This is a genomic window from Curtobacterium sp. MCBD17_003, assembly GCF_003234885.2.
Taxonomy (GTDB): domain Bacteria; phylum Actinomycetota; class Actinomycetes; order Actinomycetales; family Microbacteriaceae; genus Curtobacterium.
In genome coordinates this window covers 1,014,394-1,071,785 of sequence record NZ_CP126275.1, presented here as the reverse complement: position 1 = coordinate 1,071,785, position 57,392 = coordinate 1,014,394, and the positions used below count along the sequence as shown (strand labels likewise).

51 protein-coding genes (1 of these 51 running past the window's edge) are annotated in these 57,392 nt (G+C 70.2%); 21 read left to right on the top strand and 30 right to left on the bottom strand.

The features are described 5' to 3' along the window. Positions 1–861: the 3' portion of a long-chain-fatty-acid--CoA ligase gene (locus tag DEI88_RS05215; RefSeq protein WP_111071597.1), read on the top strand. The gene continues 705 nt to the left of window position 1, outside the view; only the last 861 of its 1,566 coding nucleotides appear in the window; its start codon lies off the left edge, out of view; its stop codon occupies positions 859–861. Positions 862–864: 3 nt separating this feature from the next. Here DEI88_RS05215 and opgC read toward each other — a convergent pair whose 3' ends face one another. The 8 genes from opgC to DEI88_RS05175 all read right to left on the bottom strand — a co-directional run bounded on the left by opgC (position 865) and on the right by DEI88_RS05175 (position 10,544). After that, a complete protein-coding gene (gene opgC / locus DEI88_RS05210) occupies positions 865–3,384 on the bottom strand; it encodes an OpgC domain-containing protein (RefSeq protein WP_258374960.1) in 2,520 nt (839 codons plus the stop codon). Continuing rightward, positions 3,381–3,824, bottom strand: coding sequence for an ATP-binding protein (locus DEI88_RS05205; protein WP_111011460.1), 444 nt, complete (start codon positions 3,822–3,824; stop codon positions 3,381–3,383). The genes opgC and DEI88_RS05205 overlap by 4 nt, the downstream gene beginning before the upstream one ends. Then, positions 3,817–4,149 carry an STAS domain-containing protein gene (locus tag DEI88_RS05200; protein ID WP_111011459.1) on the bottom strand — a complete coding sequence of 111 codons (333 nt, stop codon included), beginning with the start codon at positions 4,147–4,149 and terminating at the stop codon, positions 3,817–3,819. Before DEI88_RS05200 ends, DEI88_RS05205 begins: the two co-directional genes overlap by 8 nt. Continuing rightward, complete coding sequence (locus DEI88_RS05195) at positions 4,146–6,134, bottom strand: glycosyltransferase family 2 protein (protein ID WP_111071747.1); 1,989 nt, start codon at positions 6,132–6,134, stop codon at positions 4,146–4,148. Before DEI88_RS05195 ends, DEI88_RS05200 begins: the two co-directional genes overlap by 4 nt. Before the next feature lie 8 nt (positions 6,135–6,142). After that, positions 6,143–7,351 (bottom strand): PP2C family protein-serine/threonine phosphatase, encoded by a 1,209-nt coding sequence (locus DEI88_RS05190; RefSeq protein ID WP_111011458.1) that lies wholly within the window; start codon positions 7,349–7,351, stop codon positions 6,143–6,145. Positions 7,352–7,573: 222 nt separating this feature from the next. Next, the gene (locus DEI88_RS05185; RefSeq protein ID WP_111012780.1) at positions 7,574–8,404 is read right to left on the bottom strand and encodes an ATP-binding cassette domain-containing protein; all 831 of its coding nucleotides are present in this window, start codon (positions 8,402–8,404) and stop codon (positions 7,574–7,576) included. Between the two features lie 2 nt (positions 8,405–8,406). Then, positions 8,407–9,453 (bottom strand): ABC transporter permease, encoded by a 1,047-nt coding sequence (locus DEI88_RS05180; RefSeq protein ID WP_220037234.1) that lies wholly within the window; start codon positions 9,451–9,453, stop codon positions 8,407–8,409. Next, the gene (locus tag DEI88_RS05175) at positions 9,450–10,544 is read right to left on the bottom strand and encodes a substrate-binding domain-containing protein (RefSeq protein ID WP_220038124.1); all 1,095 of its coding nucleotides are present in this window, start codon (positions 10,542–10,544) and stop codon (positions 9,450–9,452) included. The genes DEI88_RS05180 and DEI88_RS05175 overlap by 4 nt, the downstream gene beginning before the upstream one ends. A 262-nt stretch (positions 10,545–10,806) precedes the next feature. Here DEI88_RS05175 and DEI88_RS05170 point away from each other — a divergent pair, with 262 nt between their 5' ends. Then, the gene (locus tag DEI88_RS05170; RefSeq protein ID WP_111071595.1) at positions 10,807–12,003 is read left to right on the top strand and encodes an ROK family protein; all 1,197 of its coding nucleotides are present in this window, start codon (positions 10,807–10,809) and stop codon (positions 12,001–12,003) included. Here DEI88_RS05170 and DEI88_RS05165 read toward each other — a convergent pair. Then, the gene (locus tag DEI88_RS05165; protein ID WP_220038123.1) at positions 11,978–12,388 is read right to left on the bottom strand and encodes a hypothetical protein; all 411 of its coding nucleotides are present in this window, start codon (positions 12,386–12,388) and stop codon (positions 11,978–11,980) included. The two genes, DEI88_RS05170 and DEI88_RS05165, sit on opposite strands and share 26 nt — an antisense overlap. A gap of 63 nt (positions 12,389–12,451) precedes the next feature. Beyond that, entirely contained in the window at positions 12,452–12,940 is a 489-nt protein-coding gene (locus DEI88_RS05160) for a ketopantoate reductase family protein (RefSeq protein WP_220038122.1), read from the bottom strand. A gap of 80 nt (positions 12,941–13,020) precedes the next feature. On the opposite strand from DEI88_RS05160, the gene DEI88_RS05155 reads away from it, so the two are divergent. From DEI88_RS05155 to DEI88_RS05135, 5 genes are all read left to right on the top strand, one after another. Next, positions 13,021–13,569 (top strand): TetR/AcrR family transcriptional regulator, encoded by a 549-nt coding sequence (locus DEI88_RS05155; protein ID WP_111071594.1) that lies wholly within the window; start codon positions 13,021–13,023, stop codon positions 13,567–13,569. A gap of 127 nt (positions 13,570–13,696) precedes the next feature. Continuing rightward, positions 13,697–14,890: a xylose isomerase gene (gene xylA / locus DEI88_RS05150; RefSeq protein WP_111011453.1), complete on the top strand. Its 1,194-nt coding sequence runs from the start codon at positions 13,697–13,699 to the stop codon at positions 14,888–14,890. Further along, positions 14,883–16,397 (top strand): xylulokinase, encoded by a 1,515-nt coding sequence (gene xylB / locus DEI88_RS05145; protein ID WP_111071593.1) that lies wholly within the window; start codon positions 14,883–14,885, stop codon positions 16,395–16,397. The genes xylA and xylB overlap by 8 nt, the downstream gene beginning before the upstream one ends. After that, complete coding sequence (locus DEI88_RS05140) at positions 16,398–17,393, top strand: acetylxylan esterase (RefSeq protein WP_111071592.1); 996 nt, start codon at positions 16,398–16,400, stop codon at positions 17,391–17,393. 204 nt (positions 17,394–17,597) lie between these two features. Next, positions 17,598–18,482: a phytanoyl-CoA dioxygenase family protein gene (locus tag DEI88_RS05135; protein ID WP_111012785.1), complete on the top strand. Its 885-nt coding sequence runs from the start codon at positions 17,598–17,600 to the stop codon at positions 18,480–18,482. A gap of 121 nt (positions 18,483–18,603) precedes the next feature. Here the strand turns inward: DEI88_RS05135 and DEI88_RS05130 are convergent, their stop codons facing one another. The 4 genes from DEI88_RS05130 to DEI88_RS05115 all read right to left on the bottom strand — a co-directional run bounded on the left by DEI88_RS05130 (position 18,604) and on the right by DEI88_RS05115 (position 24,442). Next, on the bottom strand, positions 18,604–21,030 hold the full coding sequence (locus DEI88_RS05130) for a beta-xylosidase/alpha-l-arabinosidase (RefSeq protein ID WP_111072630.1): 2,427 nt from the start codon (positions 21,028–21,030) through the stop codon (positions 18,604–18,606). A 151-nt stretch (positions 21,031–21,181) separates the two neighbouring features. Continuing rightward, on the bottom strand, positions 21,182–22,108 hold the full coding sequence (locus DEI88_RS05125; RefSeq protein WP_258368746.1) for a carbohydrate ABC transporter permease: 927 nt from the start codon (positions 22,106–22,108) through the stop codon (positions 21,182–21,184). Beyond that, entirely contained in the window at positions 22,108–23,121 is a 1,014-nt protein-coding gene (locus DEI88_RS05120) for a carbohydrate ABC transporter permease (RefSeq protein WP_111027433.1), read from the bottom strand. The genes DEI88_RS05125 and DEI88_RS05120 overlap by 1 nt, the downstream gene beginning before the upstream one ends. 22 nt (positions 23,122–23,143) lie before the next feature. Beyond that, positions 23,144–24,442: an ABC transporter substrate-binding protein gene (locus DEI88_RS05115; RefSeq protein ID WP_111072599.1), complete on the bottom strand. Its 1,299-nt coding sequence runs from the start codon at positions 24,440–24,442 to the stop codon at positions 23,144–23,146. Positions 24,443–24,599: 157 nt separating this feature from the next. Between DEI88_RS05115 and DEI88_RS05110 the strand changes: the two genes are divergently transcribed. Beyond that, the gene (locus tag DEI88_RS05110; RefSeq protein ID WP_258368749.1) at positions 24,600–25,631 is read left to right on the top strand and encodes a LacI family DNA-binding transcriptional regulator; all 1,032 of its coding nucleotides are present in this window, start codon (positions 24,600–24,602) and stop codon (positions 25,629–25,631) included. Between the two features lie 13 nt (positions 25,632–25,644). On the opposite strand, the gene DEI88_RS05105 is transcribed toward DEI88_RS05110, so the two are convergent. Next, positions 25,645–26,961 carry an LCP family protein gene (locus DEI88_RS05105; protein WP_111072600.1) on the bottom strand — a complete coding sequence of 439 codons (1,317 nt, stop codon included), beginning with the start codon at positions 26,959–26,961 and terminating at the stop codon, positions 25,645–25,647. 314 nt (positions 26,962–27,275) lie between these two features. On the opposite strand from DEI88_RS05105, the gene DEI88_RS05100 reads away from it, so the two are divergent. Then, on the top strand, positions 27,276–28,520 hold the full coding sequence (locus DEI88_RS05100) for an endo-1,4-beta-xylanase (protein WP_111072601.1): 1,245 nt from the start codon (positions 27,276–27,278) through the stop codon (positions 28,518–28,520). 167 nt (positions 28,521–28,687) lie between these two features. On the opposite strand, the gene pgi is transcribed toward DEI88_RS05100, so the two are convergent. The 3 genes from pgi to DEI88_RS05085 form a co-directional block, all read right to left on the bottom strand. Next, on the bottom strand, positions 28,688–30,415 hold the full coding sequence (gene pgi, locus DEI88_RS05095) for a glucose-6-phosphate isomerase (protein WP_111072602.1): 1,728 nt from the start codon (positions 30,413–30,415) through the stop codon (positions 28,688–28,690). 347 nt (positions 30,416–30,762) lie between these two features. Then, the gene (locus DEI88_RS05090) at positions 30,763–31,749 is read right to left on the bottom strand and encodes an aldo/keto reductase (RefSeq protein ID WP_111037361.1); all 987 of its coding nucleotides are present in this window, start codon (positions 31,747–31,749) and stop codon (positions 30,763–30,765) included. Positions 31,750–31,844: 95 nt separating this feature from the next. Then, positions 31,845–32,288: a DUF2000 family protein gene (locus tag DEI88_RS05085; RefSeq protein WP_220037458.1), complete on the bottom strand. Its 444-nt coding sequence runs from the start codon at positions 32,286–32,288 to the stop codon at positions 31,845–31,847. Between the two features lie 49 nt (positions 32,289–32,337). Here DEI88_RS05085 and DEI88_RS05080 point away from each other — a divergent pair, with 49 nt between their 5' ends. Beyond that, positions 32,338–33,126, top strand: a complete 789-nt coding sequence (locus DEI88_RS05080) for a helix-turn-helix transcriptional regulator (protein WP_111072603.1) — start codon at positions 32,338–32,340, stop codon at positions 33,124–33,126. 21 nt (positions 33,127–33,147) lie between these two features. On the opposite strand, the gene DEI88_RS05075 is transcribed toward DEI88_RS05080, so the two are convergent. The 3 genes from DEI88_RS05075 to DEI88_RS05065 all read right to left on the bottom strand — a co-directional run bounded on the left by DEI88_RS05075 (position 33,148) and on the right by DEI88_RS05065 (position 37,431). Beyond that, entirely contained in the window at positions 33,148–34,662 is a 1,515-nt protein-coding gene (locus DEI88_RS05075; RefSeq protein WP_111012792.1) for an outer membrane protein assembly factor BamB family protein, read from the bottom strand. 57 nt (positions 34,663–34,719) lie between these two features. Further along, positions 34,720–36,384 carry an ABC-F family ATP-binding cassette domain-containing protein gene (locus DEI88_RS05070; RefSeq protein WP_111072604.1) on the bottom strand — a complete coding sequence of 555 codons (1,665 nt, stop codon included), beginning with the start codon at positions 36,382–36,384 and terminating at the stop codon, positions 34,720–34,722. A gap of 93 nt (positions 36,385–36,477) precedes the next feature. Then, positions 36,478–37,431, bottom strand: a complete 954-nt coding sequence (locus DEI88_RS05065; protein WP_146246107.1) for a hypothetical protein — start codon at positions 37,429–37,431, stop codon at positions 36,478–36,480. Between the two features lie 10 nt (positions 37,432–37,441). On the opposite strand from DEI88_RS05065, the gene DEI88_RS05060 reads away from it, so the two are divergent. Further along, a complete protein-coding gene (locus tag DEI88_RS05060) occupies positions 37,442–37,783 on the top strand; it encodes a hypothetical protein (protein ID WP_111011342.1) in 342 nt (113 codons plus the stop codon). 185 nt (positions 37,784–37,968) lie between these two features. Here the strand turns inward: DEI88_RS05060 and DEI88_RS05055 are convergent, their stop codons facing one another. Further along, positions 37,969–38,568 (bottom strand): YdcF family protein, encoded by a 600-nt coding sequence (locus DEI88_RS05055; protein ID WP_181441280.1) that lies wholly within the window; start codon positions 38,566–38,568, stop codon positions 37,969–37,971. Between the two features lie 153 nt (positions 38,569–38,721). Here DEI88_RS05055 and DEI88_RS05050 point away from each other — a divergent pair, with 153 nt between their 5' ends. Continuing rightward, complete coding sequence (locus DEI88_RS05050) at positions 38,722–39,600, top strand: aldo/keto reductase (RefSeq protein ID WP_111072606.1); 879 nt, start codon at positions 38,722–38,724, stop codon at positions 39,598–39,600. A gap of 66 nt (positions 39,601–39,666) precedes the next feature. On the opposite strand, the gene DEI88_RS05045 is transcribed toward DEI88_RS05050, so the two are convergent. Continuing rightward, a complete protein-coding gene (locus tag DEI88_RS05045) occupies positions 39,667–40,014 on the bottom strand; it encodes a hypothetical protein (RefSeq protein WP_111072607.1) in 348 nt (115 codons plus the stop codon). A 13-nt stretch (positions 40,015–40,027) separates the two neighbouring features. Between DEI88_RS05045 and DEI88_RS05040 the strand changes: the two genes are divergently transcribed. The 6 genes from DEI88_RS05040 (at position 40,028) to DEI88_RS05015 (ending at position 45,608) form a co-directional block, all read left to right on the top strand. Further along, complete coding sequence (locus DEI88_RS05040; RefSeq protein WP_220038182.1) at positions 40,028–41,077, top strand: alpha/beta hydrolase; 1,050 nt, start codon at positions 40,028–40,030, stop codon at positions 41,075–41,077. 82 nt (positions 41,078–41,159) lie between these two features. Next, complete coding sequence (locus DEI88_RS05035) at positions 41,160–42,041, top strand: NmrA/HSCARG family protein (RefSeq protein ID WP_146246109.1); 882 nt, start codon at positions 41,160–41,162, stop codon at positions 42,039–42,041. Positions 42,042–42,181: 140 nt separating this feature from the next. Next, positions 42,182–42,721 (top strand): hypothetical protein, encoded by a 540-nt coding sequence (locus tag DEI88_RS05030; protein ID WP_111072610.1) that lies wholly within the window; start codon positions 42,182–42,184, stop codon positions 42,719–42,721. 212 nt (positions 42,722–42,933) lie between these two features. Then, positions 42,934–44,043, top strand: coding sequence for a fatty acid desaturase family protein (locus DEI88_RS05025; protein ID WP_181435230.1), 1,110 nt, complete (start codon positions 42,934–42,936; stop codon positions 44,041–44,043). Between the two features lie 105 nt (positions 44,044–44,148). Then, the gene (locus DEI88_RS05020; RefSeq protein WP_111072611.1) at positions 44,149–44,370 is read left to right on the top strand and encodes a cold-shock protein; all 222 of its coding nucleotides are present in this window, start codon (positions 44,149–44,151) and stop codon (positions 44,368–44,370) included. Positions 44,371–44,570: 200 nt separating this feature from the next. Continuing rightward, complete coding sequence (locus DEI88_RS05015) at positions 44,571–45,608, top strand: GAF domain-containing protein (protein WP_146246110.1); 1,038 nt, start codon at positions 44,571–44,573, stop codon at positions 45,606–45,608. A 272-nt stretch (positions 45,609–45,880) separates the two neighbouring features. Here DEI88_RS05015 and DEI88_RS05010 read toward each other — a convergent pair whose 3' ends face one another. Beyond that, positions 45,881–46,222 carry a hypothetical protein gene (locus tag DEI88_RS05010; RefSeq protein ID WP_111072613.1) on the bottom strand — a complete coding sequence of 114 codons (342 nt, stop codon included), beginning with the start codon at positions 46,220–46,222 and terminating at the stop codon, positions 45,881–45,883. 540 nt (positions 46,223–46,762) lie between these two features. On the opposite strand from DEI88_RS05010, the gene DEI88_RS05005 reads away from it, so the two are divergent. After that, positions 46,763–47,086, top strand: coding sequence for a DUF7882 family protein (locus DEI88_RS05005; protein ID WP_111012803.1), 324 nt, complete (start codon positions 46,763–46,765; stop codon positions 47,084–47,086). 2 nt (positions 47,087–47,088) lie between these two features. Further along, positions 47,089–47,298: a hypothetical protein gene (locus tag DEI88_RS05000; RefSeq protein WP_111072614.1), complete on the top strand. Its 210-nt coding sequence runs from the start codon at positions 47,089–47,091 to the stop codon at positions 47,296–47,298. 62 nt (positions 47,299–47,360) lie between these two features. Here the strand turns inward: DEI88_RS05000 and DEI88_RS04995 are convergent, their stop codons facing one another. Then, on the bottom strand, positions 47,361–47,534 hold the full coding sequence (locus DEI88_RS04995; RefSeq protein WP_181441281.1) for a hypothetical protein: 174 nt from the start codon (positions 47,532–47,534) through the stop codon (positions 47,361–47,363). A 1,027-nt stretch (positions 47,535–48,561) separates the two neighbouring features. Between DEI88_RS04995 and DEI88_RS04990 the strand changes: the two genes are divergently transcribed. Beyond that, positions 48,562–48,936 (top strand): hypothetical protein, encoded by a 375-nt coding sequence (locus DEI88_RS04990; protein ID WP_220038183.1) that lies wholly within the window; start codon positions 48,562–48,564, stop codon positions 48,934–48,936. Here DEI88_RS04990 and DEI88_RS04985 read toward each other — a convergent pair. The 5 genes from DEI88_RS04985 to DEI88_RS04965 all read right to left on the bottom strand — a co-directional run bounded on the left by DEI88_RS04985 (position 48,897) and on the right by DEI88_RS04965 (position 57,199). Then, positions 48,897–51,494, bottom strand: coding sequence for an AAA family ATPase (locus DEI88_RS04985; protein WP_111072615.1), 2,598 nt, complete (start codon positions 51,492–51,494; stop codon positions 48,897–48,899). The two genes, DEI88_RS04990 and DEI88_RS04985, sit on opposite strands and share 40 nt — an antisense overlap. Positions 51,495–51,721: 227 nt before the next feature. Continuing rightward, on the bottom strand, positions 51,722–54,016 hold the full coding sequence (locus DEI88_RS04980; protein WP_181441282.1) for an nSTAND3 domain-containing NTPase: 2,295 nt from the start codon (positions 54,014–54,016) through the stop codon (positions 51,722–51,724). Between the two features lie 61 nt (positions 54,017–54,077). Beyond that, positions 54,078–54,953, bottom strand: a complete 876-nt coding sequence (locus tag DEI88_RS04975; protein WP_111072616.1) for a HEPN/Toprim-associated domain-containing protein — start codon at positions 54,951–54,953, stop codon at positions 54,078–54,080. A gap of 922 nt (positions 54,954–55,875) precedes the next feature. Beyond that, the gene (locus DEI88_RS04970) at positions 55,876–56,115 is read right to left on the bottom strand and encodes an integrase core domain-containing protein (protein WP_258375160.1); all 240 of its coding nucleotides are present in this window, start codon (positions 56,113–56,115) and stop codon (positions 55,876–55,878) included. A gap of 13 nt (positions 56,116–56,128) precedes the next feature. Beyond that, positions 56,129–57,199: an IS110 family RNA-guided transposase gene (locus DEI88_RS04965; RefSeq protein WP_111072618.1), complete on the bottom strand. Its 1,071-nt coding sequence runs from the start codon at positions 57,197–57,199 to the stop codon at positions 56,129–56,131. Positions 57,200–57,392: the final 193 nt, after the last annotated feature.

Sequence of the window (57,392 nt, the reverse complement as noted above, 5' to 3'; positions counted from 1 at the left end):
TCGCTCCGCCGGGGCGCGACGATCGTGCTGCTGCCACGCTTCGATGCGGCGACGGCGCTCGACCTGTGCGTCCGGCACCGCGTGACGGCGTTCGACGGCGTGCCGACGATGTTCATCGCCCTGCTCGAGGCCGCCCGCGACACCACGGAACGGCCACCGCTGCGCTTCTGCATCTCCGGCGGCTCCGCGTTGCCCGAGGCCGTGCTCGAGCGGTTCGAGGCGACGTTCCGCGCACCCATCCAGGAGGGCTACGGCATGACCGAGACCTCGCCTGTCATCGCCGTGAACCCGAAGGGCGTCCCGAGCCGTGCCGGGAGCGTCGGACTGCCGATCTGGGGCGTCGACGTCGTCATCGCGGACGCGGACGTCGAGGACCGCATCGTGCCCGTCGCCCCGGGCGAGACCGGCGAGCTCGTCGTGCGCGGACACAACCTGTTCAAGGGCTACCTCGGTCAGCCCGAGGCCACGGCCGCAGCCATGTGCGACGGGTGGCTCCGCACGGGCGACATCGGCACGATGAGCGCTGACGGCTACGTGACGATCGTCGACCGCAAGAAGGACATGATCATCCGGAACGGCTACAACGTGTACCCGTCCGAGGTCGAGTCGGTGCTCCACCGGCACGAGGACGTCACGTCGGCGGCGGTGTTCGGCGTGCACCACGACGTGCACGGACAAGAGGTCCACGCGGCGGTCGTGCTGCGCGACCCGGACGCCGACGTCGCCGCGATCGACGCGTTCATGCGCACGCGCGTGGCCGCGTTCAAGTACCCGCGGGTGTTCCACGTCGTCGACTCCCTGCCGCTCGGGCCGAGCGGCAAGGTGCTCCGGCGCGCGCTGTCGGCGACGTACTCCGCCTGACGGCTACCGCGGGATGACCGCGAACAGGAACCGCTTCCGCACCATGTACCAGCTGAGCAGGATCATCGCGGTGTGGATGAGCGTGCCCTCGAGGACGTTCGACGGGTCGAGGCCGGGGATCGACGCGATGAGCAGCACGAAGAACACCTGCCACACGAACACGTAGAGGCTCGCCTGCCCGAGCGGGATCCACAGCCAGCCGATCGCGGCGTTGATCGGCTTCCAGAACACGGTGAGCACCGCGTACGACACGACCGCGAAGAACGCGATGTCGACGAGCCGGCCCCACTGCAGGTCGACGCGCTGGTACGCCGTGTTGTACAGCTCGTCGTACATCCCCGCGGGGAACGGCGTCGGGGTGAACCCGGCCACGTGACCCGCCCAGACGTAGACGAGGAACCCGGCGTACCCGACGACGCCGATCGCCATGAGCAGCTTGCCGACACGGCTCGTCAACGCGGCCACGATCCGCCGGCGGTAGTACCCGAGCACGAGCCCGTGGGTGAACACCACCTGCCAGGTGAAGAGCGGGAACACGGCCTCGAACTGCGACGGCAGCGGCGACAGGTCGGGGCGCACGGCATCGAGCACGTAGAGCGCCCAGCTGACGACGAGCAGCGCCCACCACGCACGGCGCCGGATGATCCACATGAGCACCGGGATCGCGATGCTGAGCACCACGAAGAGCCCCATGATGTTGAACGGCCACGGGCCCATCTCGAGGAGCAGGAACTGCCGGACGGCGTACCAGGGCGGCGGGTAGTCGAGCAGCCGCATGGCGTTCGGGTAGAGGTCGTAGACGCGGCCTTCCGCGCCGACCCCGCCGGTGCCCGTGCCCCGGTCCGTGAACGTCGTGATCGCCGACGCCTTGAGGAACGGCACGAAGCTCAGCGCGAAGACGACGAGGATCACCCCGAGCGTGACGAGGTACTGCTTCCGGGCGCGCCGCCACGCGTTCACCGCCGAGGCCCACTCGCCGAACCGCGCGACGCCCAGCGGGTAGACCATGCCGAGCACGAGTCCGCTGAGGAACACGAACATCTCGGCGCCCGTGATCGCGCCGATCGCGTGCAGGGTGAGGTACGAGTAGGGCCCGGCGAGCTCGACGTGCGTGATCACGACCGCGAGGATGATGAACCCGCGGAACAGGTCGATCCGGAGGTCGCGCCCGGGCTTGCCGTCGTCGTCGTACCGCCAGGACGGCGCGAGCCGACCGACGAGCCCGGACAGCAGGAACGCCAACGCGAGCACGACCGCGCACGCGACGATCCAGGCCATCTGGTCGCCGCCGGTCTCGAGCTGCTGGTTCGTCGCGGCGCTGCCCTGCTGTGCGGTGACGCGGTCCGTGACGGGCCCGAACACGAATCGTCCGGCGTCCTGCAGATCGGTCCGGAACGACCCGGCGATCCCCCGGACCGCCGTGTCCCGCCAGTCGGCGACCCGGTTGCCCGCCTCGGGTTCCTTGCGGTCTGCCTCGAGCCAGGTGACGCCGCGGACGAGCGGGTGGCTCGGCAACGCGGCGATGACCTGGCGCCACCAGCCCTGCTTGACCGTCAGCTCGGCGGCCCCGCTGAGCGAATGGACGTACAGCGCGCCGGTGTCGAGCAACAGCGGCCGGTGCTCCCCGACCGCGAACCGCTGGTAGAAGGTGCGGTCCTGGGGCTGGGTGTACCCCCAGGACTCGTCGAAGCGTCGGTCGACCTCGCCCGCGACGGGTGCCGCGTTCTGCGAGAGCGACACCGATCGGCCCGCCGCCGCGGTCGCCTTGCCCTTGCCGAAGAAGAACATGGACAGACCGACCCAGTCGACCGAGGCGCTGCCCGGCCAGTACGGCGCGTACGGGTCGTCCGCCTCGGTCAGGCGGTCGTCGTGGTTCGTGTCGAGTGCCGCGATGTCCATCGCGTTCGCCGAGGCGAGGCGACCGGCGGCCTCGCCGAACGGGTAGCCGGAGCCGTAGGAGGGTGACCAGACCATGCGGGCCTTCGACGTCCCCGCGTGGACGACGCGTGCGAGCTGCCGGAAGGCGCTGACGAACTCGGTCGGCTGCTGCCCCCACCGGACCCAGGTGCCGTTCATCTCGGGCGCGAACCGGACGAGCTGCTCCGTGCCGTACTGCTTCCGGACCTGCTCCAGGAGTCCGTCGGCGCGGCGGGCGTCGGCCGCGTCCAGTCGTGCCAGGGAGGTCCTCGGTTCGAAGCTCACCACGAGGACGGCGCCCTGCGCGGCGGCCTGGCGCGCCGCGGTCCGCCACTGCTGGGCGGCGCGCGCGTCCACCGGGTAGTCGACGTCGATGCCGTACATCGACGGCGTCCCGCCGAGTCGGCCCGCGTACCCGTCCGGGGCGTCGTTCGCCCAGTCGAGGTCCGGCCCGAACCAGGTGCCGGACCCGCGCGGGGTCCCCGACGCAGTGACGCCCGCGGGTGACGACCGGGTGGCCGCCGACGCGACGGGCGCCGTCCCCCCGAGCACGAGCACGGCGATCGCGATGACCAGGGCCACCGCGCGCGTCGTGCGCCGCTTCATCGTCGACACACGAGTGTCCAGATGTTGCGGCCGTGTTCGTGGCGGTAGTCGAGCCGCTCGAGGCTCGCGAGCGCCAGCGCGAGGCCGCGACCGCTCTCGTCCTCGATGTCGGCCATGGTGACGGCCGCGAGATCGATGTCGGCGGGCAGGCCGTTGTCCTGGAACTCGGCGACGAGGACCTCGTCCGTCGCGTCGAGGTCGAGCGTGTAGCGGCGGCCACCGACCTCGGCGTCGCTGCGCCGCGAGTGCTCGACGATGTTGGCCGCGATCTCGACGATCGCCGTCTCGAACGAGAACCGCGTGGCGATCGCCGCCTCGTCGCCGAGCTCGGTCCACCAGTGGTCGAACGCGTCCTGCAGGGTCTCGATGCTCTCGAGTGTCGCGGGCACGTCGATGTGCACGCGTCGACCACCGGTGATCGGGGCGGGCTGCTCAGTCACGGAGGGCGTCCTCGACCGATGCGCGCGGCTGGAGGATCCGGTCCAGGTTCGTCAGGCGGAGCACCATCGACACCTGCTCGGACGGCGCCACGAGGCGGAGGTCGCCGCCTGCCTGTCGCGCCGACTTGAGCAGGGACACGAGCGCGCCGAGCCCGGACGAGTCGACGAACGTCGTGCCGGAGAGGTCGACGACGAGCATCTGGTCCCCCGCCTCGAGCCGCTCCGTGGCGACCGCACGGAGCTTCGGTGCCGATGCGACCGTCAGCCGGCCCTTCGGCGTCAGGACGACGCCGCCCTCGACGGGTTCCACGTCCACGGTGATCATGCTGTCTCTTCCTTCTCCCGGAGCGCATCCGGCCCCGTGTAGCGAACGGCCCGGATGACGATGCTGAAGATCGCGAGGTCGAAGACGACCCATGCCGAGTTGATGAGGGGGGCGATGCCGTGCGCCTGCCCCGCCGCGTAGCGGACGGCGACGAGCACGAGCGCAGCGACGAGGCACCCCATGGCGACGAGCTGCGGCCGCACGAGGTCCCACCGGTGGCCGGTGAACTCCTGTTTCGTCTTCGGGGTCACGCGGAACCCGAGCGGCTGCCCGAGGTACACGTTGCGGAACGCGGACGTGACCGACTCGATCCAGACCGGGAACAGCGCGAGCGAGTACTGCTGCCCGCGCCACGTCGGGCGTCCGGCCGCGACCACCCAGAACAGCACCTGGTTGAGCACGAGGAACGGGATGAGCCGCGCGAAGAAGTCGACGCTGTACGCCTGGACGGGCACCACCCCGAACGCCAGGCAGAGCACCGGCGCGGCGATGTACACGACCGCGGCGAACCCGGAGAGGTAGCTCCACATGGTCGAGAAGTACATGAGGCGCTGCGCGAACGACAAGCCCCGCTGCACGAGCGGGTTCTCGCGGAAGAACACCTGCATCGTGCCCTGCGCCCAACGGAGTCGCTGCGTCAGCATCGTCGGCAGGTCCTCGGGGGCCAGCCCGCGTGCGAGGAGCTCGTCGTGGTACGCCGACCGCCAGCCGAGGCCGTGCAGGCGCATCGCGGTCGCCATGTCCTCGGTCACCGAGATCGTGGCCAGTGGCATGATCGCCTGGGCCTCGTCGCCACGGCTGACGTCGAGCGCGCCGACGAGGAGCGAGATCGCCTCGATCGCGACGATCGGCGACGCGTCGCGCTGGCCGAGCAGGTCGAGCGCGGAGTCGTCGATGGCGGCGAACGTGTCGGCCTCCACGGACAGCGCGGCGAGCTCCGCGAGGTCCTGACGCATGGCGGCGAGGTCGGCGCCGGCGAACCGGAACGCGATCGCGTCGATGCCGCGCTGGAACCGGTAGGTCACGTCGGCGATGCCGTCGCCGTTCGCGAGCTCGGCGCGCGCGCGGTCGACGATCGCCCCGGCCTCGTCGAGCGCCTGCAGCACGCGCGGCTGGCCCTCGGCCTCCTCCCGTGCCCGCGCGAGCAACCGGCGCGAGGTGCGGATCGCGCGGTGCACGCCCTGTTCGACCTCGTCGACGTACCGGGACACGCCCAACTGCATCAGGGCCTCCCGGCGGAGGATCGCGTTCGACCCGCAGAAGAAGGCGGCGTTCCAGCCGTCCTTCGACTGCTGGATCGGTCCGTAGAAGAGCGGCGCCTGGCTGCCGAGCACGTCGGACTCGGGGACGTTCTCGAACCACTGCGGCGTCTGCACGAGCGCCATCCGCGGCTCCTTGAAGTACCCGAGGGTGCGGTCGAGGATGCGCGGGTCGGGCACCTGGTCGGCGTCGAGGATCAGGAGGAACTCCCCCTCGGTCGCCAGCAGCGCGTTGTTGAGGTTGCCGGCCTTGGCGTGCCGCGGCCGGTCGATCCAGTCCGACGACCGGGTGATCACGCCGATGCCCATGGCCTCGGCGGCCTCGCGGATCTCCGGCCGCGCGCCGTCGTCGAGGATCCACGTCGTGTGCGGATGCCGGATCGCCACCGCGGCGAGCGCCGTGCGCATCACGAGCTCGACGGGTTCGTTGTACGTCGTGATGAAGACGTCGACCGTGACGTCCTCGGCGGGTGGGGCTGGTGGTTCGCCGCGTTCGCGGATCCGCCAGGCGCCGAACGCGAACAGGAGCGAGTCGATGACGCTGTAGGTCTCGGCGAGGATGAGCGGCACGGCGATCCACCACGAGTGCCAGTTGACGGAGGCGACCCAGCGCCATCCGACGTAGTCCGCCCCGGCGAGCGCCGCGAGGACGACGACGACCCGGATGGTGACGAGCCGCCGACGCGAGGTCGTGTGCTCGAGGAGCCGCCGGTCCCGGCGGGTCATCTCGAGGGTCACGGGCGATACTCCGCGACCACGACGGTGACGTCGTCGAGCGGCACCCGCTCGGCGCTGAGTGACCGGATGCGTTCGACGAGGGCGTGGATGTCGGCCGCCTCGCGCGTGTAGCCGGCGAGCTCGTCCGGCCAGACGATCTCGTCGTCCAGCACGTCGAGCACCCCGTCACTCACGAGGACCAGGCGGTCGCCCGGGTACAGCGTCGTCGTCTGCGCGGTGTGTGGCTGCGGCAGGATCCCGATCGGGAGGCCCGTGCCGGTGAGCTGCTCGGCCGTCCCGTCCGCGCGCACGAGGATCGACAGGCCCGCGCCGGCGTCGACGTAGGCGAGGCGCCCGGTGTCCAGGTCGATGGTGGCGTGGAAGTAGGTCACGAAGGCGTTCGTGCGCTGGAGGTCACCGGTCATGGCCCGTTCGATGCGGTCCACGGCCGCGCCGAGCGAGACCTCGTCGGTGATCGAGGGCACGATCGTCCGGGCGGCGGCACGGGTGGCGGCCCCGAGGATCGCCGCCGCGGTGCCCTTGCCCATGACGTCGCCGATCGCGACGTGCACGAGGCGGCCGACGACACCGTGGTCGTAGTAGTCGCCGCCGACGCCGAGCGACGGGATGCAGACGCCCTCGACGCGGACCTCGTCCGTGACGAGCGGCCGCTCCGGCAGCAGGGCCTGCTGCGTGTCGCGCGCGCGCACGGCTTCGGCCTCGGCGAGGAGTTCCTCCTGGGCCCACGCAGCGAGGTCGGTGAACTCCTGCATCTCGCGGGGGGAGAGCGTCCGCGGCTCCTTGTCGATGAGGCAGAACGACCCGACGACGTTGCCGGAGGCGTCGGTGAGCGGGTGCCCGATGTAGAAGGCGAGTCCGTTCTCGACGAAGGGCCGGATGTCGGCGAACCGGGGGTCGAGGCGCGCGTCGTCCGTCGTGATGACCTCGCCCGTGTCGGTGACGAGCTTGCAGGGGGTGTCCCCCCGGCCGGACTCGGCGTCGTCGAACCCCGCGCGGCCCATGTAGAGCGCGCGGTCCCGGTCGATCACCGTGACCGAGGACATCATCACGCCGAACATGGCGCGCGCGATCCGGGTGATCCGGTCGAGGCGCGGATTGCGGTCCGGTTCGGTGAGCCCGAGGCTCTCGACGGCGCGCTGCCGTCGGTCCTCGCGCACGCGGGGCTGGTCGGTCGTCGCGTCGTCGAGGGTCGGTTGGGTCCCCACAGCGCATGCCTCCTGATCACGAGCACACGGAAAACGGTGGCGCGTCCGGGCGGGACCTCCAGGGGGTCCCGGTCGACACGTGCCGCCCGCGCCGGCCGATGGCTTCGGATCGAGCGCGTACCACTCTGTCTACCGCATGATCGGGTGCCGTGCGCACTGTGCGGGGCGCGCCGGGGCCATCTCGCCCCTGGACTGGGGCAGACCAACCGGGCCGCGCCGCCGCTACCGCACCTCGTCGAGCAGCCGCCCCCGCCCCTCGGCCAGTCGTCCGCCGCGCCGGTACTCCTTGGCCACCATGTCGAGGACCTCCTCGGCCGAGACCTCGTCGGTGCGCTTGTCGAGGGTGATCTCGCCGTGCTGCAGCAGGTTGACGCGGTCGCAGACGTCGAACACCTGCGTGTAGTTGTGCGCGATGAGGATGATCGACACCTCGCCGCGTTCGCGGAGCATCGAGATGAAGTCGAGGATGATGCCACCCTCCTTCGCACCCATGGCCGCGAGTGGTTCGTCGAGCAGCAGGATCCTCGCGTCGGAGTACACCGATCGCGCGACCGCGATCGCCTGCCGCTGGCCGCCCGACAGGTTCGCGACCTCGTCGTTCACCGACGCGATCCGGATCCCGATGTCGTCGAGGTACCGGCGGGCGTTCTCGCGCATCTCCGAGCGGCGGAGGAAGGGCCCGCGCCGGAGCTCCTTGTTGAGGTAGAGGTTGAGGTACACGGGCAGCGTGTTGACGAGCGCCAGGTCCTGGAACACCGTCTCGATGCCCCGCTCCCGCGCGTCGCCGATGCCGGTGAACGTGACCGGGTCCCCGTTGAGGAACAGCTCGCCCTCCGTCGGCTGGTGGTACCCGGTCAGGATCTTGATGAGCGTCGACTTGCCCGCGCCGTTGTCGCCGATGAGCCCGAGGACCTCGCCCTTGCCGACGTGCAGGTTGATGTCGCGCAGGGCCGTGACGGACCCGAACCGCTTGCTGACGTGCCGTGCCTCGAGGGCCGGTGGCGTGCCTCCCGGCGTGCGGTCGGTCGTGCCCGTACCCGTGGTGGTGGTCATGGCTACTGCTCCTTCGCTCGCTGCCGGAAGCGCGCGAGGTAGATGTTGAGGATCATCGCGAGCAGGATCGCCGCGCCCTCGACGATGACGAACGTGGTGGCGGAGATGCCCTCGATGTTGAAGCCGTCCTGGAGCACGGCCAGGAGCAGCGCACCGAGGAAGGCGCCGACGACGGTGCCGGAGCCGCCGATGAGCGACGTCCCGCCGAGCACCGCGGCCGCGATCGCCATGAACATGAGGTCGTTGCCGCCCGCGTTGGGGTCGAACGACTTGGCGATGTTCGTGCCGTCGAGGATGCCGGCGAGCCCGGCGAACAGCGACGTGAGCATGAACGCCCGGATCTTGACGCGCCGGACCGCGATGCCCGCCTCGGAGGCGCCGACGAGGTTCGCGCCCGTGGCGATCGTGTGCACGCCCGACCGGGTGCTCGTCAGCACGACCTGCATGACGATGACGATGAGCACCGCCCAGATGAGCTCGGACCACTGGTACCCGCCGAACACCGCGACGAGCGCGCCCTTCGTGGGGGCCGGCAGCGGTGTGCTCCCCGCGATGGCGAGGGCCACGCCGTGCAGGCCGTACAGCGTCCCGAGCGTCGCGATGAACGACGGCAGCTTGAGGTACTGGTTCACGACCCCGTTGAACAACCCGATGAGCGTCGCGACGACGAGCGCCAGTAGGAGCGCCGTCCACAGCGGCATCGCGTCGGCGAACGTCACCATGAGGATCGGCGTCAGCGCGAACGTCATGCCCGCGGACAGGTCGATCTCGCCGCAGATGAGCAGGAACACCTCGCCCGCCGCGATGATCGCCGCCGCGCTGAGGAAGTTCGCGATGTTGCCGATGTTCGACCCCGTCAGGAACGCGTGGTTCGTCGCGGCGAAGTAGATGATGAGCGCGACGTCGACGACGAGCACCGAGAACTCGCGGATCCGGAGCACACCCCCGAGCGGCCCGCCGCGGAGGCCGCGGCGAGCCGGTCGGGGTGCGGACGACATGGGTGCCGGGGTGGGCGACTCCGTCTGGAGGCCGATGGCGTCGTCGCTCACGACGTGAGGTACTTCTGAGCGGACGAACTGCCCTCGAACCGGTTCGTCGACTTGAGGTACGGCTTCACGTTCTTCTTCGTGACGAACTTGAGGCCGGTGTCGGTGAGCGGTGGTGCGACGAGCGTGCCCGACAGCTTGTACAGGTACAGGTACAGCGTCGGCAGGAACCCCTGCAGGTACGCGGACTGGTCGATCGTGAAGCTGAGGATGCCGTGGCGGATCGACTTCTCGGTGGAGGCCAGGAGGTCCCACCCGCCGCCCTTGTAGCCCTGCGATGCCAGGTCGTACTTCTTCATGACGTTCGCGACGCCCTGGGTGCTGCCCGCATCGACCGCGAACAGGCCCTTGTAGTCCTTGTTCCCGGTGTAGAACGCGTCGATCGCGCTCTGCTCCTTGCCCTCGTCGGCCCCGGTGGCGATCTGCTTGACCTGGAACCCCTTGTTCGCGGCCTTGAGCGCCTCGATCGCACCGTCCGCTCGCGGCTGGATGTTGAGGGCGCCCGGCGTCGCGATGAAGATCGCGATCTTGCTGCCGTTCGGCAGGAGCTTCGCGATGTGCTCGCCGGCGGCCTGCCCCGACGCGTACAGGTCCTGGCCGATGTAGTTGAGCCGCGCGTTCCCGGTGACGTCCGCGTTGTAGGACACGACGGGGATCCCCGCGGCGAGCGCCTTCTTGACGGGCTCGTTGAAGGCGGTCTTGTCGACGAGTGACACGGCGATGCCGTCGACGCCGCCGCTGACCGCGGTGTTGAACGCGCTGACCATCTGCGACACGTTCGAGGTCTCCGAGCCGGTCCACTGGGGCTTCGGCAGGCCGAGCATCGAGGCGGCGTCGGCGAGTCCGTACTGCGTGGCCTGGAAGAACGTGTTCGTGGTCACGTGGTTGATGAACACGAACTTGAACCCGGGCGTCGACGGGAAGTTCCCTGCCTTCCCGGCCGCGCTCGCCATGTCCCCGCCGGAGAACGACAGCAGGCCCGACGCCAACGCGGCGGCACCTGCCAGTCCCGCTCCGCGGACCAGTCCCCTCCGGCTCGGGCCAGGCCCGGCCCCCATCGCCGCAACTGCGTTCTCGACCGCGTCGTCTTCCACGGATACCTCCTCGTATCGGGCTGCGTGCGGCACCGACGACGAGGACGTCGTCGGTGTCCGACGCGTCTCCCTCCGCGCTTCGGTGCCACGGATTGGGGCATTCCTAGACCCGGTCTCTCCGGGCGGTCAAGAAAGCTGAGCGAACGTTCCCATCCGTTGGTTCGTGAACAGCGCTCACACAGGCTTGTCCCCCGAAGGAGGCCCGATCGCCGAACGAAAACGATGTCGGTGCTCGATCGGGCGCGGTCGCTACGATCACGGGATGGCGGAAGCGAGCGCATCGCAGGCGCGGCGGAAGGACCTGGGACGTCACCAGAACCTCACGTCGCTGCTCCGTCGTGTGCACGCCACGCCCGCCACCAGGAGCGACCTGACCCGGTTCAGCGGTCTCAACCGCTCGACGGTCGCCGGGTTGGTCGGCGAGCTCGTCGACCGCGGGCTCGTGGTCGAGGACGAGGTCCGTGGCGCGGGATCGGTCGGCCGTCCGAGCCCCACGGTCCGGCCCGCCGACCGGGCGGTCGGGATCGCCGTGCACCCCGAGATCGACGCCGTCCGGGTCGCCGCGGTGCTGCTCGGCGGCCGCGTGGTCCGGCGCGTCCGTGTCGACGTGGACCAGCCCCCGACACCGGAACGCGTCGCCTCCATCGCCCAGGAGGCCGTGGCCGCCATCCGCGCGGACCTCCCGCCCGGTGCCGTGGTCGTGGGCGCGGGCGTCGCCGTCCCCGGGCTCGTGCGCGTCGCCGACGGGGTCGTCCGCCTGGCGCCACACCTGGACTGGCACGACGTCCCACTCGCCGCCCAGCTCGCCTCGGCGCTGGACATGCCGGTCCGCGCCGCGAACGAGGCCTCGCTCGGGGCCGCGGCCGAGTGGGTGTTCGGCGCCGGCCGGGGTGCGGACGACCTGCTCTACGTCAACGGCGGGGCGAGCGGCATCGGCGGTGGGATCGTCACGGGCGGCGTGCCGCTGCTCGGCGCGAGCGGCCACGCCGGTGAGATCGGCCACGTCTCGATCCGGACGGACGGGTCGCGGGACAGCGCCGGCCTGGTCGGGACCCTCGAGGCCGCGGTGACCCGGGCTCGGCTCGCCGCGGTGCTCGACGTGCGCGAACCCGACCCCGACACCTTCGAGCGGATGCTCCTCGCCGCGACCGAGGGCGGCAGCAGCCGGTCGAGCGCCGTGGTCGCGGAGGTCGAGCGCCAGATCGACACCCTCGCGATCGCGCTCGCGAGCGTCGTGAACGTGCTCGGCTCGGAGCGGATCGTCCTCGGCGGGTTCCTGGCAGCCCTCGCGGCGGCCGACGGTCCGCGCCTCCGCAACGCGTTCGACGCGCACCTGCTCGCGCCGCTCGTCCCCGACGTGCAGATCCGACGGGCCGAGCTCGGCGCGGACATCCTGCTCATCGGCGCGGCGTCGCTGCCGCTCGAGCACGTGCTCACCGAGCTGCCGACGCTGGGCTGAGCCCCTCGACCGACCGCTCCAGCCGCGGGGTCGCGATGCCGAGCGCACGTGCGGTGGCGAGCATGTCCTCCAGCACGGCACGGGGCTCCGCCGCGTGGGGATCGGTGTGTGCTGCCAGGCTCGCCCGTGCGATCGGGAGCAGGCGGGTGGCCCACGCCGCCGATGCGGCCGACATCCCGGGGAACCGAGCGGGCGTCGTCGCGCCGCGGTGGCGCCCGATGTCGACCCCCCGCGCCGCGAGGACCGGGAGGAGCTCCCGGCTCGTCAGGAACGCCCCGCGAAGCGCGCGGCGATCTCCGATCATGGCCGCCAGGCCGCCGCTCGTCAGCGCTTGGGAGAACATGCCCGCGTCCATGACGAAGTGCGACCACAGCCATCCGCGCATGTCCGGCTCGTCCCGGACCACGAGTCCCGCCTGCTGCAACGTCGTCCGCACCTCGGGTGCCCGTCAATCGCCCGGCGTCCCGCTCGAGCCGAGCACGACCGAACGGAGCAGCGCGCCGTGCAGGACGCCGTCGCCGTCGAATCCCCCGCCTGCGCCGGGGAACCCGAACACCACCTGATCCGCGGGGAGCGGAGCCACCGCGGCGACGGGGTCGTCCCACACGTTGCCCAGGACCAGCACCGTGGCCGCGCCGACCACCGGAGCCAGGGACGCCACGGCTTCCCGCAGACGATGGTGCCCGACACTGAGCACGACGAGATCGAAGCCGTCCCCCGGCTCGACGGACTCGCGCAGCCGGGTCGCGAACGTGGTGCGCCGCCGTCGGCCGAGCAGCCCCCGCCTGCCGTCGACGAGATCCGTGCGGACGCGGCCCCCGTACTCGCGAGTCCGGCCCGGGCGGACGAGGAACTCGACATGGTGCCCGGCCTCCTGGAGCACCTGGCCGTGGATCGTCGCGATGACGCCCCGCCCGACCATGAGGATCCGCATCATGCCTCCGATCACTAATGTGGAGACGATCTCCGGTCTGGACGATACGGAGGTCGTCTCCAGTTCGTCAACCGGGAGGGCACATGGCCGAGGAGCGGGCCCTGCGCGCTGACGCGCGCCGGAACCGAGACGCCATCGTCGCGGCCGCGCGATCGGTGTTCGAGCACGACGAACAGATCCGGTTCGACGACTTCGCGGAGCGGGCTGGCGTCGGGGTCGGGACGCTCTACCGCCACTTCCCCACACGAGAGGCACTGGCCGCCGCGGTCTACCAGGGCGAGGTGGCGGCGCTGTGCGAGCGTGCCCGGGACGCATCGCGGCCGGCCGGCGAACGGCTCGCCGGGTTCCTCCGCGCGTTCGTGGACCACGTGATCGAGCACGTCGCCCTCGCGCGCGCCTTCGCCGCCCTCGTCACCCCGGCGACGCAGGCCGAGGGTGGGAGCGAACTCGAGCGCACCGTCGCGGACCTCATGGCCCGCGCGGCCGCTGACGGCACCATCCGCGACGACGTGACCCCGGGCGCGGTGATGATCGCACTCCACGGCATCGGCTCCGCGATCGACCGCCCCGACTGGGCGATGGAGGCCCGCTCCGTCGCGGAACTCGTCATCCGCGGACTGGAGGCCCGCTGACCGAGCGGCGAGACGACGCGCCAGAGGGCCTGCGATCGGTCCGGAGCCGACGCGCCGCGGCGCCCTTGCGGACCTGTCCGTCGTGCAATACGTTGTGACTCACAACAAACCCCCTCAGGAGCGCACCATGGCAACGAAGCCCACCCGCGACGACAAGTTCTCGTTCGGTCTCTGGACCGTCGGGTACAACGGCACCGACCCGTTCGGCGGTCCGACCCGTCCCCCGCTCGATGTCGTCGAGGCCGTCGAGAAGCTCGACGAGCTCGGCGCCTACGGCCTGACGTTCCACGACGACGACCTGTTCGCCTTCGGCTCAACCGACGCCGAGCGCCAGAAGCAGATCGACCGCCTCAAGGGCGCGCTCGAGTCCACCGGCCTCGTCGTGCCGATGGTCACGACGAACCTCTTCAGCGCCCCGGTGTTCAAGGACGGCGGGTTCACCTCGAACGACCGGCAGGTCCGCCGGTTCGCCCTCCGCAAGGTCCTCCGCAACATCGACCTCGCCGCCGAGCTCGGTGCGACGACGTTCGTCATGTGGGGTGGTCGCGAGGGCGCCGAGTACGACACCGCCAAGGACGTCCAGGCGGCGCTCGAGCGCTACCGCGAGGCCGTCAACCTCCTCGCCGACTACGTCACCGACAAGGGCTACGGCATCCGGTTCGCGATCGAGCCGAAGCCGAACGAGCCCCGCGGCGACATCCTCCTGCCCACCCTCGGGCACGCGATCGCGTTCACCGAGACCCTCGAGCGCCCGGAGCTGTTCGGGATCAACCCCGAGGTCGGGCACGAGCAGATGGCCGGCCTCAACTTCACCGCGGGCATCGCGCAGGCGCTCTACCAGGGCAAGCTCTTCCACATCGACCTCAACGGCCAGCGCGGCATCAAGTACGACCAGGACCTCGTGTTCGGGCACGGCGACCTGCAGAACGCGTTCTCGCTCGTCGACCTCCTCGAGCACGGCGCACCGCAGGGTGGCCCGGCGTACGACGGCCCGCGCCACTTCGACTACAAGCCGAGCCGCACCGAGGACTTCGACGGTGTCTGGGACTCCGCCGCCGCGAACATGCGCATGTACCTGCTCCTCAAGGAGCGCGCGCAGGCGTTCCGCGCGGACCCCGAGGTGCAGGCGGCGCTCGAGGCGTCGAAGGTCGCCGAGCTGCGCACCCCGACGCTCAACGAGGGCGAGTCGTACGACGACTTCCTCGCCGACCGCTCGGCCTTCGAGGACTTCGACGCCGACGCGTACTTCGGCGGCAAGGGCTTCGGCTTCGTCAAGCTGCAGCAGCTCACCCTCGAGCACCTCATGGGCGCGCGTGGCTGAGTCGCTCGCCAGCACGACCGACCCCGGTGACGAGGACCTCCTCGTCGCCGGGGTCGACTCGTCCACGCAGTCCTGCAAGGTCGTCATCCGGGAGGCGCGCAGCGGCCGGGTGGTCCGCTCCGGCCGTGCGAGCCACCCAGACGGCACCGAGGTCGACCCCGTCACGTGGTGGGACGCCCTCGGCACGGCGATCACCGACGCCGGCGGCCTCGATGACGTCTCCGCGATCGCCGTCGGCGGGCAGCAGCACGGCATGGTCGTGCTCGACACCGACGGCCGGGTGATCCGCCCCGCGCTCCTGTGGAACGACACCCGCAGCGCCGGTGCCGCGGCCGACCTCGTCGACGAGCTCGGCCCGGAGCAGTGGGTCGAGCGCACCGGCCTCGTCCCGGTCGCCTCGTTCACGGCGACCAAGCTCCGGTGGCTCCGCGACACCGAACCCGACAACACCGCCCGGGTGGCCGCGGTCGCGCTCCCCCACGACTGGCTGTCCTGGCGCCTCCGCGGCTACGGCCCGGCGGACGACAGCCCGCTCGGACCGGACCTCGACGCGCTCGCGACCGACGCGTCGGACGCGAGCGGCACCGCCTACTGGGACCCGGCCCGCCGCGCCTACGACGCCGACCTGTTCGAGCGGGCGCTCGGGCGGGTGCTCCGGGAGGCCCGGCCGGGCACTGCGACGGACGGCGGCGACGCGGTGGTCGTCCCCCGCGTCGTCGAGCCGTCCGCCGCCATGGGCACGCTCGACCGGGAGGTCGCACTCCCCGGTGGCGCCGTCGCGCACGCCGGTCTCGTGGTCGGCCCGGGCACCGGGGACAACGCCGGGGCCGCACTCGGCCTCGGCCTCGGGCCGGGCGACGTCGCCGTGTCCCTCGGCACCTCCGGCACCGTGTTCGGCGTCACCACGGCCTCCTTGGCGGACCCGAGCGGGACCGTGGCGGGGTTCGCCGACGCGACGGGGGCGCGCCTCCCGATCGTCACGACGCTCAACGCAGCGCGCGTGCTCGAGGTGATCGGCGGGCTGCTCGGCGCGGACCACGGCGAACTCGGCGCGCTCGCGCTCGAGGCCCCGGCCGGCGCCGGCGGGCTCGTGCTCGTGCCGTACTTCGTCGGCGAGCGCACCCCGAACCGGCCCGACGCCACCGCCTCGCTGCTCGGCATGACCCCGCTGACGACCACGCGCCCGTACCTGGCACGTGCCGCCGTCGAGGGCATGCTGTGCGCCCTCGCCGACGGTCTCGCTGCCGTCGAGGGCACGGGGACCCGCGTGGAGCGCCTGTTCCTCATCGGCGGGGCCGCGCAGAACCCCGCCGTGCGGACCATCGCCGCGCAGGTCTTCGGGCGCGACGTGCTCATCCCCGACCCCGGCGAGTACGTCGCCGCGGGCGCCGCGCGGCAGGCCGCGTGGGTGCTCGGCGGTGCGCTGCCCGACTGGCCGCTCGCGGCGGACACGATCCCGGCCGATCCGCGGCCGGAGGTGCTCGCCGCGTACCGCAGGAGCCTGTAGATGCCGTTCACGGACCTCCCGCTCGCCGAACTCCGCGCGTACCGTCCGGTGGTGCGCGAGCCGGACGACTTCGACGCGTTCTGGCGGACGACGATCGCGGAAGCGCGGCAGGCCGCGACGACGGCGGGCGTCGAACCCGTGCTGACGCCGGCCAGCACGCCGATCACCGAGCTCGTCGTCGAGGACCTGGTGTTCCCCGGCTTCGCGGCCGAGCCGGTCCGGGCGTGGGTCACCCGTCCACGCCGGCCGCGGGACGAGCGGCTCCCGGTGGTCGTCGAGTACCTCGGCTACAACGGTGGCCGCGGGTTGCCGGGTGAGCGGGTGCAGTGGGCCCTCGCCGGGTACGTCCACGTCGTCATGGACACGCGCGGACAGGGCAGCGGCTGGGGCAACGGCGGTGACACGCCGGACCCGCACGCGTCGAACGGGCAGGTCGCGGGGTGGATGACGAACGGGATCCTCGATCCGCACGAGCACTTCTACCGGCGCGTCCACACGGATGCCCTGCGGCTCGTCGACGCGGTGCGGACGCTCGCGTTCGTCGATCCGGCGCGGGTGGCGGTCACCGGCGGGAGCCAGGGCGGCGGCATCGCGATCGCCGCCGCGGCCCTCGCGGAGTCGCACGGGGACGGCGTCGTCGCGGTCATGCCCGACGTCGCGTTCCTGGCCGACTGGGAGCACGGCGCCGAGGTGGCGCTGAGCGACCCGTACCAGGAGCTCGTGCGCTACCTCGCCGTGCACCGCGACCACGCCGAGGCGGTGTGGACGACGGCGAGCTACCTCGACGGCGTCAACTTCGCCAAGCGGATCACGGCACCGGCGCTGTTCTCCGTGGCGCTGATGGACGAGATCGTGCCGCCCCGCACCACGTTCGCGGCGTTCAACGCGCTCGCGTCGGAGGACGCCGTGATCGAGGTCTACCCGTACAACGGGCACGAGGGCGGCGGCGGGCACCACTGGCCGAAGCAGGCGAGGTTCCTGGCGGGGCACCTCTAGCCCGCTTCGTCCCCCGCCTCCCCCTCCCCCGCCTCCCCCTCCTCCGCCTCCCCCTCCTCCGCGAGATCGCACTTGTTGCCGTTCTGGCGCTGTCCAGAGCGGCAACAAGTGCGATCTCGCGGAGGACCGGAGGAGCCCGGCAGGGTCGGAGGACGATACTGCTGACGTGCCCTCGACGGCGAGGGCGACGGCGGAAGGACGACGATGACCGACACCAGCACCGACCTCGAGGACATCAGCCTCGGGGGCCCCGACCGGATCCCCGTTCCCGAGGGCGCCTCGCCCGAGATCGCGGAGGCCGTGCGCGCGCTCTACACCGACGGCACGATCGGCAAGAAGGGCGCCTTCTCCCGCGAGTGGGCGACCGACATGGCCGAGGACGTGTACGTCGCGTTCCACCAGGCCCTCGCGCGGAAGGGCGGCACGATGGGCCGCGGTCCGCGCCGCTACTACGTCGAGATCCACCCCGAGCAGCTCCGCGGCTGGGTCGACATCGTCGACCACCCGTGGGTGCGCGCGCTCAGCGAGGCGGTCCTCGGGCCGGAGTACCAGATCGTCGAGCTCGGCTTCGACATCCCGTTCCCTGGCGCGAAGAACCAGCCGTGGCACCGCGACTTCCGGATGCCCGAGGCGACGCGGGAGGACCGGCGCCTGACGTCCCTCGCCTTCAACCTCACGGCGGTGGACACGGTCGACGAGATGGGCCCGTTCGAGATCGCCCTCGGCACGCAGTGGGACCTCTCGCCCGAGTTCGACCACGAGATGTTCCCGCCGGCGTCCTTCGCGCCCCGCTACGCCGAGCGTGCCGTCCGCAAGTACCCGAACATGGGTGACATCGCGGCCCGGTCCGCGCTCACGATCCACCGAGGCACGCAGAACTTCTCGTCGCAGCCGCGTCCGGTGCTCGTGCTCGGCATCGACGCACCCGGTGCGGGGAACGCCGAGCACCACGACATGGCCGTCACGCATGCGTTCCACGAGTCGCTCCCCCAGCGGGTCCGCGACCACCTCGTCTGCCCGGTGGTCGACGAGCTCACGCCCATCGTGCAGAAGCACGACATCGAGGGCCTCATGATGGGCGGGGCCTGACCCCCAGGCCCCCCCACCGAGATCGCAGAAGATGCCGCTCCCCATGGCTGGGAAGCGGCATCTTCTGCGATCTCGCGGAACCGGGGCGGAGGCCCGGCTGCCGCCCGGCGGGCACCGCGCGTCAGACGCCCGAGACGACCCGCCAGGCGACGAGCCGCTCGTCCGCCGTCGTGACCTCGTGCACCGGCCCCGCGATCGTGAGCGTCGCGCGCGGCGTCGCGGAACCCGGGAGGTCCTGCGCCACGGCCTGCTTCTCGTTCACGATGACGCCGCCCGTGGTCTCCTCGGTGTCGACGGGGGCCGCCGACGCCGCCGCGTGATCGCCGACCCAGACCTCGACGTCGCCCGGCTCGACGACCCGGACCATGCGGCGGTCGCTGAAGGCGAACCGCGTCGTCGGCACGTCGAAGGCGACGCGGACGGACTCCCCCGCCTCGAGGTCGACCCGCGCGTAGCCGAGCAGCTGCACCACCGGACGGGTCACGGAACCCTGGACGTCGTGGCCGTACAGCTGCACCACGTGGCCGCTCGCGGTCGCACCGGTGTTCGTCACGGTCACGGCGGCCGTGAACGTGTCCCCGGCGCCGACGGTCCGGTCGACGACGAGGTCCGAGTACGCGACCGTGGTGTACCCGAGCCCGAACCCGAAGGGCCGGAGCGGCGTCGAGTCCGTCGCGGTGACGTCCGACGGCCCGCCGAGCACCGGGTGCAGGTACGAGTACGGCTGCGCCCCCGCGGACCGGGGCAGCGACACGGGCAGACGCCCGGACGGTGCGACGCGACCGGTGATCACGTCGGCGATCGCGAACCCGCCGCCCTCACCGGGGAAGAACGCCTGCAGCACCGCGCCCGGCTTCGGGCCCGTGCCGTCGAGCGCCCAGCCGATCGCGTACGGCCGACCGGTGAGCAGGACCACGACGACCGGCGTGCCGGTGGCGAGCACGGCCTCCACGAGCTGCCGCTGCACGCCGGGCAGTTCGAGCGACTCGGAGTCGTTGCCCTCGCCCACGGTGCCCCGGCCGAACAGTCCGGCCTGGTCGCCGACGACGACGACCGCGAGCTCGGCGGCGGCCGCCGCGTCGACGGCCTCCGCGAATCCAGTCGTGTCGTCGCCCTCGACCGCGCAGCCGACGGCGTGCACGATCTCGGTGGCACCGAGGCCCGCCGCGGCGAACGCGCCGGGCAGTGCCTCGAGCACCGTCGGGATCGTGAACCCGAGTGGCAGGTCGGGGTGACCGGCGAGCACGTGGTTCGCGAACGAGTAGCACCCCTGCAGGGCCTCGGCCCGATCCGCGTTCGGACCGATCACGGCGACCCGGGCGGGTGCCGGACGATCGGCGCCGGAGTCGGCCCCGGACCTCCCGATCGGCAGCACGCCGTCGTTGTGGAGGAGCACGATCGACTCCTCGGCGAGCCGCCGGGCGAGCGCCTGGTGGCGCGGCGAGTCCAGGTCGATCGCCGTCGGCGGCTCGTCCTCGTACGCGTCGTCGTCGAGCAGGCCGAGCGACTCCTTCTGCGCGAGCACGCGGAGCACCGCACGGTCGACGTACGCCTCGTCGAACTCGCCCGAGCGGACGCGGTCGACGAGCGGCTGCAGGTAGGCGTCACCGGTCGGCAGCTCGACGTCGATGCCGGCCTCGAGCGCGAGCGCGGCCGCCTCACCCCGGTCGGCCGCGACGCCGTGCATGACCTCGAGGAACGCGACGGCGAAGTAGTCCGCCACGACGACGCCGTCGAACCCGAGGCGCTCCCGGAGCACCCCGGTCAGGTAGTCGCCGTTCGCGGCCATGGGCACGCCGTCGATCTCGGCGTAGGAGTTCATGACGGATCGCACGCCACCGTCGAGGACCGCCATCTCGAACGGGGGCAGGAACACGTCGGCGACCTCGCGCGGCCCGGCGTGCACGGGGGCGTGGTTCCGCCCGGCGCGCGATGCGGAGTAGCCGAGGAAGTGCTTGAGCGTGGCGTGCACGCCGGCGTCCTGCAGCCCCCGCACGTACGCGGTACCGACGGTCCCGACCAGGTACGGGTCCTCACCGATGCACTCGTCGACGCGGCCCCAGCGGGGGTCACGGACGACGTCGAGCACGGGCGCGAGCCCCTGGTGCACGCCGAGTTCGCGCATGGAGTCCCCGATGGCGCGACCGACCTGTTCGACGAGCTCCGGGTCGAACGCGGCGCCCCAGGCGAGTGGCGTGGGGAACGTCGCGGCGCGCCATGCGGCGAGCCCGGTCAGGCACTCCTCGTGCACGAGCGCGGGGATCCCGAGCCGGGTCTCGCGCTTGAGGCGGCGCTGCTCGCCCCAGAGCCACGCGGCGCGTTCCTCGGCGTCGACCGGTCGCGTGCCGTAGACGCGGGTGAAGTGGCCGATGCCGTCGCGGGTGACCTCCGCCAGCGGGGCCGAGGCGTCCTGCCCCGCGGCCATCTCGCCCTGCATCGGCGCGACGACGCCGTTCTGGTCGAGCCAGTAGCCGACGATCTGCGCCGCCTTCTCCTCGAGGGTCATCCGCGCGTGCAGGGCGCGGACCCGGTCGGACACGGTGGGCATGGCGGGCGGCGTCGCCGCGGCCACGACGGCGTGGTCGTCGACGTCGGTGGTGGTGGTGGTGGTGGGGATCGCGGTGGTCACGCGTTCCTCGCTTTCGTCGGAGTGGGGCGACCGGTGGTCGGGATGGTGCGCGACGCACGCCGGGAGGCGCTCATCCCTTCACCGCGCCGGTCAGGCCGCCGACGATGCGGCGCTGGAAGATCGTGAAGAACACGAGCGCCGGGATCATCGACATCGTCGTGAACGCGAGCACCTTCGCGGTGTCCACGGAGTACTGGGACGAGAACGCCTGCACACCGAGCGGCAGCGTGTACTGCCCCTCGTTGTTGAGGATGAACAGCGGCAGGATGTAGCTGTTCCAGCTCGCGATGAACGCGAGGATCCCGGTGGTGACGACACCCGGCAGCGACAACGGCACGATCATCCGGAAGAAGAACCCGAGCCGGCTCGCACCGTCGATCGACGCGGCTTCCTCGAGTTCGTCGGGGATCGCCCGGAGGAACGGCACGAGGATGATCACGGTCGTCGGCAGCGCGAACGCGATCTGCGGCAGGATCACCCCGGCCAGGTTGTTCGTCAGGCCGAGGTCCTTGACGAGCAGGTAGAGCGGTGTGATCGCGACCGTGATCGGGAACATCAGCCCCGCGGCGAAGAGCGCGTACAGCGCCCCGCGTCCGGCGAAGTGGTAGCGCGCGAGCACGAAGCTCACCATGAGTCCGAGGACCACGACGCCGACCGTGGTGGCGATCGCCGTGATCGCGGAGTTGCCGAGTTCCTGCCAGAACACCCCGCTCGAGAGCACGCTCGCGTAGTTCCCGAACTGCAGTGGGTCCGGCAGGCCCGCGGGGCTCGTCGTGATCTGCGCGTTCGTCCGGAAGCCGCCCAGGACGATGTAGAGGACCGGGGCGAGGTTGGCCGCGATGAAGACGATCGCGACGACGTAGGTGATCGGGTTGACGTGGGTGTTCGCCGCGCCCGACCGACGCCGACGGGTGCTGCCGGGGCCGGGGATGCCGGACCGGACGCCGCGGGACCGGCCCGAGCGGGCCTCCCGGCCGTCGATGGTGGTGGTCGCCATCAGCCGTTCCTCTCGGTGAGTGCGCCCGCGGTGTCGCGGCGCAGGACGAAGCGCTGGTAGAGGAGCGCGACGATGAGGGAGATCAGGAAGATCACCACGGCGACCGCGTTCCCGTAGCCGTAGTTGCCGGAGTTGCGGCCGTTCCCGACCATGTACGTCGCCATCGTCGAGGTCCCGGCGGTCGAGGCGATGTACTGACCCCAGATGATGTAGACGAGGTCGAACAGCTGGAGCGACCCGATGATCGACAGGAACGCCCAGATGCGGATGGTCGGTCCGAGCAGCGGCAGGGTGATCCGTCGCTGGATCTGCCAGTAGCCGGCACCGTCGATGGCGGCGGCCTCGAACAGTTCCTCGGGGATGCTCTGCAGCCCGGCGAGGAACAGGATCACGGCGAACCCGATGTACTTCCACGAGATGATGAGGAGCAGGGTCCAGATCGCGATCGACGGGTTCGACAGCCAGTCCGCGCGCAGGCCGCCGAGGCCGATGGCCTGCAGGAGGTCGTTCACCGCCCCGTTCGACTGGAGCATGAGGCTCCAGCCGGTGCCGACGATGACCTCGGAGATCACGTACGGCACGAACACGAGCACCCGGACGAGCGTCCGACCGCGGATCTTCTGGTTGAGGAGCAGCGCCAGGAAGATCGCCAGCGGACCCTGGAGGACCAGGGACAGCACCACGATGAACGCGTTGTGGAGCAGGACGGACTGGAACGCGCTGTCGGTGAAGATGACGACGTAGTTGTGCAGTCCGACGAAGTCGGTCGGGGTGCCGTAGCCCGCCCAGCGGAAGAACCCGTAGTAGGCGGCGAGCACGACCGGGAGGATCACGAACCCGACGAAGACGACGACCGCCGGTCCGGCGAGCACGGCGATCTCGGCCCGCTTGCGCCAGTCGGCCGGGGCCCGGGTACCGCGCCGGCCGGCGGGGCGGGAGGCACGTGGTGCGCCCCGCCCCGCCTCCGGTGCACCCGGGGGGCGCTGCGGGTCGGTGACCCGACCCGCAGCGATGGAGGTGTTCGCGGACACGGGATCAGCCCTTGGCCGCGGCCTGGCTGGTCGTCTTGACGATGTCCGCCGGGCTGCCCTTGCCGGCGAGCAGGTCGACGACGCTCGTGTTCAGCGCGTTGCCGACGTTCTGGCCGTAGAGGGTGTCGAGGTACTGCGAGACGTACGGCGCCTTCTGGTACGCGGCGAGGACGTCCTTGAGGTACGGCTCGGTGACGACGGACTGCGCGTTCTCGTTCACCGGGATGGTGTCGAACGCCTTGTAGTACGCCTCCTGCCTCGACTTCGTCACGATGTAGTTGAGGAACTGGGTGCAGGGCACCTTCGGCGCCTTGGCGGAGCACGAGTAGCCGTCGAGGCCACCCATCATCGCGCCGGCCTTGCCCGAGCCGCCGGAGATCGACGGGAACGGGAAGAACCCGAGGTCGGGCAGCGGCTTGGCGTTCGGGGTGAGCGAGGAGATCACGCCCGGGTCCCAGGAGCCCATGAGCTCCATGGCCGCCTTGTGGTTCGCGACGAGACCGGCGGAGCTGCCGGCGCCCTGCTGCGCCGCCGTGGTGAGGAATCCGTTGTTGAACGGCTTCGTGTCGTTGAACGCCTTGACGTCCTGGCCGGCCTTCGTCCAGCAGCTGCTGTCGAACTTCAGGTTGGACGCGGTCTTGTTCAGCGTGGCCTGGCTGCACTCCCGGAGCGCGAAGTTGTAGTACCAGTGCGCGGCGGGCCACGCGTCCTTGGCACCGACGGCGACCGGTGCGACGCCCGACTTCTTGAGCTTGGCGATGTCCGCGTTCAGTTCGGTCATGGTCTTCGGGGTGCTCGTGATCCCGGCGGCCTTGAACAGGTCCTGGCTGTACCAGATGCCCTCGGGCAGGACGTCGATCGGCATGGCGTAGGTCTTGCCGCCCTGCTCGTAGCCGGCGAACGTGCCCTTGTTGATCGCGGCATTCGAGGCCTTGTCGATCGAGCCGGAGATGTCCATGACCTGGCCGGCGTCGACCATGGCCTTCATCTTGCCGCCGCCCCGCTGCAGGAAGATGTCGGGGGCGTCGCCGGAGTTGAGGGCCGTCTGGAGCTTGCCGTCGAGGTCCTCGTTCTGGATCGCCTGGACCTTGATGGTGACGTTCGGGTGGGCGGCCTCGAAGTCCTTGACGGTGTCCGCCCAGAACGCCTTGCCCGGGCCGGTGGTCGAGTTGTGCCAGAAGGTCATGGTGACCTTGCCGTTCCCCGACGCGTTGTCCGAACCGCCGCTCGAACAGCCCGTGGCGAGCAGTGCGGTGCCCGCGGCCAGCGCGATGGCCGTCGCGAGCTTGATCTTCCTCGTCATTGTGGAAACCCCTCGGTAGTCGTCGTTGACATGCGGCTTCGAGTGCCGCAGACGAGAGCGTGGCAGGCGTGGCTCGGGTTGTCAATCGATATCGATAACGATTTCGGCGGGCGCGGCGACGACTCGTGTCGCACGATCCGGGCGGTACGGTGAGCACGTGGAGACCGTCGCAGAGTCCGCTCCCCCGCCCGGGCGCGCCACCATCAGTGACGTCGCGCGCGCGGCCGGGGTGTCCGTGCCGACGGTCTCGAAGGTCATCAACGGGCGCGACGGGGTGGCACCCGCGACGTCGAAGCGCGTGCTCGAGGTGATCGAGTCCCTCGGCTACGAGAGCTCCCTCGTCGCCCGGAGCCTCCGTCGGAGCCGCACCGACGTGATCGGCATCCTCGTCACCGAGTTCGAGCCGTTCTCCACCGAGCTGCTCAAGGGCATCTCGTCCGCGGCGACCGGCACGGGGTACGAGCTCCTCGCGTACGCCGGACTCGTGTCGGGCGAGACCCGGCCGGGCTGGGAGCGCCGGTCGCTGTCGCGGCTCGCCGGGACCCTCATCGACGGCGCGATCGTCGTCACGCCCACGACGCTCATGTCGTCGACGTCGGTGCCGGTCGTGTCGATCGACCCGCACACCGGTCCCGAGGGCCACGCGGCGATCGACTCGGACAACGTCGGCGGTGCGCGGGCAGCGACCGAGCACCTCATCGGCCTCGGACACCGGCGCATCGCGCACATCCGCGGCCGCGAGGACCTGGCGTCCGCCGAGCTCCGCGAGACCGGCTACCGGGAGTCCCTCGCCGCGGCCGGCATCCCGTTCGACCCGGAGCTCGTGCGCGTCGGCGGGTACCAGACCGCACTCTCCGCCGAGGTCGCCCGTGCGCTCCTCACCCGTCCGGACCGTCCCACCGCGGTGTTCGCGGCGAACGACATCTCGGCGCTCGGGGTGCTCGAGGTCGCGCACGAGCTCGGTCTCCGCGTGCCCGAGGACCTGTCGGTCGTCGGCTTCGACGACGTCCCCCTCGCCGCGAACGCCACCCCGCCGCTCACGACGGTCGCGCAGCCACTGCACGACCTCGGCGCCGAGGCCGTGCACATGCTCCTCAACCTGCTCCGCGGACAGGACGTCCCGCAGCACGTCCAGCTCCCGGCGACGCTCGTGGTCCGTGCGAGCACCGGGCCGGCCCCCACGCGCTGAGGCGTGCGGGAGGTCAGTCCCGCCCGGCCGCGCAGGTCACCGTGGCGGCGCTCTGCCCCGACACGGACCCGGGGAGCTGCGCCGTCGTGGCCGGCGCGCTCGGGGTGGACGCACCCGACGAGGGCGCCGTTGCCGGCTTGGACGGGCCTCCCGCAGCGTGCGACGGCGGAGCGGTCGGAGCGGCCGCCTTCGGCGGGTTCGGGTCGACCACGGCCGAGCGACCGAGGCTGCCGGCCGAGAGCGCGATCGGGTCGTCATGACGGAGCGCGGCGTTCAGGATCCCCGCCGGGTCCGTCGCGACGTCGACCCGGTTCGGGTCCTCGGGGTCGTCGACCACGGGGTACTGCACGAACACCATGTTCGACAGGCCGACCGTCGTGACGGCCAGCGCGAGGCGCGCGAGGGTCCGCGGATCCGTCAGGGTGTCCGAGAGCGTCATGCTGCGGAACGCGGTGTCGGCCAGGCGGAGCACCTTCGCGGGGTTCGTCAGCGTCCCGGCCGAGACGACCTGGCGCGCGAGGGCGGACATGAACGTCTGCTGGTTGCTGATGCGCGCGAGGTCACTGCCGTCGCCGACGCCGTCCCGTGACCGGAGGAACGCGGCGGCCTGGGCGCCCGACAGCGAGCGGGTACCCGCGGGCAGGTCGATCGCCGGGGAGACGTTGTGGTCGTGGATCGGCGTGGCGAGGCAGACCTGGACCCCGCCGACCGCGTCCGCCATCCGCACGACGCCGTCGAACGTGACCATGCCGGCGTAGGAGATCGGAACGCCGGTCAGCTGGCTGATGGTCCCGGCGACGCAGGCGAGGCCGTGGCGCTCCCCACCGCGCGAGAGCGCCGTGTTGAGCATCGCCCTCGAGGAGGCCGGTGTGACCGAGCCGTCGTCGTTCGTGCACGCCGGGATGGGCACCATGAGGTCGCGGGGGAAGCTGACGACGGCCATGTGCGTGTGGTCCTGCGATATGTGGACCAGGATCGTCGTGTCGTTGTGCCCGACCCCGGAACTCGCGGCCTGGTTCGCCGCGCCGGTGAACCCCGCGCCCTGCCCGGTCCGGGTGTCGGTGGCGACGAGCAGCATGTTGACCTCACCCGACTGCGCGGTGAGCGTCGGGACGGCCTCGTGCCTCACGCCCGGCAACGCCAGCGTCACCGCGGGCTTGGCGCCCTGCAGTACCTGCCAGGTCGCGATCGCCGCGACGGAACCGGAACTCACGACCGCGACCGCGACGACGGCGGCGAGGATCCGGAGGACGGCGCCGACCCGGCTCGAGCGGCGGAGCCGTCCGTGCCGTGCGATGCCGCCGTTCGCTGCCGCACGTTCGCGCGCCATTCGTCCCCCTCGGAGTTCGGTGCCGTCCCAGGATCATCCCGGAAGCGGGTGCGAACAGCGTGCTGGCCGCGCCGCGACCCTGAATCGGCACTCAGGTTCGCCGCGATCGGCCCCACCGCCGCGCGCGGGAACCGGCGCGGCCGGACGGAGCGGCGCGCGGGAACCGGCGCGGCCGGACGGAGCGGCGCGCGGGAACCGGCGCGGCCGGACGGAGCGGCGCGCGGGATCCGGCGCGACCAGACGCCGTCGCACGCCGTCCGTGTTATGTTCTCGCCCACAACAAACCTGACGACGACGTCCGGAAGGCGCCCGACATGCACGAGACCCTCCCCCCGCCCGGCCCGGCCGCACGGCTCGGCGAGGCCGTCCTCGCCGTCGTCGACGCCGCCGGCACCCCGCAGCCCGCCGTCCCGATCACCGTCGAGCAGACCCGCCACGCCTTCGTGTTCGGCAACATCGGCTTCGACTTCATCGGCCTGGCGAACGGCGAGCCCGACGACGTCGGGACCGAGGCGCTCGCGGAGCGGTACGCCGAGGTGTTCAACACGGCGACCCTCCCCTTCTACTGGGGACGGTTCGAACCGGAGCGGGGCGCGCCCGACACCACGCGCCTCCAGGCCGCGGCGCGGTGGTTCCGCGACCGTGGGATCGCGCTCAAGGGCCATCCGCTCGTCTGGCACACCGTGCAGCCGGACTGGCTGCTCGGCCTGCCGCTCGACGAGGTGGAGCGACTGCAGCGTGCGCGCATCCGGCGTGAGGTCGCCGACTTCGCCGGGCTCGTGGACACCTGGGACGCGATCAACGAGGTCGTCATCATGCCCGTGTTCGACAACGGCGACAACGCCATCACACCCCTCGCCCGCGCCCGGGGCCGCGTGCCGATGATCCGGATGGCGTTCGAGGAGGCCCGTGCGACGAACCCGGAGGCCCGGCTCCTGCTCAACGACTTCGACCTGTCGAGCGACTACGAACACCTCGTCGAGGAGGTCCTCGACGCGGGGATCACGCTCGACGCCCTCGGTCTGCAGACGCACATGCACCAGGGCTACTGGGGCGAGGACACGATGCTCGCGACGGTCGACCGATTCGCGCGGTTCGGCCTCCCGATCCACATGACCGAGTCCTCGCTCGTGTCCGGCGAACTCATGCCCGCGGAGATCGAGGACCTCAACGACCACCAGGTGCCGTCATGGCCGTCGACGCCCGAGGGCGAGGCGCGGCAGGCCGACGAGATCGAGCGGCACTACCGGAGCCTCGTGGGGCACGAGGCCGTCGAGGCCATCACGTACTGGGGCATCACCGACGCGGGCGCGTGGCTCGGCGCGCCGATCGGACTCGTCCGGGCGGACGGCTCCCCCAAGCCCTCCTACGACGCGCTGCGCCGCCTCGTCCGCGACGTATGGTGGCTCGGCCCGACCGAACTCGTCACCGACGGACGCGGCGAGGTCCGTGTGAGCGGCTTCCGCGGCGACTACGCGGCACGGCTCGCCGGCACGACGACGCCCTTCACACTCGGACCGGACGCGCAGCGGATCGCCCTGACCGTCCCGGCTGCCTGACCGCACCGACCCGCGGCCGCGAGGCACGGCACCGGCCCGTCCTGTCCCTCCCGACCGTCCCCCTGGGTTGCGGAACCACCCGAACGGGCGCGGACAGACGACGAGGGCGCGGTCGTCGGACCGCGCCCTCGTCGTCCGGGCGCGCATCTGCGCGCCCGGCACGCGCGTCAGCCGCGCAGCTCGAGGTACTTCGCGATGAGCGCCTTCGTCGAGGCGTCCTGCGACGCGAGCGCCTCGGTGTCGCCGTCGACCGCGGGAGCGATCTGCAGCGCGAGCTGCTTGCCGAGCTCGACACCCCACTGGTCGAACGAGTCGATGCCCCAGATCGTGCCCTCGGTGAACACGATGTGCTCGTACAGCGCGATGAGCTGACCGACGACGCTCGGCGTGAGTGCCGGTGCGAGGATCGACGCGGTCGGTCGGTTGCCCGGGAACTCGCGGGCCGGCACGACGGACTCCTTCGTGCCCTCGGCGCGGACCTCGTCCGCCGTCTTGCCGAACGCGAGCGCCTTGGTCTGCGCGAAGAAGTTCGCCATGAACAGCGCGTGGACGTCCTGTCCGGGCTGCACGGCGCCACCGTCACCCGTCTCGTCCTGCAGCGGGTGCGCCGGGTTCGCGACGGCGATGAAGTCCGCCGGGATCAGCCGGGTGCCCTGGTGGATGAGCTGGTAGAAGGCGTGCTGGCCGTTCGTGCCCGGCTCACCCCAGAAGACCTCGCCGGTGTCGGTCGTGACCGGGGAGCCGTCCCAGCGGACCCGCTTGCCGTTCGACTCCATCGTGAGCTGCTGCAGGTAGGCGGCGAAGCGGTGCAGGTACTGCGTGTAGGGCAGGACCGCGTGGCTCTGGGCACCGAGGAAGTTCGAGTACCAGACGTTGAGCAGGCCCATGAGCACGGGGACGTTCTGCTCGAGCGGCGCGGCGCGCATGTGCTCATCGACCGCGTGGAACCCGGCGAGGAAGTCGCGCCAGTTGTCCGGCCCGATCGCGATGACGACCGACGTGCCGATGGCCGAGTCGACCGAGTAGCGGCCGCCCACCCAGTCCCAGAACCCGAACGCGTTCTCGGGGTCGATGCCGAACGCGGCGACCTTGTCGAGCGCGGTCGAGACGGCGACGAAGTGCTTGGCGACGGCGTCCTTGCGGGACTCGTCGGTGTCCTCGATCGCACCGGCGGCACCGAGCCGCTCCCACAGCCACTGGCGGGCCAGCCGGGCGTTCGTCAGGGTCTCGAGCGTGCCGAAGGTCTTCGACGCGACGATGAACAGCGTCGTCTCCGGGTCGAGGTCCGCGGTCTTCTCGTAGATGTCGGCGGGGTCGATGTTCGAGACGAAGCGGGCCTCGAGCCCCTGCTGCACGTATGGCTTGAGCGCCTCGTAGACCATGACGGGGCCGAGGTCCGACCCGCCGATGCCGATGTTGACGACGGTCTCGATGCGCTTGCCGGTGACGCCCTTCCACGCCCCCGACCGCACCTGCTCGGCGAACCCGTACACCTTGTCGAGCGTGGCCTGCACGTCGGCGTCGACGTCCTGCCCGTCGACCTCGAAGCCCGCCGGCGGGACCAGGTCGGAACCGGCGGCCGGGCGACGCAGCGCGGTGTGGAGCACGGCGCGGTCCTCGGTGACGTTGATGTGCTCGCCGCGGATCATCGCCTGGTACCGGCCGGGGACGTCGACGTCCTGCGCGAGCTGCAGCAGGTGGCCGAGGATCTCCTCGGTCACGAGGCCCTTCGACAGGTCGACGGTGAGGTCGGCGGCCTGGAAGGTGTACCGGTCGGCCCGGTCCGGGTCGGCGTCGAACCACCCACGCAGGTCCGGCGTGAAACCGTCGGCGATGCCGGCCAGGGCGCGCCAGGCCTCGGTCGAGGTGGGATCGACGGGAGCGGATTCGGTCAAGGGGTCCTCCTGAACAGGGAACGGTGCACGGCTCGCGGATCACGCGGCGCTGCGCGGCGGGCCGGGTCCAAATCTATTCCCCTGCCGCTCCCCCCGGCGGCAGGTGGGGACGACCGGGCGACAGGGGACGCTGGGGAGGGACGGGGCGGTCCGGCACCGTCCCTCCCGTCCGTCGCGGCTCGCCCCGCGGGGCGACGACGCGCTCGGTCAGCGCCCGATCGGGTCAGCGCCCGACCGGGTCAGCGCCCGTCCGGGTCAGCGCCCGTCCGGGTCAGCGCCCGTCCGGTCAGCGCCGGTCCGGTCAGCGCCCGTCCGGGTCAGCGCCCGTCCGGTCAGCGCCGGTCCGGTCAGCGCCCGATGGGGGCCATGTCCGGGTAGCGGTCGCCGGTGGGTGCCGGCAGTGCGGAGAGCCGCGCGACCTGCTCGTCGCTCAGCGTGAGGTCCGCCGCGCCGAGGTTCTCCTCGAGCCGCGAGACACGCTTCGTGCCCGGGATGGGCACGAGGTCCTCGCCCTGCGCCAACAGCCATGCGAGCGCGACCTGCGCGGGTGTGCCGCCGACCTCGTCCGCGACCGTGCGCACCTCGTCGACGATGCGCATGTTCGCCGCGAACGCCTCCTCCTGGAACCGGGGGTTCGCCAGGCGGAAGTCGCTCGATTCGAGGTCGGACGGCTTCGTGATCGCGCCGGTCAGGAACCCCCGTCCCAGCGGCGAGTACGGCACGAGCCCGATGCCGAGCTCCCGCAGGGTGTCGAGCACCTCGCCCTCGGGGTCCCGCGTCCACAGCGAGTACTCGCTCTGGAGCGCGGTGATCGGGTGGACGGCGTGCGCCCGGCGGATGGTGGCGGCGCTCGCCTCGGACATGCCGATGTGACGGATCTTGCCCTCCTGCACGAAGCCGGCGAGCTGCCCGATGACGTCCTCGATCGGGACCTCCGGGTCGACGCGGTGCTGGTAGTAGAGGTCGACGTGGTCCGTGCCGAGCCGGCGCAGCGACCCCTCGAGTGCGATGCGGACCGACCGGGGGTCCGAGGTGATGTGCCGCTCCGTGCTCGGGGTCGTCTCGCCCTCGACGTGACGGATCAGGCCGAACTTCGTCGCGATGACGACGTCGTCGCGACGGTCGCCGAGCGCGCGGGCGAGGAGTTCCTCGTTCGTGTACGGCCCGTACGCCTCCGCCGTGTCGAAGAACGAGACGCCGAGGTCGATCGCCCGGTGGATCGTGCGGACCGACTCCGCGTCGTCCGTGCCGGCGCCCGTGTAGAAGGCGCTCATGCCCATCGTGCCGAGGCCGATCGCACCGACCTGCAGGTCGCCGAGTGTGCGGGTTTCCATGCTGTCTCCTGTCTGCCCGGCCGAGGACCAGCCGGTGCACGACCTCCATCGTGCTCGCCGCGCCTCGGGGGTGCGTGGACACCGCGGGGCGCGCGTCAGGCGTGCATGCGCGCACCCTTCGTGATCTTGTCCACCGCGTTCCGGGGCCCGCGCACGGCGATGCCGACCAGGTCGAGGTCGTCGGCCGCCACGGCGGCGACGGCAGCGCGGTTGGCGGCGTCGTGCCCCGTCGCGAACAGGTCGCGCGTGTACAGGGCGAGCGGCACGCCGCGGGTGAGCGCCCGGGTCCGCGCGGCGGCGAGGACCTCGGGGCTGGCCGACATCACCATCACCGGCTGCCGGAGCATCGGGAGGTACCGGTTGCCGTCCGCGTCCGCGTAGGGCTCCCCGACGAGGTCCGGCTCACTCGTGGCGATGCCGCTCGTCAGGAACGCGGTGACGTTGAGCTCCTGCCAGGGCAGCAGGTGGTCGTGGAGCACCACGACGACCTTCGTGTCGAAGCGGACGGGTTCGGTGGTGGTGTCGTCGAGCGGTGCCATGTCCCCACGATCGCGCCGGGCACACCCGGTCGTCTTGTACGTTCCTTGCATGGTCGAGTCCGTGCGCGCGTGGCGGCCCGCCGTGCCCCTGGTGCGCGAGGTGCTGCACGCGGAGCACCTCGAGCACGCGTACCCGGCGCACACGCACGACAGCTGGGCCCTCCTGACGGTCGACGACGGTGCCGTCGTCTACGAACTCGACGGCCGACGGCACCACGTGATGCCCGGGACGCTCACGGTCCTGCCGCCGGGCGTCCCGCACACCGGGCGCACCGCCACCGGCGGCGAGCGCTACCGCAAGCGGGTGCTGTACCTCGAACCGGAGTGGCTGCCGGCGGGGACGATCGGCGGCGCGGTCCACCACCCGGCGTTCACGGACGGGACGCTCGCGGCGGGCGTGGCCAGCATCCACGCCGCGCTCGCGCAGGCCGCGCCGACGACGGCCGCCCTGGCCGTCGAGTTCGGCGTCCTGCGCCTCGGCGCCCGGTTCCGCGACGCGTTCGGCGCGGACGCCACGGACCGCGACGACCCGGTCCTCGCCCGACGCTTCCGCGCGATGCTCGACGAGCACCTGACCGAGCAGCTCACCATCGCCGACGCGGCCGCCGCGCTGCACGTCCACCCGGCACACCTCGCCCGCGTGTTCTCGGCGGCGTTCCGGATCGCACCACACCAGTACGTGTCGGCGCGGCGGGTCGACCTGGCGCGCCGACTCCTGCTCGCGGGACGTCGCCCGGTCGACGCCGCCGCCGAGGCCGGGTTCGCGGACCAACCCCACATGACGCGGCAGTTCCGTCGCGTGCTCGGGACGACGCCGGGGACGTTCGCCGCGGCGTAGAGCGCTCCAGGACGCCGCGTGCTACGAGGACCGCCCGGCGAACGCCGTCACACCATGGACCGTGGGCACGAGCAGGAGGCCGTCCACCGACGTCGGCGTCGCGAACGTCGGCAACGCCGTCCCCGTGTGGAGGGTCTGCAGTCGGCGCCCGGACCGCGGGTCCCACTCCGAGACGGTCCCCGTCGGGTACTCGACGGCCCAGAGGTGCCTGCCGATCAGCGTCGGTCCGCTGTTCGCACCCGCCAGTCGGGGTCCGAGCGTCCGCGTCGCGAGGTCGACCCGCTGGATCCCGCCGCCTCGGCAGGGGACGAAGACGCGGTCCGTGCGGCGGTCGAACGCGGGTGCGCCGTCCGGGTCGCTGCCGCACACGTGGCGGATCGCGGTCACCTGCGACAGGTCTCCCTGCCGCAGCACGAACGCGGTGTCCGTCTTCCCGACGGCGAACACGAGCCCACCCGGGAGCAGCACGGGGTTGCTCGTCGACAGGTCCTCGTCGCCGCCCGCGACGCGGTCCTTGAACGCGGCGAGCGGCCGGAGGTCCGGGGACAGCTCCACGACGCTCTCGGTGTACCGCTCGGGATCGGGGCCGCCCTGCGGCGGATCGGGGTTCGCGTTGCCCGTCGTGACGAAGAGGTGCCCGTCGGCACCGACCGCGATGCCGCCGCCCGACTCCCAGACCGCTCCGCCCTCGCCGTCCGGGGCGACCTCGAACGACACCGGGTCCGGCGCGCCGCTCTCGCGCACCCCGACGACCCAGCCGTGGTAGTGCCCGCAGTCCCCCGCGTTGCCGCCGTAGCCGACGTAGACGCGGCCGTTCGCCACGGCCAGGGACACCCGCTGGAGCAGGTGCACCGGCGATTCGCCGGCCGGGAGGGGCGGGTCGACGTCCTCGGTCCGCACCGTCCGCCCCGTGGCCAGGTCGAGCCCCGAGAGCACGTGGTGCACGACGCCCCGGCCGGCGTCGACCTCGGCGACCACGTACACGATGCGCGTCGCCGGGTCGATCGCGGGCGTGCTCGTGATGCCGAGTGGGTCGATGTCGCCACAGCCCGCCACGGCGGCGACGTGCGTGAGCGGTGTGCCGAGCGTCCGAGACCACAGCACGTGCCCGGTCGTCGGGTCGAGGGCGACGACCCGGTTCCGCTCGGTGGCGGCGACGATGCGTCCGTCCGCAGCGACGGGCTGCCCCTGCACGGTGCCGCCGAGGTCGACCGACCACCTCCGCGTCGCGTGGTCGAGAGGCGCCCCGGCGGGGACCGCACCCGTCAGCGTCGCGGTGCCGTGGTAGCTCGGCCACGAGTCGGACGCGGCGGCTCGGGACGGTCCCGTCCCCGTCGACGGTCCGGACGGGGCGGACGGTCCGTCCGATCTCGTCGGCGCGGTACCAGCAGGCGCTCCGGCGGACGGAGGCGGTGTCGTCGGCGCGACGGAGGGCCTCCCGGCCGTGCACCCGGCGAGCAGCAGCACGGCGACGGGCACGACCAGCGTGCGCAGGCGCACCCCGCGCCGTCGGTCTCGATCGCGATGGGTCGTCATCGAGCCCTCCTCGGCGCCGAGGGTAGCCCGACCGGTCCCCGTCGGTACGCCCGCTGGTCAGACTTCCGTGACCCGGCCCTCCTCGACGTGCCAACGGCGGTCGAGTCGCACGGTCTCGAGCATGCGGCGGTCGTGCGTCACCAGGAGCAGCGTGCCGTCGTAGGCGTCGAGTGCCTGCTCGAGCTGCTCGATCGCGGGGAGGTCCAGGTGGTTCGTCGGCTCGTCGAGCACGAGCACGTTCACCCCGCGGGCCTGGAGGAGCGCCAGACCGGCGCGCGTCCGCTCACCCGGCGACAACTCCCCCGCGGCGCGACCGACGTGGTCGGCCTTCAACCCGAACTTGGCCAGGAGGGTCCGCACCTCGGCGGTGGACATCTCGGGCACGAGCCCCTCGAACACCTCGGCGAGCGCCGTGGCACCCGTGAACCGCCTGCGCGCCTGGTCGATCTCACCGACGGCCACGTTCGACCCGGTGGACGCCGTGCCGGAGGTCGGCTCCTGCCCGCCGAGGAGTGCCCGCAACAGCGTGGACTTGCCTGCGCCGTTCGGACCCGTGATCCCGATGCGGTCGCGCGCGGCCACCTGGAGCGAGACCGGACCGAGCGTGAAGTCGCCCTGCACGTACGTCGCCTCGGACAGCGTCGCGACCACCGACGACGACCGCGGCGCGGTGCCGATGGTGAACTCGAGCTGCCACTCCTTGCGGGGCTCCTCGACCTCGTCGAGCCGGGCGATCCGTGACTCCATCTGGCGGACCTTCTGCCCCTGCTTCTCGCTCGACTCCGCCGACGCCTTCCGGCGGAGCTTGTCGTTGTCGGGGCTCTTCCGCATGGCGTTCCGCACGCCCTGGCTCGTCCACTCGCGCTGCGTGCGCGCGCGGGCCACGAGGTCCGCCTTCGTCGCCGCGTACTCCTCGTAGGCGTCCCGCTTGTGCTGCCGGGCGAGCGCGCGCTCCTCGAGGTACGCGTCGTACCCGCCGCCGAACAGCCGGTGCGACGACTGGGCCAGGTCGAGCTCGAGCACGGCCGTGACCGAGCGCGCCAGGAACTCCCGGTCGTGGCTCACCAGGACGACACCGCCGCGCAGGCCCCGGACGAACCCCTCGAGCCGGGCCAGGCCGTCGAGGTCGAGGTCGTTCGTCGGCTCGTCGAGCAGCACCACGTCGAACCGCGACAGCAGGAGCGCCGCGAGGCCCACACGTGCCGCCTGGCCTCCGGACAGCGACGTCATCGCCGAGTCGACCGTGAGCGAGCCGTGGCCCGTGTCGACGTCGAGTCCGAGATCCGCGAGGACGACCGGGATGCGCTCGTCGAGGTCCGCCGCGCCGGAGGCGAGCCACCGTTCGAGCGCGACCGCGTAGTCGTCACCAGCAGCGTCACCGGCGGTGGGCTCGGCGAGCGCCGCGGCTGCGTCGTCCATCGCCGCGGTCGCCGCCGCACATCCGGTGCGTCGCGCGAGGTACCCGCCGATCGTCTCGCCCTCGACGCGCTCGTGCTCCTGCGGCAGCCAGCCGACGAACGCGTCCTTCGGCGACAGCGCGACCGACCCCGCCAGGGGTTCGTCGACCCCGGCGAGCAGGCGGAGCAGCGTCGACTTGCCGGCCCCGTTCATGCCGACGACGCCGATGACGTCACCGGGCGCGACGGTCAGGTCGAGCGAGTCGAAGAGGGTGCGAGCGGCGTGCCCACCGGCGAGGTCCTTGGCGACGAGCGTGGCGGTCATCTGCTCATGCTCCCACCCGGGGGAACGCGATCGTGGCGCTCCCCCGGGTGTGGTGCAGTGCGGTGCGGGCCCGGTGCCGCAGCGGTGGTGCCGCTACTTCGCGGTGACCGCGGCGAAGGTCGCGTAGGACGCCTTCTTCTGGTGCGACGACGTGTACAGCCCGAAGTCGCCGTCCACCCCACCGTCCTGCCAGTCGTAGAGGAAGACCGGGCCGACCTGCGGGTACTTCGCGGCGACCTGGAACAGCTGGGTGATCGTCTGCTGCTGCTGCGCCACCGTGTACGTCGGGTACCCGCCGTCCGGGCCGGTGGGCATCCCGCTCTCGGTCCACCAGATCCGCATGCTGGCGTCCTGTTGCTGCTTCATGAGCGCCAGCAGGTCCGGCAGGACGGACAGCATGTTGTAGCCGCCGTCCGCGGCCGTCGGCATCGCCGGGTACGTGTACGGGTGCAGGTTCACGGCGTCGAAGGACCCGTGTCCGCCCTGCTTGTACAGCTGCCGGATGAAGTCGATGGGGTTGTAGTTGTTCCCCTGGGCGACGCTCCCGGGTGCCTGCTTGCCGTAGGGCGCCATGCCCGCCATGAGCACCACAGCGCTCGGATCGGCCGCGTGGATGATCGGGTGGACGGTCTTGAGGAGCCCCACGTACGCGGTCGGGTTCGCCTTCCCACCCCACTGGGCGCCGAGGTTGACCTCGTTGCCGACCTCGAAGTGGTGCACGCCCATCGACGCCAGACGCTTGACCGACGACGTCAGCCAGCCGTTCTTCGCCGTGAACCCGGCCGACTCGGGCATGGTCGTCGTGCCGTCCCCGAGGACCACGGTGACGTCGAGTCCGGCCTTGCGAGCCTGCTGGATGGTCTGGTCGCTGGCGCCACCGTGGGCGCTGACCGACCCGGCGTAGTTGTAGTCGAGCCGCACCCACTGCACGCCCACGGACCGCATGTCGGTGAACACCGACAGCGCTCCGCTCGCGGACATGCGGTTGATGGTGTTCTCGTACACGCCGCCGGGCGAGACGCCCTTGCCGTGCTCGGCAGTCGACACTGCGGCCGTCGTGACCACGTTCGGCGAGGGCGTGCCCGCCGTCGTGGAACGCGCGACGTCGATGGCGGCCCGGACGGTGCCCGTGGAGGCCGTTCCGGTCCGGATCGCGCCGGGTGCGGTGTGGGATGTCACCGATCGGCCGGCGCCACTGGCCGGCGTCGGCGCACTGGTGTTCGTCGCGCATCCGGTCAGCGCGATCGATGCGATGACGGCCGTGGTGAGGGCCGACACGATCCCGCGCGTCCGGACGCGACTCCCGGGTTCCGCGGCGCGCCCTGATGCGCGCCGCTGGAAGCCGTGGCTGGTGTCCTGCTTCGAGTTCCTGATCTCCATGGGCTCGTCCCCTCCCTGAAAGGTCGTGAGCGGATGGAACGGTAACGGTTTTTCGTCCCCCCGATGCACGGCGTTTGTTCAGGTTCAGAAGCCCGGAGTGACGGGACCTGTGGAGCTCGCCGCGCCGTTTCGGGGTACGTCACGCGTTCGGGGGGCACCTGGACCTGAGTGAACTCGCAGGTCCGTTCAGGTTCGGACGCGCCGTCACGACGGTCGCAGGCGGGTCCTGACCAGCTCGTACACGAGCAGGAACGTCGTGAGCACCGGACGTTCCCCCCAGACGAAGTCACGAGCCGGGCGCAGACGACCGGCGAGCTCGGGCGCCTGCCGGATCAGGTAGCGGCGCGCTCGCCGCGCGTGGAACGTGTTCGAGGCGAACCGGATCGTGTCCGCGGTCCGCAGCAGGTCCACCGTGTTCCGGACGTTCTCCCACGTCGTCCGCGACTCCTCCTCGAGCACCACCCGATCGGCGGGGAAGCCCCGGCGCACGGCCTCCTCCGCCATCACGGAGGCCTCCGACCGCACGCCCCGCGTCGGGCCGCCCGTGAACACGAGGCGTCCGTGGTCGGAGACACTGCGGAGCGCGATCCCGGTCCGCCAGCGCTGCATCGCGTTCGTCCGTCCGCGGGGACTCGACCGGTACCCGAGCACCACCACGAGTTCGGCGCCGTCGTCCGGACCGTCCGCGGTCAGGTCGCGCGATGCGAACCAGGTGAGGGCCTCCGCGACGGCGAGCCCGCCCGTGACGATCGCGGCGAGGCCGACGACGAACCCGAGGGGAGCGCGCGCTGTCACGGCACCCATGGTCGCATCCGCCACGGCCGTCACCGCCACCGCGCCCGGCGCATCCGTCGCGTCCGGCGCATCCGTCGCGTCCAGGCGCGGAGCAGCGCGCGACGCGGTTGGATGATCGGAGCGGCGACACCGCGTCGCGCAGTCGAGGGGCAGGAGCGCGGCATGCAGGACGACGAGCAGCGTGCGTTCCGACCGGAACCGGCCGCGGTGGCACCGCATCGCCGGACCGCCGACGGTCTCGCGTTCCCCGCGATCGGGCTCGGCAGCCTGGAGGCCCGGGGCAGCGACGGCGTCGCAGCCGTCACCTCCGCACTCGGGCTGGGTTACCGCCTGCTCGACACTGCGTTCATCTACGACAACGAGGGCACGGTCGGCCGCGCGCTCCGCACCGCTCCGGTGCCCCGTGATGACGTCGTCTTCTCGACGAAGCTGCCGGGGCGTGCCCACAGCGCCGACCTCGCGCTGCGGTACGTCGAGGAGAGCCTGTTCCGCAGTGGCCTCGACCACCTCGACCTCGTGCTCATCCACTGGCCGAACCCGCGGGTCGGGCTCTACACGGAAGCCTGGCGCGCCCTCGTCGAGGCGCGGGAGCGCGGGCTCACCCGGATGATCGGCGTGTCCAACTTCCTGCCGGACCACCTCGACCGTCTGATCGACGAGACGGGGGTGGCGCCGGCCGTCAACCAGATCGAGGTGCATCCGTACTTCCCGCAGCTCGACCTGCAGGCCGAGAACGCCCGACGTGGGATCCTCACCGAGGGTTGGTCTCCGCTCGGCCGCGGTACCGACCTGCTCGAGCACCCGGTGGTACGGCGCATCGCCGAGGCGCACGCGGTCTCCCCCGCGCAGATCGTCCTCGCTTGGTCGGTCACGCTCGGCGTGATCCCGCTCCCCCGGGCGGCCGACCCGTCATGGCAGGCGGAGAACCTCGACGTCTTCGCGATCCAGCTGAGCGAGGACGAGGTCGCTGCGCTGTCCGGGCTCGCACGCCCCGACGGCCGGGTCAGCGGGCAGGACCCCCGGACGCACGAGGAGTTCTGAGGGGCTCCGAGTTCCCGGGCATGCCGGCAGTCGTTCGGACGGCCCTGTCAGCGTCGCCGATCGCGCTCACCCGACTGTCCCGGTCCCAGAGGAACCGAGGCGGGTGCCGCGAGCGCTGGCGGATCGCGGCGGGTTCTTGCGCACGTGCGCGCGCACCTTCCCCAACACGGCACCGAGCGCCTGGGAGGTGAGGCCACTGCGGCTGGAGACCACGCCGTCTGCGAGATCCGTCATGCGAGCGCTGCCCGATGATCGGTCGCCCAGCGTCGCCAGCAGTTGGAACTGGACGGAGCTGAGCTTCCCGGCGTCGCGCAGCTGCTGCTCGACCGAATGTCGCAGCAGGCTGCTCACCTCGATCAGCGCGAAGTACGCATCGAGTTGCGCCGGATCGATGCGAGGGGACGCGTTCTCCATGCCGTGATCCTCCTTGCTTCAGGTTCGAAGCAGTGGTACGGTTCTGGCATTGCTTCGAATCCGAAGCAAACGATTCGCAAAGCAACGATTCGCAAAGCACAGGAGCGCGCTCATGGCACTCGAGTTGGATCCCGAAGTCGCAATCGCAATGGCTCCGATGGGGCAAGCGATGGCGTCGATGACCCTGCCCGCCGTCGGAGACGTCGAGGGACGGCGGATGATGTGGGAACCGATCCTGGCAGCCGCCAGCGACGCGGTCCCGGCCTCGCCCGACGTCACCGTGACCGAACGGACGATCCCGACGGCGGACGGCGCGACCATCACCGCGCGCTGGTACGTGAAGGAGGGTGCCGAGCCCGGTCCCGCCGCGATCTTCTTCCACGGTGGGGGCTACATCTTCGGGCACATCGAGCAGTTCGACGGCCCCGTCGCCCGGTACGCGTCGCTCAGCGGGGTGTCGATGCTGTCCGTCGAGTACCGACGCGCCCCCGAGCACCCCTACCCGACCCCCCTGGAGGACGGCTACGCAGCGCTCACCTGGTTGCACACCCACGCGGACGAGCTCGGCGTGGACGTCGACCGGATCGGCGTCATGGGTGACAGCGCCGGCGGTGGATTGGCGGCTGCGGTGTCGATCCTCAGCCGCGACCGGCGCGGGCCGGCCATCGCACAGCAGATCCTGCTGATGCCGATGCTCGACGACCGGACGACCACCCCGGATCCACACATCGAACCGTTCCTGATCTGGTCGTACGACGACAGCCGCACCGCCTGGCCCGCGCTGCTCGGTGACCGTGCCGGCGGCCCGGATGTCCCGGCGACCGCTGCTCCCGCACGTCTCGACGACCATGCAGGGCTGCCGCCCGCCTACATCGAAGTCGGTCAACTCGACGTCTTCCGCGACGAGGACACCGCCTACGCGACCGCCCTGAGCCGCGCCGGTGTTCCGGTGGAGCTGCACCTGCGCCCCGGCGTTCCGCACGAATTCGACTCGATCGCGCCCGATACCGACGTGTCCGGCCGTGCGCTCGCCGACCGGATCCGCGTCCTCTCCTCTCTCTGACCCCCCGACGGCGGTCCCCGCTGTCCCGGAACAACCAACCCATCCGGCGTTGACCGACGACGCCATCCCTGATCGGAGCATCATGACCAGTTCTCGAACCCCCTTCGCCGTCATCAGCGCGACAGGCAACCAGGGATCAGCAGGGGTGGACGAGCTGCTCGCCGCCGGAGCCCCGGTGCGCGCCCTCGTCCGCCATCCGGACGCCGATGCCGCCTCCGCCCTCCGAGACCGCGGTGTCGAGGTCGTCGCCGCGGACCAGGAGGACCGCGATGCGCTCGAGCGCGCCCTCGCCGGCACGGCAGGACTCTTCTTCTTCACCACCTTCGAAGGCCCCGACGGCACCGAGGGGGAGGCCCGTCGCGGGATCACGGTCGCCGACGCCGCCGCCCGTGCCGGCGTCCCACGGGTCGTGTACTCGTCGGTCGGTGGCGCCGAGCGCACGACCGGCGTCCCCCACTTCGAGAGCAAGCGTCGCGTCGAGGAGCGCCTGGAACAGCTGGACGTGCCGGCGACCTTCGTACGACCGGCCTTCTTCATGGAGAACCTGCTCCAACAGCTGCCGACGAGCGACGCCGACGACTTCGTGCTGCGGTTCCCGATGCCGGCCGACCTGCCGATGCAGATGATCGCCGTCCGTGACGTCGGCCGCACGGCGGCGCGACTGCTGCTCGACCCGGACCTGCTGGCCGGCTCGGCCATCGAGATCGCCGGCGACGAACTCACGATGGACCAGGTCGCCGCCACCATCGGCGAGGTCTACGGCATCGAAGCGCGGTTCGAGGCGCTCCCGGTGGAGGTCCTCGCCTCCGACGCGGACATGCACGCCATGTTCAGTTGGTTCGCGACCTCGCCGTCATACCTGGCCGATCGACCCGGGACGCGGAAGATCGTCCCCGAGGCTGCCGACCTGCGAGGCTGGCTCGAGACGCAGCGCCGTCGCCCACAGGACCCGGCAGCGGCATGACCGATCCGGCTCCCGCTGTGTCCGCGAGGCGCAGCGGGAGCCGGGCGACCCTGCGGCGGACCCGAGGTCCTCCATGTCGTCGACGGCGACCAGAGCCCCTCCTGGCCAGGGCCACATGCGCACCCGCCTAGCCTCGAGGGATGTCCGCCTACCCTCGCACTCTCAGTCCCACTTCTCACGAGCACCTCGGCTCCCACGTCGTGCCGAGCGTGGAGGTGGCGTTCCCGAAGTGGACTGGTGCCCCCATCGCCGACGCGTACGGGAGGAAGCCGGTCGTGAGCCGGCGGATCGAGCCGATGTTCGTGGAACTCGCGGTCGCCTCCATGGCGACCGCGTACGGGTGGGACGCCCGGTGGCTCGACGAGCTCCGGCACGACAGCCACGATGACCGTCCCCAGATGATGTCGTGCTGGGACCCGAGGCTGGGCCGGCACGACCAGATCCAGGACCCCGTCTCCCATGCACCGTCCAGGGCAGCGCTCGAACGCATCGCCGAGCAGCGGGGCAGCTGGGCCGGCGCCTGGTCGGTCGCTGCGGGCCATGAGGGCGACGTCGTGTTCTACCAGACGGTCCGTGGACGCACAGCACCGACAGCGAGTCAGATCGCCTGGCTCGATGCGGCCGTGGCAGCAGGAATGTCCCCTGACCAGTTCGTCGTCGCTCGCTGGCGCCTCCACTGACACTCGGCTCGGCCGACCTGCTTCCGCCGCAGCGGAGCCGGCGCCTGGTCCACCGCCGCGGCGGGCGCCTCCCGGTCGGATCGTGCGGGGGCCGGACTCGCACCCCGGGGAAGGCCGACTCGCATGTCGGTCGCGTATCGTCACGACCAAGCGCGACTGCGTGAACTCTGCTGCACCGGTTGAAGGACCGATCCTGACGGAAGGCTGGTCCTTTGACGACCACCGATCCGATCGTCGCGGGATACACCCGCACCCGCCCCAGCTCCGGCGGCCGTTCCGGCACGTCGACGTACTCCGCGCTCCTCGCGCAGGTGAAGGACCACCACCTGCTCCGACGCCGAACCGGCTTCTACTGGTCGCTGTTCGGCAGCTTGGCCGGCACGCTCACCCTTGCATGGGTCGCGTTCGCGTTCCTCGGCGATTCCTGGTTCCAGCTCATCGTCGCCGCCGCACTCGGCGTCATCTTCACGCAGTTCGCGTTCCTGTCCCACGAGGCCGCGCACCGCCAGATCTTCACCTCACAACGGTGGAACGACCGCGCCGGCCGCTACATCGGCACCTTCCTGGTGGGGCTGAGCTACTCCTGGTGGATGAACAAGCACACCCGGCACCACGGGAACCCGAACACCGTCGGCAAGGACCCGGACATCGCGCCGGACACCATCCGGTTCCTCCCGGAGGACGCTGCCGAGGTGCGGGGGCCCCTGCGGTGGCTGATGCGGGTGCAGGGCTACGCGTTCTTCCCGCTGCTCGCCTTCGAGGGCATCAACCTCCACTGGCTCGCGGTGCGCTCGGTCGCCACCGGCAAGGACACCAAAGCGGACGTGCGGCACCGTTGGCTCGAGGCGGGACTCCTCGCGGTCCGGTTCGGTCTCTACCTCACGGCCGTCTTCTGGTTCCTTCCCTTCGGCATGGCGTGCGCGTTCCTCGGCGTCCAGCTCGCCGTCTTCGGGATCATGATGGGTGCCTCGTTCGCGCCCAACCACAAGGGGATGCCCACCATCGCCCACGACGCGAAGGTGGACTTCTTCTCGCGACAGGTGCGGACCTCCCGGAACATCCGCGGCGGCTGGTGGGTGTCGTTCCTCATGGGCGGCCTCAACTACCAGGTCGAGCACCACCTGTTCCCGAGCATGCCGCGGCCGGCGCTCAAGCAGGCCCGTCTGCTCGTCCGCGACCACTGCGACACACTCGATGTGCCCTACACCGAGACCACGCTCCTCCGCAGCTACGGCATCGTCGTCCGCTACCTCAACCGCGTCGGTCTCTCCGCCCGCGACCCGTTCGCATGCCCCATGGTCGCGGAACTCCGCATCCATTGACCACACCAGCCTCGCCCGGCCCATCCGCGTGATCCCGGTCGAGGTCCCTCCGGACCACTTGCATCCCGTGCCCGGCTCGACCATCCGAGATCAGGCCGGCACGACATGCCCACAGGCACCGTGAAATGGTTCGACAACACCAAGGGCTACGGCTTCATCACCCCCGACGACGGCACCGATGACGTCTTCGCCCACTTCTCCAGCATCGTCCCGGCCAGCGGAGAACGCGTCCTCAACGACCACCAGCGCGTGCAGTACGACCTCGGTCCGGGGAAGAAGGGACGCAACAAAGGACCCCAGGCCGAGAACATCCGCCCGCTCCGTTGACGCCCACCGTCGCACGCGCATGACGAGCGCTGCGGACGCCGGACGAAGCGCACGGACGGAATACGTCATCGCTCTCGGCCATGGCCCTCGATCTGGGTTCCTGCGAGGCCTCTCAGGCCCCGGTTCGGCTCGTTATCGTGAGGGGTGGGCCGGCAACACCACCGGCTCGGATCACCGCATTTCGATCAGGAGAGATGACGATGACGTCGCTCGCAGCACTTCGACCGACGACCGCGAAGGTCGTCACGGAATCAGCGACGGGGCTGGACCCCGATCGCGTCCTCGTGTTCGGGGACGCGCTGTTCCCGCCCGGCAGCGCCCTCGACCAGGGCGCCCGCATCACGGCGGATGCGCTCGCCGCGATGACCGGCCGCGGGGCTGACGTCACGGCCGTGTCGTGGTCGGCCTGGTCCGGCGAGCCGCTCGCTGCTGCAGCGAACACGCTGCGGTGCGTCAACTACGACGTCGTCGTCGTCACCCTCACGGACAGCGTGATCCACGGACGGACCTCCGCCGGGGCCGTGGCTGCGGCCGCGGCAGACCTCCTCGAGCAGGTGGACCGGTTCCGGCAGCGACTGCTGCCGACGACCGAGGTGATCGTGGTGCTCGCCCACCGCGAGGACCAGTCGGACCTCGCCGCAGCCCTGCAGGCGGGACGGGACGAGGTCGTCATCCTGGCCGTGGACAGCACGACGATGAACGGGTTGCCCCGGGTGCTGGAGGTGTCCAGGGCGCTCCTCGCACATCAGCGCGCCACTGCGCGGAGCCCGCAGTGGCACCGCGACGCGCCTCAGCCGTGCCAGGAGCGGTACGAGGCGGTGGACCAGCTCGACATCCTCGACACGGCTCGGGAGGCTCGGTTCGACCGCATCGTCGACAGCATGGCGCGGGTCTTCCGCACCGAGGGTGCGGCGATCACCTTCATCCCGGAGAACCGGCAGTGGACCAAGGCCGGCCGGTGGTTCCCGGTCGGCAGCAGTCCTCTGCAGAACTCGTTCTGCAGGACGACGGTGCTCGGCTCCGGCCCGCTCGTCGTCGGGGACGCCTGGCAGGCGAAGCGGCCACTGCCGCGGAACGCCGTGCGGTTCTACGCCGGGTGCCCGCTCGAGACGCTCGACGGCACGCGCGTCGGCGCCGTGTGCGTGTTCGACCCGAAGCCGCGGGACGAGGCCTCCGTCGAACTCGATCTGCTCCGTGACTACGCGGTCCGCGTGCGGCGCGAGCTCTACCGACGGTGACGCGCTGCTGCTGCCGGCTGGCGTGCGCGTGGTCTCCGGCATGGCCCTCCGGGCCATGTCAGCGCTGACCGATCCACGGGAGGCCTCTCGCTGAGCACAGTCGGCTCTCCCCCGCGGCGGGGGAGCCGAAGCACGTCGCGCCTCGGGCGGCGGACGAGTGCTGCTGCTCGGCAGCTAGCCTCCGGATGATCCCGCTGGGGAGGCCCTTCCTCCCCGCACGAGATCGCGCACCGACGCGCAGAGGTGCCTGCCCACAGCCATGGCGGCGGCTCTCACGACTGGAACTCGGCGTAGTCGTCCGGGTAGACGTCTCCCTGCGGCAGGGTCGTCGCCTTGGCCGGGTGGACGAGGGCTTCGATCTTCTCCCGCAGATAGGTGTCCGCGTCTGCGTTGTCGGGCTCGGGCACTGTGGTGGTCGAGGTCTCGGCCATGAGCGGTGCGCCTTCGCCGAGGAGGAACGTCGCTTCGACGTCGTCGCCATCGGAGCTCATCGCCTTGACGGTGACGGCGTCCGCGGTGCCGTCGGTGCCGAGGGCACTGGCGTACTCGAGGAGCAGATCTGCCGTGGTGTCGCCCAGCAGGAGCGACTTGTCCGAGTACGTCACGTGCTTCATGGGTCGACCGTACGCGCCGGAGCATCTGCACTCGCACGCCGCTGCACGGCTCCTGGTGCACACCGATCCGTGCGCTCCGACAGGTCGAGCTGTCGCGGCCTCCATCGGGTTGCCCCGGGTGGCCACGTTTCCGGGTCCGAGCAGACCAGCGGCACCCCGGACACCGTCGCCTTCTCGGTGCTCCTCGAGAGCGGTGACGTCGCCCCAGCGGAGATCCTCCTCGGCCGAGCAAGCCAGGTCATGAACGTGCCAGAGCCCCGCGAACACGAAGGCATCGTCGACGAAGACCTCGTCCGGAGCCTCGAGCAGAAGACCCCCGCCCTCGGTCGTTCTCGGCCCGAGACGGAGAGCGGGGACGGCGTGCAGCAGGGCCATCCCGACGACTCCTGCAGCGTCGCGGACACGAGAACGTCATGGCCGCCGGGGCCCGGCCTCGGATATCGCGAGTAGGATAGCCCCAGGGCGCTTCGCAGGTTGCGGGCGGCCGCATCTTGTTCGCCAATGGGCGGCCCTGATGTCCAAATTGGATGAGGGCGCATCATGGGTAGCTTGACGTACGACCACTCGCTCAACGTCGAGTTCGACGACCGGCTCCTCGGGCATCTGCAGATCGTGATCGGCCTGAAGCTGCGCCGGAACGAAGCGTTCTACTTTTCTTGGAAAGACGACCGACGAGTCGGCGACGGCCGAACCACCATCTGGATCCATCCGACGATCCCGCTGGTGTTCAAGTTCTACGGCAGCCGGATGCCCGCTCTCAACCGGGAGTGGATAGCCGCCCTGGAGCTCTCCTCGAACACAGCGCAAGGGCTTCAGGTCCTCGAGGAACCGCGCTCTCCGGCGACCGGGAACGGCGACAACTGACCATGAAGCGGATCAACATCACCTACGGCGGTATCGACTACAGCGTGACTGACGCGGACCTCGACGAGGTGAAGGCGACGCTGCTCGCTGCGGTCCAAGCGGAAGCCCCGACATGGATGCGCGTGAACCACGGCGAAGGCTCATACCGGCAGACCGAACTTCTGATCGAGCCCGGTGTCAGCATCGCCATCACCGGTATCGACGCGGACTGACGCGCTCGCGGCCCCGCCTCAGCACGAGCCTCACTGCCCACCACCGAACGGCCTGGTCGTCACTACAGCGTGCCGGTGGTGTCGAACGTGAGCCCGAGCGCCGTTGCAAGCTCCCGGCCGAACACTTCCGCTTCTGCGGGCGTGTCAACACGGAGCAGCGGTGTCCTGCCGACCGACAAGAGCCATTGCGCTCCGGTGGACCGGGCGGTGACCGCGTTCCGCCTCACCATGGCCACGCCGTCCCCTCCTTGTCGAGCAGACCGCACCTGTCGGCTCCTGGCACCCACGAGCCACCCAGCCTCTCTGCAAGCGCCGAGGAGAGCAGCCGCGGGCTGACACGGTAGGTGTGCAGGCGAACCGATCGCTGCGGGAGATGCCGTTCCCGAGTCAGTGTTCGAAGATGGAAATGGGCGGCACGATCGACTCGATACAAGGTCAGCTCCTACGGATCCGTGAGACACAGCGAGCCAAGGTCACGAGTGCTCGGAGCGGCTGACGGGGAGTGAGCCAGCACTTGAAGCGTAAGGACGGCCCCGTCCCGAACAGGAGGGTTTACGAAACGCTCATCATGAGGTATGCGTCTGTACCGCGCCGTGCGCCGTCGCCTGCAGCGAATCGTTCCATCGGGCCGATCGGACGGGCAGACCGGCCCTGCAACGCTCGTGCCGAACCTGCAGCAGACCCTCGTGCCCTGGGTCGAGCTGCCGGACAGCTCGGAAGCACAGGCAGCCGCCGAAACGAGAAAGAAGCCCACCGAGATCTTCGGTGGGCTTCTTCTTGTGAGCCGGTTCTTCAGACGATTTTCACGTTGGCCCCTTGGTGGGCTGTCTTAAGAACCTCTAGATCCTTGAGGTGGCGCGGCGGACGGAGGCGTCGGACGAGCCCGTATCCTCTGACGACCCCGACCGTATCCTCTGGCACGGGCAGCGTACCCGAGAACCACTCTCTGACCGGGCATTTTGCGGAGCAGTGTGGAAGGCGCCAGGCTGCCGTGACGTCGATCCGGACGCACCGAAGGAGCCTAAACCGTGAGCGATCGCGCCCGCTCCGCATCAGTCGGGGTCTTCGAACCGCACCAACCGGTCACTCGTCGTCGCGTGACCAGTGTCTGCGCAATACGGGCAGCACCGCGACCCACGCCACCGATGCGATCCCGGCCCCCATGATCATTGACGAGATGTCGGGACTGCTGAGGGGTCTGCTGCACGGATAGGTGACATCTGATCTGGCTTGCCCGGGAGGGTGGGCCTGGAGGATGCGATCGTGCCCAAGCCCTATCCGAAGGAGTTCCGCGATGACGTGGTGCGTGTCGCGGAGAACCGCGAGCCCTGCGTGTCGATCATGGGCATCGCTGGCGACTTCGGGGTCCACCGGATGACCCTCACGAAGTGGCTCGCCCGCTCGCGCGCCGAGAAGACAGCCGTTGACACCGGTGCGCCGCTGCTGGGTGGTCGAGATGCTGAGATCCGCGAGTTGCGTCAGCGCAACCGTCTCCTCGAGCAGGAAGTCGAGGTGCTGCGTAGTGCGGCGGCGTATCTGTCGCAAGCGCACCTTCCGGGAATCAGGGCGGACCTCCCGCTACATGAATATCAACAGGCTCACGCCGCCTTGCCTTCGTTCAGCTTCTTGAGCTCCTGAAGCTCGGCCCAGTGTTGTTCGAGTCCGGCGAGAGTAGGGCTGACGCCCTGAGTGATGAGGGCTTGGGAGTGGGCGTCGATGTACCGGCAGGCTTCCTCGAAGATCTCGCTGACCTTTGGGATGATCTCGCCGAGCTTGTCGACGTTGATGTTGCCGAGCGTCGTCATCTGGACGTTGGCCTGATATCGGCGGGTCACGCCCTTGAGCAGCTCGTCCTCCGTGAAGACCTCGCACCAGGAACGAAGATGGCTGTAGCCGGTGTGGACCAGCGCATCTCGGGCTTCGCCGTCCAACTGCTTGGCGGCTTGGATGGTGCTGTTGATCCGCCCCTTGATCGCGTTCAAGGAGTCGATGCGCGGTCCTGTGGCGCGGGACACCTTGCCCTTGCCGCTCTCGTCAGTGATCTGGAAGTAGGCGCACCGCTTGGACTTCTCGAACAGGGCGAGGAGCGTCGTGGCGAACAGGATGTCGTGGGTAAAGACGATGACCTGGTTGTCGTCGGCCAGGCGGGCGATGCGCTGGGCAACTTCCTTGATCCGACGGTGGTCGAGGCTGGATACCGGGTCGTCGAAGATGACAGGCGCCGTGATGCCTGCGAGGCGAGCCTCGGCGAGGAAATCTGCGAGCGCTAAGACTTTCTGTTCGCCCTCAGACAGCACCTTGGACGGCTTGTGCTTACCGCTCAGCACCTTGCGGCGCTGCGCCTTGCCCTCTCGCCCGACGAACTGGACCTTGAGGGACGGGGTACGGAGGGCTTCGCACTCCTCGAGGAACAGCGCATCAAAGCTCTGGTTAATCAGCTGGTCGCTGGCGGTCTTGGCGAGCGCGGTCACGGAGCGGCCGAGGCCAGGCAGCGGGCGCTTGAGCGTCTTGAGGCGATCGGCCTCCTTGGCGCTTTTGACCTGCGTCTCGATCACCGCCCAGGACTTACCCAACTCGATGGCGTCCTTGAGTTCGAGCAGCTCTGCTTGCCTCTCAGCCAGCGCCTCGGTTCGGCCCTTCTGCAAGGTCTCCAGGTCCGTGATGCTGTTGCCCACGGTGGTCAGCGCAGTGTCGACCTCGGCGCGAGGCTTGGCCACGAGATCGGCGATCTCGATGCTGGCTGGTTGGCTGGCGGCCACTGCCGTGGCGGCGGTGCTTCGTGCGCCTTCGATCGCTTCAACCTGAGTGAAGTAGGTTGGGCGCTCGCTTGGATCGGCGTCCTTGTATTGCTGGATGAACGACGCCATCTCGTTGCCTTGGAGCGCGGCAGCTTGCCGCCTGTAGCCATCGAGCGTGGTGTCGGTGATACGGATGTCGGCTGAGATCTTGTCCTCAAGGTACGTCGAGTAGCGAGTGAGCAGATCACGCGCCGGATCGAGCAGAGGCTGGCGGCAATAGAGGCAGCGGTCTGCATCGTGCGCCTCAACCTCGACGAGATGCTGGCGGTACGTCTCGCCGGCCTCGATGAAGTCGTTCCAGGTGTTGTCGGGCTCAGCAGGCAGGTCCGCGGCGGCGAAAAGCTCGCGGCGGAAGGTCTCGAAATCGGTCGTGAGCTGCGCGCGCGTTGCCAGTGCGTCGTTGTACTTGGCCTGCTCGAAGCCCAGCAGAGCTTCGGCCGCGGTCGCTGCCTCTGACAGAACTCGCTGCTCGCTCTTGAGGCCGGTTATCTGGGCACCCATGGTGTTGGCGCGCAGAGCCGCAACGCCCTGGGTCAGAGCATCGAGCTCTTGATCGACGTCATCCCCGCTCTTGGCCTTGGCCTTGAGGTCGGCAAGCTCAGTGGAAGCACCGAGGGTCTCGATCAGCGGATAGATGGTCGATCCGCGCTGGAATCTGGAGAGCAGTGCCGAGCCGCTCGAACCAAGCTCAGAGATCGCCGCATCGATCTGAGCTGCTACTGCCTGGATCGCAGTCGTGACGTCGTTGAACAGGGCCAGCGAGGCCGGGGTGTAGACGTAGTCAAGGTCCTCGTCGACGTGGGTGCGCACGGCGGGGCTGTCGAAGATCGACATGCGCGTGAACGGCGACACCCCCAGTTCGCCCGTCCAGATCAGAGTCTGAGCGTCGTCGCCGAGCTTGAACTCGAGTTTGGCGGACTGTGCTTCCGAGGTGTCGGCATCGATGTTGCCGAGGATCGTGTCGGCGGTACGGCTGTTGGCCAGAGCCTTGAAGATGCGGGAGTAGCCCGTCTTACCGGTTCCGTTCTCCCCGTAGAGGATCGTCAGGCCCTCGTGAGGCTCGATCACTACACCCGCCACCAGCGCGTTGACACCACGTACCTCGGAGAGCCGGGTCAGCGACAGGGGCGGTGCCGACTCGTCCTGGCGAGCCTCGATGTTGAGCAGTGGAACGGCTGGAAGCTCCCGCTTGTCGAGCGCTTTCTCCTGTCGGAACAGCAGGTAGGCCTTGTCGACCACGGAGGTTCCGACCGGGCGTCCGGTGGCGATCACTTCGGCTACAAGCAGGCGCACCCACTCGTCGTTGGCGTTCGCCCACTCGGCGAGTTGTGCCCGCGGGTCAATGAGCTCGGCTGGCTCAGTCGACTCTGCGACTTCGGCTTCAGTCGGTGTAGTCATCAGGCGCAGCCCTCCCGCGGCGCATCAGCAGTGATCGGTCTTGACGGCCCGCGCCGATGGTGTCCCTCATGACCTGCTCGCGATCTCCTCTGCGCCGCAGCGGGCGCTCATCCGTTGTCCCAACGCTAACCATGTGGTCCGACACGGTCGACGATGCCGCGCCCAATGCGGTTGCACATCAGACTCCGGACGCACGATCAGGTGCGCCTCGGCGGCGACGCTGTCGCTCAGTGGCCGGCGGCGACGTCCTCGAATGGATCGCGCTGGCTGGAGATCTCACCGGAGGCAGGTCGAGCCGGCGCCGCCAATCCCGAGCTCTCAGCGGGCAGCTCGTCTTCGTCCTCGTCGCTGGACGCACGGTTGTTGATGTGTTCTTCTGCGCGGTCGCAAAGTGCGAGAACGTCCGGGCTCTCGGGGAAGGCGCTTCGAATGGCGGCGACGTAGTCGCGTGGAGTTTGGTAGAGCTGCTCCTTGGTCATGTCGCTGATGATCGAGTCAACATGGGTGTCGATGCGCTGCTCCAGCTCTGGCAGCACGTCTTCTTCAACTCGTCTGTGCAGGTCTGCGCGTTCTTGTGCGGTGAGGAGACCGGCGAGGGATGAGTCTGCCCAAGCCGGGTCGAGGTCGTCGATGCTGTACTCGACGATCCGCTCGACCGCTTTGCGGCGCACCTCTTCGGGCAAGGCCGCAGCTTCGTTGAGTCGGCTCAGGACAGCGGGCTCCCACATTGCGTCCACCATCATCCCGAACTCGGCCATGCCGGGTAGCGCGTCCTGGTGCGCATCCGCCCACATGCGCAGGAATTCGTCGGAACACCGTGTTTGTAGGAACCACGCTCGGGGGCCTCTCGACCACTCCCGCCGTTCGGGGACAGGGACGCGCGGGACAATCAGCCGATACATGGTGGGTGGGACTTGGACCAGCGTCCCCCGCTGGTTCGGGCCGCCGCAGTCGAGTTGGGAGACAAGCTCATCGACCGTCATGCCTTCGAGATAGACCGACAGCGTGGAGATGTCACGGGCAACGGAGGCAGCGAAGCCTTCTCTGATCGTCGGGTGGTGGAAGCGCCAGACAGTGTTTCCGTCCGCTCTCACGTTTTGGGACAGGAAGGTGCCTTCGATGGCCGAGAAAGCGCGGGCTGTCTCGGCGACCGTTGCGCCCAGAGCCGTCACCGCTGCTATCAGCCGTTCGTCTGGCGCGAATGGCGCTAGGAGTTCTCCGCCCGAGAGGTAGACCGCTGCGAGTGCTGCGCGCTGCGCAGGGTCGAGGCCGTCGAGCACGTCGACCAGAAACTCATTCGGATGCTCGAAGTATGACACCAGCGCGGCCTCGCCCTTTAGCCCGGAGGCGGGTACGAAGTCTTTCAAGGACAGACGTCGCGCCACCTCCGGCTGGAATCGAGTTGCGGCCGCGACCGCGCGCAGGTGTGGTCGCCACTCGTCCAATACCCCGGCCGCCTGATCGCCTGCCTTCAAGTGGTTGTAGAGCATCTGCTCCTTCTCGGAGAGGCTCAGGGCGGTGATGTCGATGACAACCTGATGCTCTTTCAGCCGAGGGAAGGCGTACTCCTTCATCCTCGGGCGCGCTTCGCGGTAGATGTAGTCGCGGCTTGTCATCAGCACGCGAGCGCCGTGATCGACTGCCGCCATGACCTCGGGCATCCGTCGTACCCAGGCGTCGGTTAGGTGCGGTTCGTGTCGGATGCTGCCGAAAGCGTCGTCGACCCAGAACATCTGCCGGGGGTCGTCGGGGTTCCAGTGCGCAAGGAGCTCATCCGGGCCATCGACGCGCATCACATCGCATTGCCAGTTGTCGAGCGCAGTCATGCAGAGCATCGCGGCGATGGTCGACTTCCCGCTGGCAGGTTCGCCAAGTAGCAATACGAACCCGTGCTCGGTGATGGCGTCACTTGCGCCTCGGTACGCGCCGGTAGGGACGAAGGTTTCCAGTTCTCGGGTCAAGCTTGTGAGAAGTGCGCGAGCCTGGCGCATCCTGCGCTCGTCCAGGATGCTCGTGAGGTCGCCGAGCCCATAGACACGCGGTACGTACCGACGCAGGTTCCAGTTCATCTCGATCTGCGTGCAGATCCAGCCGCCGGGAAGAATCGCCGCAACCTTGGGGCCACGTTTGCGCACTTCCTCCGCGAACCAAGCCTGTGTCCGGCCGGTGACGCGCAGGTTCGTCAACACCATGTAGCCGTCGCAGAGCCCACGAGCGTGCAACGCTTCGATCTTGGCGAGTTCGTCTTCAAGGTCTCCCGGCGACAGCGTGCCTGACGGCTCGACGCTGAACTTGCATTGCACGACGACGGGCATCGCGGTCGTGGCAAAGTCTTCGAGTTCCGTGACCACCTGGTCTCCAGGCGCCGCCCATAGGCCATGAAAGGCACCATCTTGACCGGCGTCGTTCGTGTCAGCGAACGCGGTGAAGGTCTGCCCCAGGGTCTCCTGGAGAACGACAGCGCAGAGGTCTTGGAAGGCTCGCCAGCCGAGCTTGTGGAGTTCGTAGTCAGGCCCGGGCATCGAGGCTGATCTAACCAGAGTCGCAGCACCCGCGAGGGGGCGTTCACGACGACACGGGGTGCTAGGTGAGCCCGGGAAGCGGAGTTGGAAGGGCCATCACGACTCGCAGAAGACTCTCGACGCTCTCATGCAGATCCGCATCCGACAGCACGTTATTGGGGTTCTCCGGGTGATGGATCATGTTGCGGACCGCGGTGGGAAGGGTCGTCACCTCTGGTGTCACGGTGCCGTCCGGGTTGACCTTCACGTACGGCGTCGCCTTGGGCAATCCGTAGCCTGCGAGCCAGGAGTCGAACCCCTTCACGGTCGGTTTGCCGGCGTGGTCTTGCAGGCGCCCGTAGAACATGGTGTGGTCGATGACTAACGCTTGCCGGTCGATCTCGGTCAGGTCATCGAGAGATACCCAGCCGCTCTCGACCAAGTCTTGATGGTGCCATCGGAGCGCGAGCGAGCCGTTTGCTGGGCGGTCGGCGAGCGTTCGGAGGGTGATCGCGGAGTCGAGGCTTGCGATGAAGTCTTCGAGCCCTGCCTCATTCGTATCCCAAGCCGAGAGCAGGCTCCTCACGTAAGCGCGGAAGTCCCAGATGAATGGCGCCAGGTCCGCTGGGGTGAGCGTGCCGAAGTCGATGCTGGTGAGAGCAGTACGGAAGTCCTCGAAGGTGAGCTGGAGGTCCGCTGTCCGATTCCATTGGCTCACCGCGGCGTCGAACTTGGTCTTCGTCTCTTGAAGGGAGTAACCGAGGTGGCGGAGTCGGAAGCCGGCCTCGTTCAGGGTGGTCTGGAAGCCGGGCTTCATCTCAACCTCGTCGTTCGCGTAGCGATACTCGATGTCGGTGAGACTCCCCGGCGGGAAGAGCCAATGATGGCTCTTCCAGTAGCGGTTCTTGCCATAGTCGATGTCGACGCCGTTGAGCGACAACGTGATCTCCGTGCCCACGAGCAGATCCTCGCATCGTTCCTCGACCCATCTGCGGCAGCGGACCACTCGTCAGAGCCCGAGGTTGGCCCGCTTCGTCGGCTTGCCGTCCGCTGTTCGTCGTTCGGCGCAGTCTGGAGGCGTGCCCGGTCGAGTGCTGCTCGGGCTCGCGCATGGTCGAGCTGCTGGGCGACGGAGGTTGTCGGTGGCCCAAGCGGGTCGTCGCTGGTGATGCCATGGCGGTCCCGATACGCGGCGACCACTCGCATCTGCCTTAGCCACGCCGTGCGTCCAGCCCGGCCGCGCGGTGGCAGTTCGAGCGCGGTGATCCACGGCAGCGAGTCAGGCACGGCGAGGCTGAGCAGAGCCTCAGCGCACTGCTCCATGAGCTGTGCCCGTTCCGTGAGCGCCTGCTGCATGGCGGGGTCGGTGACGCCGGCCGCTTCCGGGATCAGACCCGCGATGAGCCGAGCGGCGCGGCGGGCGCGTCCCGCCCCCGAGGGTCGGGCGATCGCCTTCGCCACCCGGTAGTGGAGCACGGCGGCGATGTCGGCTGCGTCCTCGAAGCCGCGCGAGGAGACGAGCCTCGGGAAGAGCTGGCCGAGGTAACACCTCCGACATCTAGCCCGGACAGTTCGCAGGAGCGTGGTGCCGCGGGCAGCTGGCAGCGGGAGGTAGCGAAGCGATGGATAGGTGGGAACACGACGAAGCCCTCCCGGTTCGGGAGGGCTTCGTCGTGTTCGGTCTGGGTCCCCTACAAGGAGTTGGTTCGGAGCGGGCACCGGGTGACCGGGTGGTTCGCGCCGGGGCTCAGGGGGTTCCCGTTGCGGTACTGCTTGACCTGGTACCGGCGCAGGTTGACCTGGTAGCGGCGCGGGTTGATCTGGTCGGGCCGCGCGACGTGTGTGGCGTCGAACGCAACGGCAAGTGAATCGCCCCGGGTTCAGTGGAGGGCGAGTTGTCCCGGCAGCGGCTGCTGTCGGGCGTTGATTTCACGGTAGTACTGGTTCTCTTTCTCGATGGGGGTGACGTAGTCGATCGATGAATGCAGTCGGTTCTCGTTGAACCAGTGCACCCAGGACAGTGTCGCCAACTCGAGGTCGTCGGCGCCGCGGAACGGGCCGTCGATCTTCACGCACTCGTTCTTGTAGAGCCCGACGACGGTCTCGGCGAGGGCGTTGATGCTCCTATAGTTGTCAACTCGCGATCTCGCCGGTCGCCGGGTTCGCTTTAACGAGGTGATAGACCTCGCGGATGACGTATCGCTTCAGGCAGCGGATGATGTCGCGTTTGCTCTTGCCTTCTGCGGTGCGGCGTTCGACGTAGCGGATGGTGGGCTCGTGGAACCGCATCCGGACGATCACGGTGCGATAGATCGCGGCGTTGAGCTGACGGTGGCCGCCGTGGTTGATGCGATGTCGTCCGCTGGTCATCCCGGACCCGGTCGGGACGGGGCTGATGCCGGCGAGTTTCGCGAATGCCGCCTCGGAACGGATCCGTTCGGGATTGTCGCCGGCGACGATGAGGATCTCGGCGGCGGTGTCGGCGCCGACGCCGAACCGGTCGAGGAGGTCCGGCGCCACGGCCCGGACGAGGTCCTTGATCATCTGTTCCAGGTCTGCGGCCTCGGCGTGGAGAGCTTGCCAGCGGCGGGCGAGGCTGCGCAGCGCGTGCCGGTTGGCGTCATCGACGGTGTCGATGCCGCGCGGTCGGAGTGCGGCGAGGTGTCGGGCGAGCATCTTGCGGGACTTCCCGGCCATCTGCTCGCGGAGGTCGTCGCTGGAGTGCACGAGCATGGCTTTCAGCGTGATCATCGTCGAGGAGCGGTCCTTGACCGCGGTGTCGTGGACGACCTTGAGCTGCCGGATCATCTCGACGGCGCCGTCGGCGGTCTTCGGGACCGCGGTGGCGAAGCCGGCGAGTACCGAGCGTGCCGCGTTCTCGGCGTCGAGGGTGTCGGACTTGCCGTTCAGCCGTCGCAGCCGCCGGTCGGGACGAGACACTTCCACGACCTTGTGACCGTTCCGGCGGAGAAACGACGCCAGTGCGGAGCCGTACGAGCCGGTGCCCTCGATGCCGAACGCGATGATGCGCCCGAACGACGCCGCCCAGTCCAGCAGCCGCTGGTAGCCGCCGTGATCCGTCGGGATCGTCAGCGAGTCGAGGATCCCGCCGACGGGGTCGATGACCGCGGCGACGTGAATGTGTTTGTGGGTGTCCACGCCGATGACGACGTGACCCGATCGTGCCGGTGCTTCCGGTGCCATGCTGTGCTGCCTTCCTGCCGGTCATCGTGAGGTTCACGCTGTCGCCGGCGGGTGGACAGGACTGTCATGGGGACGCTCGCAAAGTCAGCTCCAGGCTCCTATCAGGTCACGCCCGACCGGCGGCAGTGCTTCATACGCCGCCCGGCCGGGCGGCCGACAGATCAACGCAAAGACACCAGAGGGTCATTCGTAA

Coding starts and splice junctions, on each gene's coding strand:
- opgC (WP_258374960.1), bottom strand. CDS start 3,384: ATGAAGCGGCGCACGACGCGCGCGGTGGCCCTGGTCATCGCGATCGCC.
- DEI88_RS05200 (WP_111011459.1), bottom strand. CDS start 4,149: ATGATCACCGTGGACGTGGAACCCGTCGAGGGCGGCGTCGTCCTGACG.
- DEI88_RS05195 (WP_111071747.1), bottom strand. CDS start 6,134: ATGACCCGCCGGGACCGGCGGCTCCTCGAGCACACGACCTCGCGTCGG.
- DEI88_RS05185 (WP_111012780.1), bottom strand. CDS start 8,404: ATGACCACCACCACGGGTACGGGCACGACCGACCGCACGCCGGGAGGC.
- DEI88_RS05170 (WP_111071595.1), top strand. CDS start 10,807: ATGGCGGAAGCGAGCGCATCGCAGGCGCGGCGGAAGGACCTGGGACGT.
- DEI88_RS05165 (WP_220038123.1), bottom strand. CDS start 12,388: ATGCGCGGATGGCTGTGGTCGCACTTCGTCATGGACGCGGGCATGTTC.
- DEI88_RS05160 (WP_220038122.1), bottom strand. CDS start 12,940: ATGATGCGGATCCTCATGGTCGGGCGGGGCGTCATCGCGACGATCCAC.
- DEI88_RS05155 (WP_111071594.1), top strand. CDS start 13,021: ATGGCCGAGGAGCGGGCCCTGCGCGCTGACGCGCGCCGGAACCGAGAC.
- xylA (WP_111011453.1), top strand. CDS start 13,697: ATGGCAACGAAGCCCACCCGCGACGACAAGTTCTCGTTCGGTCTCTGG.
- DEI88_RS05140 (WP_111071592.1), top strand. CDS start 16,398: ATGCCGTTCACGGACCTCCCGCTCGCCGAACTCCGCGCGTACCGTCCG.
- DEI88_RS05135 (WP_111012785.1), top strand. CDS start 17,598: ATGACCGACACCAGCACCGACCTCGAGGACATCAGCCTCGGGGGCCCC.
- DEI88_RS05130 (WP_111072630.1), bottom strand. CDS start 21,030: ATGCCCACCGTGTCCGACCGGGTCCGCGCCCTGCACGCGCGGATGACC.
- DEI88_RS05125 (WP_258368746.1), bottom strand. CDS start 22,108: ATGGCGACCACCACCATCGACGGCCGGGAGGCCCGCTCGGGCCGGTCC.
- DEI88_RS05115 (WP_111072599.1), bottom strand. CDS start 24,442: ATGACGAGGAAGATCAAGCTCGCGACGGCCATCGCGCTGGCCGCGGGC.
- DEI88_RS05105 (WP_111072600.1), bottom strand. CDS start 26,961: ATGGCGCGCGAACGTGCGGCAGCGAACGGCGGCATCGCACGGCACGGA.
- DEI88_RS05100 (WP_111072601.1), top strand. CDS start 27,276: ATGCACGAGACCCTCCCCCCGCCCGGCCCGGCCGCACGGCTCGGCGAG.
- DEI88_RS05090 (WP_111037361.1), bottom strand. CDS start 31,749: ATGGAAACCCGCACACTCGGCGACCTGCAGGTCGGTGCGATCGGCCTC.
- DEI88_RS05085 (WP_220037458.1), bottom strand. CDS start 32,288: ATGGCACCGCTCGACGACACCACCACCGAACCCGTCCGCTTCGACACG.
- DEI88_RS05080 (WP_111072603.1), top strand. CDS start 32,338: ATGGTCGAGTCCGTGCGCGCGTGGCGGCCCGCCGTGCCCCTGGTGCGC.
- DEI88_RS05075 (WP_111012792.1), bottom strand. CDS start 34,662: ATGACGACCCATCGCGATCGAGACCGACGGCGCGGGGTGCGCCTGCGC.
- DEI88_RS05070 (WP_111072604.1), bottom strand. CDS start 36,384: ATGACCGCCACGCTCGTCGCCAAGGACCTCGCCGGTGGGCACGCCGCT.
- DEI88_RS05055 (WP_181441280.1), bottom strand. CDS start 38,568: ATGGGTGCCGTGACAGCGCGCGCTCCCCTCGGGTTCGTCGTCGGCCTC.
- DEI88_RS05050 (WP_111072606.1), top strand. CDS start 38,722: ATGCAGGACGACGAGCAGCGTGCGTTCCGACCGGAACCGGCCGCGGTG.
- DEI88_RS05045 (WP_111072607.1), bottom strand. CDS start 40,014: ATGGAGAACGCGTCCCCTCGCATCGATCCGGCGCAACTCGATGCGTAC.
- DEI88_RS05035 (WP_146246109.1), top strand. CDS start 41,160: ATGACCAGTTCTCGAACCCCCTTCGCCGTCATCAGCGCGACAGGCAAC.
- DEI88_RS05030 (WP_111072610.1), top strand. CDS start 42,182: ATGTCCGCCTACCCTCGCACTCTCAGTCCCACTTCTCACGAGCACCTC.
- DEI88_RS05020 (WP_111072611.1), top strand. CDS start 44,149: ATGCCCACAGGCACCGTGAAATGGTTCGACAACACCAAGGGCTACGGC.
- DEI88_RS05015 (WP_146246110.1), top strand. CDS start 44,571: ATGACGTCGCTCGCAGCACTTCGACCGACGACCGCGAAGGTCGTCACG.
- DEI88_RS05010 (WP_111072613.1), bottom strand. CDS start 46,222: ATGAAGCACGTGACGTACTCGGACAAGTCGCTCCTGCTGGGCGACACC.
- DEI88_RS05005 (WP_111012803.1), top strand. CDS start 46,763: ATGGGTAGCTTGACGTACGACCACTCGCTCAACGTCGAGTTCGACGAC.
- DEI88_RS05000 (WP_111072614.1), top strand. CDS start 47,089: ATGAAGCGGATCAACATCACCTACGGCGGTATCGACTACAGCGTGACT.
- DEI88_RS04985 (WP_111072615.1), bottom strand. CDS start 51,494: ATGACTACACCGACTGAAGCCGAAGTCGCAGAGTCGACTGAGCCAGCC.
- DEI88_RS04980 (WP_181441282.1), bottom strand. CDS start 54,016: ATGCCCGGGCCTGACTACGAACTCCACAAGCTCGGCTGGCGAGCCTTC.
- DEI88_RS04965 (WP_111072618.1), bottom strand. CDS start 57,199: ATGGCACCGGAAGCACCGGCACGATCGGGTCACGTCGTCATCGGCGTG.